The organism is Acrocarpospora sp. B8E8 (assembly GCF_039871605.1).
In the GTDB taxonomy this organism is placed as follows: Bacteria; Actinomycetota; Actinomycetes; order Streptosporangiales; family Streptosporangiaceae; genus Acrocarpospora; species Acrocarpospora macrocephala.
On sequence record NZ_JBDPLV010000045.1, the window covers coordinates 1 to 57,671 of the forward strand.

Annotated in this window: 48 protein-coding genes (1 of these 48 running past the window's edge); 33 read left to right on the forward strand and 15 right to left on the reverse strand. The window is 68.8% G+C overall.

The features are described 5' to 3' along the window. Nucleotides 1–197: FAD-binding protein (locus tag ABGB08_RS34520; RefSeq protein ID WP_347599168.1), on the forward strand; the 197-nt coding region annotated here is incomplete at its 5' end. A gap of 68 nt (nucleotides 198–265) precedes the next feature. Here ABGB08_RS34520 and ABGB08_RS34525 read toward each other — a convergent pair. Next, nucleotides 266–1,444, reverse strand: a complete 1,179-nt coding sequence (locus tag ABGB08_RS34525) for an MFS transporter (protein WP_347599171.1) — start codon at nucleotides 1,442–1,444, stop codon at nucleotides 266–268. 199 nt (nucleotides 1,445–1,643) lie between these two features. Here ABGB08_RS34525 and ABGB08_RS34530 point away from each other — a divergent pair, with 199 nt between their 5' ends. Further along, nucleotides 1,644–1,892 (forward strand): hypothetical protein, encoded by a 249-nt coding sequence (locus ABGB08_RS34530; RefSeq protein WP_347599174.1) that lies wholly within the window; start codon nucleotides 1,644–1,646, stop codon nucleotides 1,890–1,892. A gap of 137 nt (nucleotides 1,893–2,029) precedes the next feature. Here the strand turns inward: ABGB08_RS34530 and ABGB08_RS34535 are convergent, their stop codons facing one another. Beyond that, the gene (locus ABGB08_RS34535; protein ID WP_347599177.1) at nucleotides 2,030–2,548 is read right to left on the reverse strand and encodes a TetR/AcrR family transcriptional regulator; all 519 of its coding nucleotides are present in this window, start codon (nucleotides 2,546–2,548) and stop codon (nucleotides 2,030–2,032) included. Nucleotides 2,549–2,589: 41 nt separating this feature from the next. After that, a complete protein-coding gene (locus ABGB08_RS34540; protein ID WP_347599180.1) occupies nucleotides 2,590–3,744 on the reverse strand; it encodes a cysteine desulfurase family protein in 1,155 nt (384 codons plus the stop codon). Nucleotides 3,745–3,971: 227 nt separating this feature from the next. Here ABGB08_RS34540 and ABGB08_RS34545 point away from each other — a divergent pair, with 227 nt between their 5' ends. Beyond that, nucleotides 3,972–4,094, forward strand: a complete 123-nt coding sequence (locus tag ABGB08_RS34545; RefSeq protein WP_347599183.1) for a hypothetical protein — start codon at nucleotides 3,972–3,974, stop codon at nucleotides 4,092–4,094. Nucleotides 4,095–4,580: 486 nt separating this feature from the next. Here the strand turns inward: ABGB08_RS34545 and ABGB08_RS34550 are convergent, their stop codons facing one another. After that, nucleotides 4,581–5,609, reverse strand: coding sequence for a DUF695 domain-containing protein (locus tag ABGB08_RS34550; RefSeq protein WP_347599186.1), 1,029 nt, complete (start codon nucleotides 5,607–5,609; stop codon nucleotides 4,581–4,583). 153 nt (nucleotides 5,610–5,762) lie between these two features. Between ABGB08_RS34550 and mnmA the strand changes: the two genes are divergently transcribed. Continuing rightward, nucleotides 5,763–6,839, forward strand: a complete 1,077-nt coding sequence (gene mnmA, locus ABGB08_RS34555; RefSeq protein WP_347599189.1) for a tRNA 2-thiouridine(34) synthase MnmA — start codon at nucleotides 5,763–5,765, stop codon at nucleotides 6,837–6,839. Between the two features lie 52 nt (nucleotides 6,840–6,891). Here mnmA and ABGB08_RS34560 read toward each other — a convergent pair whose 3' ends face one another. After that, nucleotides 6,892–7,521: an MBL fold metallo-hydrolase gene (locus tag ABGB08_RS34560; protein ID WP_347599192.1), complete on the reverse strand. Its 630-nt coding sequence runs from the start codon at nucleotides 7,519–7,521 to the stop codon at nucleotides 6,892–6,894. Between the two features lie 19 nt (nucleotides 7,522–7,540). Here ABGB08_RS34560 and ABGB08_RS34565 point away from each other — a divergent pair, with 19 nt between their 5' ends. The 4 genes from ABGB08_RS34565 (at nucleotide 7,541) to ABGB08_RS34580 (ending at nucleotide 13,589) form a co-directional block, all read left to right on the forward strand. Beyond that, nucleotides 7,541–8,542, forward strand: a complete 1,002-nt coding sequence (locus ABGB08_RS34565; RefSeq protein ID WP_347599195.1) for a methionine synthase — start codon at nucleotides 7,541–7,543, stop codon at nucleotides 8,540–8,542. Between the two features lie 63 nt (nucleotides 8,543–8,605). Continuing rightward, nucleotides 8,606–9,013 (forward strand): hypothetical protein, encoded by a 408-nt coding sequence (locus ABGB08_RS34570; protein WP_347599198.1) that lies wholly within the window; start codon nucleotides 8,606–8,608, stop codon nucleotides 9,011–9,013. Nucleotides 9,014–9,139: 126 nt separating this feature from the next. Beyond that, complete coding sequence (gene ligA / locus ABGB08_RS34575; protein WP_347599201.1) at nucleotides 9,140–11,335, forward strand: NAD-dependent DNA ligase LigA; 2,196 nt, start codon at nucleotides 9,140–9,142, stop codon at nucleotides 11,333–11,335. Nucleotides 11,336–11,726: 391 nt separating this feature from the next. Then, nucleotides 11,727–13,589, forward strand: coding sequence for a fibronectin type III domain-containing protein (locus ABGB08_RS34580; protein ID WP_347599204.1), 1,863 nt, complete (start codon nucleotides 11,727–11,729; stop codon nucleotides 13,587–13,589). Nucleotides 13,590–13,682: 93 nt separating this feature from the next. On the opposite strand, the gene ABGB08_RS34585 is transcribed toward ABGB08_RS34580, so the two are convergent. Beyond that, on the reverse strand, nucleotides 13,683–15,068 hold the full coding sequence (locus ABGB08_RS34585) for a glycoside hydrolase family 6 protein (RefSeq protein WP_347599207.1): 1,386 nt from the start codon (nucleotides 15,066–15,068) through the stop codon (nucleotides 13,683–13,685). A 325-nt stretch (nucleotides 15,069–15,393) separates the two neighbouring features. Between ABGB08_RS34585 and ABGB08_RS34590 the strand changes: the two genes are divergently transcribed. The 9 genes from ABGB08_RS34590 (at nucleotide 15,394) to ABGB08_RS34630 (ending at nucleotide 26,054) form a co-directional block, all read left to right on the forward strand. Beyond that, nucleotides 15,394–17,457 (forward strand): EAL domain-containing protein, encoded by a 2,064-nt coding sequence (locus ABGB08_RS34590; protein WP_347599210.1) that lies wholly within the window; start codon nucleotides 15,394–15,396, stop codon nucleotides 17,455–17,457. 83 nt (nucleotides 17,458–17,540) lie between these two features. After that, nucleotides 17,541–17,840 carry an Asp-tRNA(Asn)/Glu-tRNA(Gln) amidotransferase subunit GatC gene (gene gatC / locus ABGB08_RS34595; RefSeq protein ID WP_155349692.1) on the forward strand — a complete coding sequence of 100 codons (300 nt, stop codon included), beginning with the start codon at nucleotides 17,541–17,543 and terminating at the stop codon, nucleotides 17,838–17,840. Beyond that, nucleotides 17,837–19,327, forward strand: coding sequence for an Asp-tRNA(Asn)/Glu-tRNA(Gln) amidotransferase subunit GatA (gene gatA, locus ABGB08_RS34600; RefSeq protein ID WP_347599214.1), 1,491 nt, complete (start codon nucleotides 17,837–17,839; stop codon nucleotides 19,325–19,327). Before gatC ends, gatA begins: the two co-directional genes overlap by 4 nt. An 11-nt stretch (nucleotides 19,328–19,338) precedes the next feature. Continuing rightward, nucleotides 19,339–20,826, forward strand: coding sequence for an Asp-tRNA(Asn)/Glu-tRNA(Gln) amidotransferase subunit GatB (gatB, locus tag ABGB08_RS34605; protein WP_347599380.1), 1,488 nt, complete (start codon nucleotides 19,339–19,341; stop codon nucleotides 20,824–20,826). A 107-nt stretch (nucleotides 20,827–20,933) separates the two neighbouring features. Further along, nucleotides 20,934–21,413, forward strand: a complete 480-nt coding sequence (locus tag ABGB08_RS34610) for an NUDIX hydrolase (RefSeq protein ID WP_347599216.1) — start codon at nucleotides 20,934–20,936, stop codon at nucleotides 21,411–21,413. Nucleotides 21,414–21,547: 134 nt separating this feature from the next. Next, nucleotides 21,548–21,955 (forward strand): YciI family protein, encoded by a 408-nt coding sequence (locus tag ABGB08_RS34615; RefSeq protein ID WP_347599383.1) that lies wholly within the window; start codon nucleotides 21,548–21,550, stop codon nucleotides 21,953–21,955. Further along, the gene (locus ABGB08_RS34620; protein ID WP_347599219.1) at nucleotides 21,952–23,097 is read left to right on the forward strand and encodes a DUF6596 domain-containing protein; all 1,146 of its coding nucleotides are present in this window, start codon (nucleotides 21,952–21,954) and stop codon (nucleotides 23,095–23,097) included. Before ABGB08_RS34615 ends, ABGB08_RS34620 begins: the two co-directional genes overlap by 4 nt. Nucleotides 23,098–23,297: 200 nt before the next feature. Further along, nucleotides 23,298–23,642: a hypothetical protein gene (locus ABGB08_RS34625; protein ID WP_347599222.1), complete on the forward strand. Its 345-nt coding sequence runs from the start codon at nucleotides 23,298–23,300 to the stop codon at nucleotides 23,640–23,642. A 468-nt stretch (nucleotides 23,643–24,110) separates the two neighbouring features. Beyond that, on the forward strand, nucleotides 24,111–26,054 hold the full coding sequence (locus tag ABGB08_RS34630; protein WP_347599225.1) for a VanW family protein: 1,944 nt from the start codon (nucleotides 24,111–24,113) through the stop codon (nucleotides 26,052–26,054). A 204-nt stretch (nucleotides 26,055–26,258) separates the two neighbouring features. Here the strand turns inward: ABGB08_RS34630 and ABGB08_RS34635 are convergent, their stop codons facing one another. Then, the gene (locus ABGB08_RS34635; RefSeq protein ID WP_347599229.1) at nucleotides 26,259–27,344 is read right to left on the reverse strand and encodes a PQQ-dependent sugar dehydrogenase; all 1,086 of its coding nucleotides are present in this window, start codon (nucleotides 27,342–27,344) and stop codon (nucleotides 26,259–26,261) included. 66 nt (nucleotides 27,345–27,410) lie between these two features. Here ABGB08_RS34635 and ABGB08_RS34640 point away from each other — a divergent pair, with 66 nt between their 5' ends. From ABGB08_RS34640 to ilvC, 5 genes are all read left to right on the forward strand, one after another. Then, complete coding sequence (locus ABGB08_RS34640) at nucleotides 27,411–28,316, forward strand: 2-hydroxyacid dehydrogenase (RefSeq protein WP_347599232.1); 906 nt, start codon at nucleotides 27,411–27,413, stop codon at nucleotides 28,314–28,316. 188 nt (nucleotides 28,317–28,504) lie between these two features. Next, on the forward strand, nucleotides 28,505–31,147 hold the full coding sequence (locus tag ABGB08_RS34645; RefSeq protein ID WP_347599235.1) for an EAL domain-containing protein: 2,643 nt from the start codon (nucleotides 28,505–28,507) through the stop codon (nucleotides 31,145–31,147). Nucleotides 31,148–31,476: 329 nt separating this feature from the next. Further along, the gene (locus ABGB08_RS34650; RefSeq protein WP_347599238.1) at nucleotides 31,477–33,228 is read left to right on the forward strand and encodes an acetolactate synthase large subunit; all 1,752 of its coding nucleotides are present in this window, start codon (nucleotides 31,477–31,479) and stop codon (nucleotides 33,226–33,228) included. Then, the gene (ilvN, locus tag ABGB08_RS34655; protein ID WP_155356344.1) at nucleotides 33,228–33,752 is read left to right on the forward strand and encodes an acetolactate synthase small subunit; all 525 of its coding nucleotides are present in this window, start codon (nucleotides 33,228–33,230) and stop codon (nucleotides 33,750–33,752) included. The genes ABGB08_RS34650 and ilvN overlap by 1 nt, the downstream gene beginning before the upstream one ends. 34 nt (nucleotides 33,753–33,786) lie before the next feature. Continuing rightward, nucleotides 33,787–34,776 (forward strand): ketol-acid reductoisomerase, encoded by a 990-nt coding sequence (ilvC, locus tag ABGB08_RS34660; RefSeq protein ID WP_155349711.1) that lies wholly within the window; start codon nucleotides 33,787–33,789, stop codon nucleotides 34,774–34,776. Nucleotides 34,777–34,836: 60 nt separating this feature from the next. On the opposite strand, the gene ABGB08_RS34665 is transcribed toward ilvC, so the two are convergent. Beyond that, on the reverse strand, nucleotides 34,837–35,373 hold the full coding sequence (locus ABGB08_RS34665) for a DUF1707 and FHA domain-containing protein (protein ID WP_155356343.1): 537 nt from the start codon (nucleotides 35,371–35,373) through the stop codon (nucleotides 34,837–34,839). 241 nt (nucleotides 35,374–35,614) lie between these two features. Beyond that, nucleotides 35,615–36,526, reverse strand: coding sequence for a CAP domain-containing protein (locus tag ABGB08_RS34670; RefSeq protein ID WP_347599242.1), 912 nt, complete (start codon nucleotides 36,524–36,526; stop codon nucleotides 35,615–35,617). Between the two features lie 213 nt (nucleotides 36,527–36,739). On the opposite strand from ABGB08_RS34670, the gene ABGB08_RS34675 reads away from it, so the two are divergent. Genes ABGB08_RS34675 through ABGB08_RS34685 form a run of 3 tightly spaced genes read left to right on the forward strand, consistent with a single transcriptional unit; the run spans nucleotide 36,740 to nucleotide 40,640 of the window. Then, nucleotides 36,740–37,255, forward strand: a complete 516-nt coding sequence (locus tag ABGB08_RS34675) for a PadR family transcriptional regulator (RefSeq protein WP_347599245.1) — start codon at nucleotides 36,740–36,742, stop codon at nucleotides 37,253–37,255. Then, nucleotides 37,252–37,956, forward strand: a complete 705-nt coding sequence (locus ABGB08_RS34680; RefSeq protein ID WP_347599248.1) for an ABC transporter ATP-binding protein — start codon at nucleotides 37,252–37,254, stop codon at nucleotides 37,954–37,956. Before ABGB08_RS34675 ends, ABGB08_RS34680 begins: the two co-directional genes overlap by 4 nt. Beyond that, on the forward strand, nucleotides 37,953–40,640 hold the full coding sequence (locus ABGB08_RS34685; protein ID WP_347599251.1) for an FtsX-like permease family protein: 2,688 nt from the start codon (nucleotides 37,953–37,955) through the stop codon (nucleotides 40,638–40,640). The genes ABGB08_RS34680 and ABGB08_RS34685 overlap by 4 nt, the downstream gene beginning before the upstream one ends. On the opposite strand, the gene ABGB08_RS34690 is transcribed toward ABGB08_RS34685, so the two are convergent. After that, nucleotides 40,633–41,964 (reverse strand): MFS transporter, encoded by a 1,332-nt coding sequence (locus tag ABGB08_RS34690; protein ID WP_347599254.1) that lies wholly within the window; start codon nucleotides 41,962–41,964, stop codon nucleotides 40,633–40,635. The genes ABGB08_RS34685 and ABGB08_RS34690 overlap by 8 nt on opposite strands. A 234-nt stretch (nucleotides 41,965–42,198) precedes the next feature. Then, nucleotides 42,199–43,053, reverse strand: coding sequence for a hypothetical protein (locus tag ABGB08_RS34695; protein WP_347599257.1), 855 nt, complete (start codon nucleotides 43,051–43,053; stop codon nucleotides 42,199–42,201). 397 nt (nucleotides 43,054–43,450) lie between these two features. On the opposite strand from ABGB08_RS34695, the gene serA reads away from it, so the two are divergent. From serA to ABGB08_RS34720, 5 genes are all read left to right on the forward strand, one after another. After that, entirely contained in the window at nucleotides 43,451–45,040 is a 1,590-nt protein-coding gene (gene serA / locus ABGB08_RS34700) for a phosphoglycerate dehydrogenase (RefSeq protein WP_155356336.1), read from the forward strand. Nucleotides 45,041–45,217: 177 nt separating this feature from the next. Next, nucleotides 45,218–45,349 (forward strand): hypothetical protein, encoded by a 132-nt coding sequence (locus tag ABGB08_RS34705; RefSeq protein WP_281361655.1) that lies wholly within the window; start codon nucleotides 45,218–45,220, stop codon nucleotides 45,347–45,349. Between the two features lie 83 nt (nucleotides 45,350–45,432). Further along, complete coding sequence (locus tag ABGB08_RS34710; RefSeq protein WP_347599261.1) at nucleotides 45,433–46,605, forward strand: ROK family protein; 1,173 nt, start codon at nucleotides 45,433–45,435, stop codon at nucleotides 46,603–46,605. 45 nt (nucleotides 46,606–46,650) lie between these two features. Beyond that, nucleotides 46,651–47,697, forward strand: a complete 1,047-nt coding sequence (locus ABGB08_RS34715) for a 3-isopropylmalate dehydrogenase (protein ID WP_347599264.1) — start codon at nucleotides 46,651–46,653, stop codon at nucleotides 47,695–47,697. A 116-nt stretch (nucleotides 47,698–47,813) separates the two neighbouring features. Then, nucleotides 47,814–48,905, forward strand: a complete 1,092-nt coding sequence (locus ABGB08_RS34720) for a branched-chain amino acid aminotransferase (protein ID WP_155356333.1) — start codon at nucleotides 47,814–47,816, stop codon at nucleotides 48,903–48,905. A gap of 18 nt (nucleotides 48,906–48,923) precedes the next feature. Here the strand turns inward: ABGB08_RS34720 and ABGB08_RS34725 are convergent, their stop codons facing one another. Then, entirely contained in the window at nucleotides 48,924–49,574 is a 651-nt protein-coding gene (locus ABGB08_RS34725) for an O-methyltransferase (RefSeq protein ID WP_347599268.1), read from the reverse strand. A gap of 223 nt (nucleotides 49,575–49,797) precedes the next feature. Between ABGB08_RS34725 and cimA the strand changes: the two genes are divergently transcribed. After that, complete coding sequence (gene cimA, locus ABGB08_RS34730; protein ID WP_347599271.1) at nucleotides 49,798–51,372, forward strand: citramalate synthase; 1,575 nt, start codon at nucleotides 49,798–49,800, stop codon at nucleotides 51,370–51,372. Nucleotides 51,373–51,403: 31 nt separating this feature from the next. On the opposite strand, the gene ABGB08_RS34735 is transcribed toward cimA, so the two are convergent. Continuing rightward, nucleotides 51,404–53,032 (reverse strand): heparinase II/III family protein, encoded by a 1,629-nt coding sequence (locus ABGB08_RS34735; RefSeq protein ID WP_347599274.1) that lies wholly within the window; start codon nucleotides 53,030–53,032, stop codon nucleotides 51,404–51,406. A gap of 148 nt (nucleotides 53,033–53,180) precedes the next feature. Here ABGB08_RS34735 and ABGB08_RS34740 point away from each other — a divergent pair, with 148 nt between their 5' ends. Both ABGB08_RS34740 and gltX read left to right on the forward strand, forming a co-directional pair. Then, nucleotides 53,181–53,951, forward strand: a complete 771-nt coding sequence (locus ABGB08_RS34740) for a fumarylacetoacetate hydrolase family protein (RefSeq protein WP_155356329.1) — start codon at nucleotides 53,181–53,183, stop codon at nucleotides 53,949–53,951. Further along, nucleotides 53,944–55,320 carry a glutamate--tRNA ligase gene (gene gltX / locus ABGB08_RS34745; RefSeq protein WP_347599278.1) on the forward strand — a complete coding sequence of 459 codons (1,377 nt, stop codon included), beginning with the start codon at nucleotides 53,944–53,946 and terminating at the stop codon, nucleotides 55,318–55,320. Before ABGB08_RS34740 ends, gltX begins: the two co-directional genes overlap by 8 nt. A gap of 10 nt (nucleotides 55,321–55,330) precedes the next feature. Here the strand turns inward: gltX and ABGB08_RS34750 are convergent, their stop codons facing one another. Then, a complete protein-coding gene (locus tag ABGB08_RS34750; protein ID WP_347599281.1) occupies nucleotides 55,331–55,564 on the reverse strand; it encodes a hypothetical protein in 234 nt (77 codons plus the stop codon). Between the two features lie 310 nt (nucleotides 55,565–55,874). Continuing rightward, nucleotides 55,875–57,671: the 3' portion of a M3 family metallopeptidase gene (locus ABGB08_RS34755; RefSeq protein ID WP_347599284.1), read on the reverse strand. The gene runs 183 nt beyond the window's last position; 1,797 of the gene's 1,980 nt are visible here — the last part of the coding sequence; its start codon lies beyond the right edge, outside the window — the gene reads right to left on this strand; its stop codon occupies nucleotides 55,875–55,877.

Genomic DNA, 57,671 nt, shown 5'->3' on the forward strand with positions numbered 1-57,671 from the left:
TGTCCCCGCAGTTGTACATCGCGGCGGGTATCTCCGGGGCGATTCAGCACCGGGCGGGCATGCAGACCTCGAAGACCATCGTGGTCATCAACAAGGATCCCGAGGCTCCCATCTTCGAAATCGCCGATTTCGGCATCGTCGGCGACCTCAACCAGGTGGTTCCCCAGCTCACCGAGGAAATCGCGAAGCGCAAATAGCCTGTTAACGGCGATGGCGCCGCTCCGGGTCGGAGCGGCGCCATTTCCTTTGTCCGGCGCTTGTTCGGTCATGCCGCGATCGGGACGCGTTCGTCGGCCGGTTCGATTCCGGCCGTACGGGATCGGGGGAGGAAGCGGGCGGCCACGGCGATGAGCACGCCGAGGACGACGGCGGTGACCATGGCCAGCCGGAGGGAGGTCGCGCCGGAGAGGAAGCCGACCAGGACCGGGCCCAGGAGGAGTCCGGCGTAGCCCATCGCGCCGGTCTGGGCGATGGCGGGGCCGGGGGTGGCGGATGCCGTACCGGCCAGGGACAGGGCCATGGGGGAGATCATCGCTACGGCGATGCCGACGAAGAGCATGCCGGCCACCGCCGCCACGGGGGAGGCGACCAGGATGACCGCGCCGTAGGTGGCCGCGGTGGCGAGGCCGGAGAAGGCGATCAGGCCGGGGGCACCGAACCGGAGGCGGAGCCGGTCGCCGGAGAGGCGGCCGAGGAGCATGCCGCCTTCGAAGATGGGATATCCGAGCGCGGCCAGGGCTTCCGGGGCGTTGAGCGCGTCCCGGAGGTAGAGGCCGTTCCAGTCGGCGACGACGCCTTCCACCATGAACGCGCCGAATGTGATGGCGCCCAGGAGGTAGACGACACCGGGCAGGCGCTGCCGGGTTCCGGCCTCCGCCGTGCGGATACGGTCGTTCAGGTAGAAACGGCTCAGCACCATCGAGGCCGGGAGCGAGATGAGGGCGATCAGCAGGATGTGCGCGGTGAGCGACAGTCCGGCGGCGATCGCGGCGGTGCCCAGCAAACCGGCGGAGATGGCGCCCACGCACCATCCGGCGTGCATTCCGCTCAACAGCGGCCGACCGGCACGGCGTTCGACCGCGGAGCCCTGGGCGCTCATGGCCACATCCACGGCCCCGAACGCCATCCCGAAGACGACGGAAGCCACCACGAGCACCGGAACCGACCAGGCGAACGCGACCAGAGCCAGCGTTCCCGCGCAAAGCGGCGCGGAGACGCCCAGAACACCCCGGCTGCCGACGCGGCCCATGATCCCGCGCATCGCCTGCATGGTCACCAGGGCACCAAGCCCCCAGGCAAGCAAGACGATCCCGACCTCCGCCTCGGACATGCCGAGTTTGTCGGTCAGCGCCGGAATCCGGACGGTGTACGTCCCACACATGACTCCAGCCAGGACAAAGGTGAGGATCGCCCCTAACCGAGCAGTCCTCAGGGCGCGCGTCATTACAAGCTCCTTTCATGATCGGCCGAGAGCTCGGCCGCGAAATTGTGGTAGGAATGCGGATATGCGCTGCCAGCGCGTGTTTAGGTCGACTAATTCATAAGAAATTCGTGAATTGGACTAGTGTGGCGGCATGGCGATTTCAAAGTTTCGCGCCTGAGTGGTTTGCCCGGATTCGCCATCGAGGTAGAAGGAGGGCTCAATGTCGGCGGATTCTGGTGACTCCCAGCAGGTGCCGCCGAGCGGGCCTTACTACGGCGAGCAAGCTCCCATGATCGGCCCCGACGGCGGTATCGTGCTCGACGAACACGGCAACCCTGTCATGCGGCCGGTCCATCCATCCTCAGCTGCGACATATCCCCCAGGGACCATCCGACAGATCCGCCACGACGACTACGGGAATATCGGCGAATATGTCCGGCTCCCGCCACAGCGACCAGGGCGCACCTGACCATCCGGCCCTCGAAATTTCGTGATATTGGTCGGGTCGTGTAGCGAGCCGACCAATATGCGTCGGGTGGAGGGTCATCGAGTCTGATGGTGAGCGGAGGACGACTGGTGGCTGCTTTCCCAGGGCTCTTTGGGGAGCTAATGCACGAGGGAGAGAAGGCGCTCGCGGAGGCCGGGGAAGTCGCCTTGGTGGGGGCGGCCAGGGTCGAAGATCGTGGGGCATTGGGTGGCGGCTTCCCAGACGCCTTCGCATGCCAGCCGGACGATCCGTGACAGGACCGGGTCCGGCTCGGTGGCCAGATCGTGGGTGTGCCAGCGGGCCATGGCCTCGCGGAGCGGCACCAGCAGGGCGGGGTCGCCCGCGGCTCCGGTGGCGACGGCCCAGCGCCTGAGCCGGCCGCTCTGGACGGCGACGAAGGTGGCTCGCACGTATGCCCGGGTGTAGCAGGTTTCGTCCTGGGCCGCGACGAGCGCGTCGAAGTCCGCGATGAGCCGGTCGATCATGCCCGCGACCAGGGCGTCCTTGGTCTTGAAGTGGTAGAGCAGCCCACCCTTGCTGACCCCGGCACGCTCGGCGACCGCGGCGAGGGTGAGCGCCTGAACGCCGTGGTCGGCCAGCAGGCCTTCCGCAGCGTCAAGTAGCTCGTCCCTTTTCATGCCCTTTACTGTACCGTCTGGACGGTTAAGTCACAAATTCATTAGGTGAGGCCTGCGCGGCGGGCGCGCTCCACCACCACGGCGATGACGTCGGCCACGCGGTCGACATCGGACTGGGTGGAGGTGTGGCCGAGGGAGAAACGCAGCGAGCCGCGTGCCCGGGTGGTGTCCTGGTCCATGGCGAGCAGGACATGGGACGGCTGGGCCACCCCCGCCGAGCAGGCCGAGCCGGTGGAGCATTCGATGCCCTTGGCGTCCAGGAGCATGAGCAGGGCGTCGCCTTCGCAGCCCGGGAAGGTGAAGTGAGCGTTGCCGGGGAGGCGGTCGATCGGGTCGCCGTTGAGGATGACGTCGGGGACCGCCTGCCGTACCCGACTGACCAGGTCGTCGCGGAGTGCGGCCAGGCGCGGGGCCTGCTCGGGGCGGCGGTCCACCGAGGCCTGTACGGCTGCCGCGAAACCGGCGATAGCGGGTGCGTCAAGGGTGCCAGAACGGACATCACGCTCCTGGCCGCCGCCATGGAGCACCGGCACCGGATCGACGCCACGCGCCAGCAACAGCGCGCCGACCCCCATCGGGCCGCCGACCTTGTGCCCGGAAATGGTCATCGCGTCCACCCCGGACTCGGCGAAGTTCACCGGCAGCTGAGCGATTGCCTGGACCGCGTCCGTATGGAGGGGAATGCCGTGCGCGTGCGCGATCGCCGCCAGCTCCGGCACCGCCTGAATCGTGCCCACCTCGTTGTTGGCCCACATCACGCTGACCAGGGCGACATCATCGGGATTGGCGTCAATTGCCGCCCGCAGCGTGTTCGGATGCACCCGCCCCTGCGCGTCCACAGGCAACAACTCGACAACCGCCCCCTGGTTGTCGGCCAGCCAGTGCGCCGGATCCAGCGCCGCATGATGCTCCACCGCACTGATCAGAATCCGAGGCCGCTTCCGCGCCCAGAACAACCCCTTAATCGCAAGATTGTCCGCCTCGGTCCCTCCCGAAGTGAAAACCACCTCACTGGGTCGGGCCCCCAACGCGCAAGCAATCGTCTCTCTTGACTCCTCCACCACCCGTCGAGTCCGCCGCCCCGCCGCATGCAACGACGAAGCATTCCCCACCTGGTTCAACTCGGCCACCATGGCGCCGATCGCCTCAGGCAGCATCGGCGTCGTCGCAGCATGATCCAGGTACGCGGTCCCCACGACCCCTCCGTCCAAAACGCACAACCAATCAAGCGTACTGTGACCCGGTCCCTACGTCCGAGCCGGGCAGAAGGCGCGGACCCGCACCGCCCTGGTCGATTGGACCACTGACCTGATGATTCAGGCTCGAACTGGCCCTGGTCACCCGGCCTCTTGCCGGGCTTTCATGGGCGTGGAAGCATCACGGGGCAGGCGAAGACGACTGCCTCGACTATCAGGGGAACTCCATGCCGAACCTCGGGCCAACTGAGTTACTGATCATCATCCTGGCCATCGCGTTCGTCGTCGCAGTCATCGCCGGTGTCGTGTTCGTACTAAGACTCGCGATGCGCGGCAAGAAGGGGCAGTAGTCGAACAGGACTAGGTTCGCCCGGCTGTTCACGGTCGTCATGGAGCATCGCGGTGATACCCGGCATCGCCACGATCCCGGCCCACGCAGCCACCGCGATCGCAAATGAACGTCTCGTTTACTGAGATGTCGGCGATTAACACCAGCCGCCTAGAAGGACGGGATGATCTACGACGGTCCGGATTTCAAGATCTGGGCGGTCGCCACTGATTCCGGTGGCACTGCAGTCACCACCCGCGCGTACAACGAATGGCCTGACGGCTCGTATGCCCACTTGCGAACTGTAATCGTTAACTAGCTGGTCAGACCCTGCCCTGGCTCATCCTTGCGGTCGCCGTCGGGGTGCCTATGGCATGCAACCGGCCCACCGCTCCGCACCAGCCCGTACCGCCAGGAAAGGGATACCCGGCGCCAGCCACGACGTCCTCGGTACGGCACTCCCTTGCCCGGCACTGACGAAGGGGAGAACCCCGTCAGGTCACGGGAATTAGGTCAAGAAGTGGGCTACGGCTGACCAGGATGGGTCGTCGTTGATCGTGATGCGGGGGCGGCCTTCGGGCCAGGTGAGGGTTTTGAAGGTGGGGGCGGTGTTGGCGGTGGGGTTGGCGTAGATGTGGTAGGTGCGGGTGTTTTCGGTGGTGAGGTGGGCGGCTAGGACGGCGTTCTTGGTGAGGGTGGTGGTGAGTTGGGCTTCGAAGGTGGTGAGGGTGGTGAGGGTTTCGGGGGTGGGGAGGCCGTCGGGGTCGCTGGCGCGGTAGGGGACGGTGATGGCGATGTGCTGGTCGAAGAGGGGGTAGTCGACAGGGCGGAGAGGGTAGCGGGCGGTGGCTTTGAGGGGTTTGCCGGTGCCGGTCTGGCCTTCCATGAGGATCCAGCGGTCGGCGGGGAAACTTTGGGCGACGTCCGCGACCACACCGGGGAGGTGGATGGCGGGGATGGCGTCGATGGGCTCGAATTCGGAGGCGACGATGTCGCCGATCCAGCGGGCTACCTCGTCTTCGCCAAGAAGCCAGTCGAGCGCGAGCAGCGTGGTCTCCATCCGCGTCTCATCATCGATGTCCTGAAATATCGGGTGGTATGCGGAAACGTTCACCCGGGGCGTACCAGGCGGAACCCGCACCCCCAGCACGAACCGATCCATGCCGAACTGATGTCCGCCCACATCGATGGTCAGACCGAGCGCCTGCGGATTGGCCTGCCGCGACGGATGGAACTCCCACCGCTCGTCGGCAGCGGGCCCCGCCAGCGCCCACCGATGCGCGAACGACCGCAACTCCGGATTACCCGCCGCGCTCACCACCAGCGCGTGCCGCGCCGCGAGCCCCGGCGCGACCTCCCAGATCAGCGACGCGTCCAGCGCGGTCACCGCGGGCCCGACCAGCTCGGCCAGTTCCCCCGCCTCACCCGCGTCCACCAGCACGTCCACCCGAGGCCGAGCCTCGTCCCACCAGGTCCAGAAGGCAGCGATCAACGCACCCGGATCCACCGGCTCGCTCTTGCGCCCGAACAGTCGCATGGGCAGCAATCATCCCAGCCAAACCATCCCCCTGCCAACGCACCCCCCGACCACCCGGATCCCCAACCCACGAGGCGTCGTGATCCGTGGGATTGCCGGCGGACGGAAAACCCCGGCGAGTGACTCCGGTGGGGGCGGTAACCTCGAATTGTTATGGGAACCTTGCGTGTGCTCGCTGCCATGTCGGGCGGCGTTGATTCAGCGGTCGCGGCGGCCAGGATCGCCGAGGCGGGTCACGATGTGACCGGCGTTCATCTCGCGCTGTCCGCCAACCCCCAGTCGTACCGGACCGGAGCCCGCGGCTGCTGCACGGTCGAGGACTCCCGCGACGCCCGCCGCGCCGCCGACGTGATCGGCATCCCGTTCTACATCTGGGACATGGCCGAGCGTTTCCATCGTGACGTCGTCGAGGACTTCGTCAGCGAGTACGCCGTCGGCCGTACCCCCAACCCGTGCCTGCGCTGCAACGAGAAGATCAAGTTCGAGGCCGTCCTGGACCGGGCGCTGGCCCTCGGGTTCGACGCCGTCGCCACTGGCCACCACGCCCGCCTGGCGGACGGTGTTCTGCACCGTTCCCCCGACCAGGGCAAGGACCAGTCGTATGTGCTGGGCGTGCTCACCCGCAAGCAGCTCAGCCACGCCATTTTCCCGCTCGGTGACTCCACCAAGGCCCAGGTCCGCGAGGAGGCCGCCCGCCGCGGCCTCACCGTCGCCGACAAGCCGGACAGCCACGACATCTGTTTCATCGCCGACGGCGACACCCGCGCCTTCCTCGCCGACCGCCTCGGCTCCGCCGAGGGCCCGATCGTCGACGCGCTGACCGGCGAGACCGTCGGCACCCACCCCGGTGCGTACGGCTACACGATCGGCCAGCGCAAGGGCCTGCACCTCAACCGCCCTGCCTCCGACGGCAAGCCCCGCTACGTCCTGTCCATCGAGCCCGTCTCGAACACGGTCACGGTCGGCCCCCGCACGTCCCTCCAGGTCACCTCCATCACGTGCGACAACCCCCTCTGGAACGGCCCGGCAGACCCGCCCGCCACGCCGTTCGCCTGCCACGTCCAGCTCCGCGCCCACGGCGAGGTCTACCCGTGCCAGGCCCAGCTCTCCGGCGACCAGCTCAACATCCACCTGACCACCCCCGCCACCGGCGTCGCGCCAGGCCAGGCCGCCGTCCTCTACACCGGCGACATGGTCATCGGCTCGGCCACCATCTCGTCCGCCTCCTGATACGCCCGGCTTCACCGCCTGCTCCACCCGGGACTCAGCGCGTCCTCGCAGGTCAGATCTCGACGGAGTCGCCGACCGGGATGCGGCGCATGTCGGCTTTTTGTTTCTCGGCTTCTTTGGTCAGCCAGGTGTCGATCAGGAGCTGGCCGTACTCGTTGACGAGGCCGTCGTGGGTGGAGTAGGCGCGGGCCGGCCGGATGGCGCGGAGATATTCGATCATTTCGTAGGCCTTGAGCCAGGGAGCGTTGGTGGGGACGAGGAGGGTGGGAACGTCCACGCCCGGGGGCGTCAGTGCGTCGCCGGGGTAGAAGACCTCCTCGTCGACGAAGAAGCCGACATTCTGGACGATCGGCAGGTCGGGGTGGTTGGGTGCGTGCCATTCGCCGATGGTTTTGACCGTGAAACCCGCCGTCTCGAAGCTGTCGCCGTCGCGGACGACGTGGATTTTGGCGGGGATGTCGGTGAGCTGGTCCGCCACCGCCTGGCAGGTCCAGATTTCCAGGTCGGGGGAGGCGCCGCGGAGCACGGTGACGTCCAGGTGGTCGAAGTGCTCGTGCGTGATCAGGACAGCCTTGGCGTTGTCGAGAAGGCCCGGCCCGCTGAAGGAGCCGGGGTCGATGACGAGGGTGGAGCCGTCCTTCTCCAGGTGCCAGCAGGCGTGACCGAACTTGGTGAGCTTCATAAGTCATAAGCTAGAACCTGTGAGTGACAATCCCTGGAACGAAGGCTCGGCGACGGGGGTCGGGTCGCATCCAGGCGAAGATGTCCTGGTTGCGCTGAAGACCGTGTTCGACGAGCTGCCAGTGCCGTACCTGCCGGAGCTGCCCGGCCGGGGAGTCGGCGCGGATGTGATCGGGCGGACGGCGTCGCTGCTGGTCGAGCTGCCCGTCGAGGTGCAGCCGTCGGGGTGGCGGTTCAGCGATCGGCCCGGCCGGGATTTCAAGCGCGCTCGCGATCACCTGCTGCGCGACCTGGACATGCTGGAAGAGGTGTCGCAGGGGTATTCGGGGCCGTTCAAGATCCAGGTGTGCGGGCCGTGGACGCTCGCGGGGAGCATCGAACTGCGGCATGGCGACAAGACCCTCGCCGACAAGGGGGCGGTGCGGGATCTCGTCGATTCGCTCGCGGACGGGCTCGCCGCCCACGTGGCGGACGTCCGGAAGCGGGTTCCGGGGGCCGAACTGATCGTCCAGGTGGACGAGCCGGGGCTGCCCGGGGTGCTGGCGGGAAACGTGCCGACCGCGTCCGGATTCGGGCGGGTGGCAGCCGTGGAGGCCTCCAATGCCGCGGACCGGCTCGGACGGGTGCTCTCGGTCGCCGACTTCCCGATCGTGCACTGTTGCGCGCCGCACGTGCCTTTCTCCGTTCTGCGTACGGCCGGCGCCCGCGGAATCTCGTTCGACACCGCCCTGATGAGACGCACGGACGAGGACGAGATCGGTGCCGCGATCGAAGCGGGAACCGCCTTATTACTTGGCGTGGTCCCGGGCGTGGACACCCGCCTGCCCGCGGTGGACGCGGTCGCGAAACCCGCGGTCGAGCTGTGGCGACGGCTCGGGTTCCGGCCGGAGACGCTGGCCCGGCAGGTCGTGCTCACGCCCAGCTGCGGGCTGGCCGGAGCGTCGCCGGCTTACGCGAAGGCCGCGTTGATCCGCTGCCGGGAAGCGGCGCGCGTGCTGCGTGAGGATCCAGAGGCCGAGTAGCCGGCCGCAAGCCGTCTGCAAGCGGGTGCCCGTATCTCTTGATTCGCAGCGAAGGAGAGATACATGCGCGCACTCGTCAGCGCCGGGGTCGCCGCCGCGACTCTGGTGGGAGTTCTGGCCTCCCCGGCGAACGCTTCCGATACGTGGCATTGGGGACCCACGTACTCCACGGACGGCAAGGCCAAGGTGACCAGCGGGAAGATCGTGACCAGGCCGGGGGGCCTCAGGGTCACCGGCAGGCTGTACGACGGGTCCGGTTCCGGGCCTTGTTCCTGGATTCGGTTCAGATACCTCACGGACAACGGCAAGAAGGTCTACAAGAGCTACAAGAACTGTTCGGCCGGTTATCGGAAGATCACGATGAACACCGGATTCGTCCTGTCCATCGAGGCCAAGGTGTGCCGGGGCACCGCAGTGAAGATCACCGGTAAGTGCTCCGCCTATGAGGGGGTCTGGGCACAGGGCGGGTGAGAGCGAGGGGCCGTGCCCGCCGTCCTCGGGGCACGGCCCCTTCGTCAAGGTCCGGTCTTGGGAGGGGCGAATGTCGGTGCCCGGCGATACCGTTCTCCTGGGATTGGATGAGGAGGGGAGACGCGCATGACGTCGCCTGAAGGTGTGTCCGGGGAGCTGTCCGAGCGCCGCGGGCGGCATGCGGAGTTGACCGAGCTGGTCGAGCAGGCCAACTGGCGTTACCACGTGCTCGACTCGCCCACCGTCAGCGACGCGCAATATGACGCGTGGATGCGGGAACTGCGGGCGATCGAGGAGGAGTTCCCCGAACTGCGCACGCCGGATTCGCCGACGCAGAAGATCGGCGCGCCGATCTCCACGGATTTCGCCGCGGTCACCCATCTGCAGCGGATGGAGAGCCTGGACAACGCGTTCAACGCGGCGGACCTGGCCGCGTGGCAGGCGCGGGCGGAGCGGCTGGCCGAAATCGATCCCGGGCCCTACCTGTGCGAGTTGAAGATCGACGGGCTGGCCATCGCGCTTGTCTACGAGAAGGGGCGGCTGGTGCGGGCCGCCACCCGGGGGGATGGGCGCACCGGGGAGGACGTGACGCCCAACGTGCGCACGGTCCGGGGCGTGCCCGATCGGCTCTCCGGGGATGATGTGCCCGACCTGGTCGAGGTCAGAGGCGAGGTGTTCCTGCCGGTCGCGGGCTTCGAGAAGCTCAACGAGCAGATCATGGACGCGGGGCGGCAGCCGTTCGCCAATCCCCGGAACGCGGCGGCGGGGTCGCTCCGGCAGAAGGATCCGCGGATCACCGCCCAGCGGCCGCTGCGGATGATCGTGCACGGGGTCGGGAAGTGGGAGGGCGCCGCGCCCCCCAAGACCCAGTCGGAGATGTATGACCGGTTGCGGTCGTTCGGGTTGCCGGTCAGCGATCTGTATCGGGTGGTTCCCGGGCTGACCGAGGTGCAGGAGTTCATCGATTACTACAACGAGCATCGGCATGACCCGGCGTATGAGATCGACGGCGTCGTGGTGAAGGTCGACCGCATCGACGTGCAGCGGCAGCTCGGGTCGACCAGCAAGGCGCCCCGGTGGGCGATCGCGTACAAGTATCCGCCGGAAGAGGTCACCACCAAGCTGCGCGACATCCAGGTCGGAATCGGCCGGACGGGGCGGGTCACGCCGTACGGGGTGATGGAACCTGTGGTCGTGGCGGGGTCCACGGTCGAGCGGGCGACGTTGCACAACGGTTCGGAAGTGGTCAGGAAGGGTGTGCTGATCGGGGACACGATCGTGCTCCGCAAGGCGGGCGACGTGATTCCGGAGATCGTCGGGCCGGTTTCCGATCTGCGGGACGGCACCGAGCGGGCGTTCGTGATGCCGACCCACTGTCCCGAGTGCGGCACCGAACTCGCGTACGAGCGGGAGGGCGACGCCGACCTGCGCTGCCCCAACACCCGCGCCTGCCCCGCCCAGCTGCGCGAACGTATCTTCTTCGCGGCCGGCCGCAACGCCTTCGACATCGAGGGCCTGGGTTACGTCGCGGCGACCGCGCTCACCCAGCCGCTGCCCCCGCAGGAGCCCCCCGTCCGCACCGAGGCAGACCTGTTCGATCTCACCATGGACCGGCTGCTCCCCATCAGGTCGATCGTCCGCGACCAGGACACCGGTCTGCCCAAAACCGATCCGGAAACCGGCGAGCAGAAGGTGGTCTCCTTCTTCGCGACCATCGCCGGGGCCCCCAGCAAGAACGCCGAGAAGATGCTGGAACAGCTGGAGCTGGCCAAGGCGCAGCCGATCTGGCGGGTCCTGGTGGCGCTGTCCATCCGCCACATCGGCCCACCCACCGCCCGCGCCCTGGCTGACGAATTCCGTTCTATCGACGCCATCGCCGCCGCCTCGGAAGAGGAACTCGCCGCCGTGGAAGGCATCGGCCCCCGGGTGGCCGCCGCCATCAAGGACTGGTTCGCCGTCGACTGGCACAGCGACATCATCAAGCGCTGGAAAGAGGCGGGCGTCCGCATGGAGGACGAACCCCCCACCGACCAGGGCCCCCAAACCCTGGAGGGCCTCACCTTCGTCGTCACCGGCACCCTCACCGCCTACACCCGAGACGAAGCCTCCGCCGCCATCACCACCCGAGGCGGCAAAGTAACCAACTCCGTCTCCAAAAAGACCTCCTTCTTGATCGCCGGCGAAAACGCAGGCTCCAAACACGACAAGGCCACCAAACTCAACGTCCCCATCCTCGACGAGGAGGGCTTCACCACCCTCCTGACCGAGGGCCCCGAGACGGTCTCACCCAAAGCAGCCTCGGCGGAAGACCAGCAGCAATGAACTGATCGCGGCGTGAAAAAACAGTCACGGCTGCCAGGTTCCTTCAATATTTTGGTCAGTGACTGCTGTAGTTGATGGTGAGGATTTGCCGCCAGCTGATGCTTGTCGCCGTCTGGCGACGTCTTGTATGTGTGGATCCCAAGAACAAGGCGACCGCGGCGAGCCTGGTAATGGACTGAGAGGCCAGGCGGGGCGACTTCTCCGTGAAGGTCGGTTAAGAGAGGGCATCCCCATCTCGATGTGATGTCGCCCCTACTTGGGAAGTCGGGCGATATAGAAATGTTGCTTGCCGGGATGTTCGTGGTACTCCAGACTGAATGCCTGCCGCGCCTTTGACCGTACCACAGCGGTTTCATTCGAATAAGCATTCCTCGATATCAGAGGGGCATTGATGGGGATCATGAAAAGGGCCTTACTCGGGGCGACCTTCGCCCTGCTCGTGCTTTTCGGCCAGACCGCAGCGCTCAGCACGAGTGCGGTCGCCGCGTCGGGTGAGATTACGGTGAAAGTGCTGGTTCTGGACTTCGATCCGGTCATCGAGGCCCAGGACTCTCGAACCATTCGAGAGATCTACGGCTGGAACGATCCAAGGACGCTGGCGGAGGGCTACGCGGCAGCGGTTGCCGCCAGCAGTCACGGGCGCGTGCGCTACGAGATCGTGAGCTGGAGCACACTGGACACTTTCCCCAAGAAGGTAGACGGGTTCCAGTACACCGACAGCACCTATCTGGACGCCTGGGACAATCACACTCCACACCAGCCGGACGAGACCGATTACCCGGCCATGCTGCAGGACTATGGCGCGGTAGCGGCGATCAACTCGGGGCTCGTCGACGAGATCTGGATCTTCGGCGGACCCTACTTCGGCGGGACCTGGGAGTCCGCCATGGCCGGGCCTGGCGCTTTCTTCATCAACGGCGGTGTTTATCCGCAGGTGCCGACCGATCACGCGTTCGCCATAATGGGATTCAACTACGAGCGGCAGGTGGCCGAGATGCTGCACGATCTCTGCCACCGCACTGAGAACAGTGTCAAACATTTCTACGGCGGCTGGAACCAAACGAACCCGGTCACGAACTGGGACCGGTTCGCGGCGGTCGCGTACAAGACCGGCGGCCAGGCGGGGGTCGGTGACTGCCATTTCCCGCCGAACGGTCGGCAGGATTACGACTACGGCAACACGACCCGGGTGAAGAGCACCGCGGAAGACTGGCTCGACTACCCGTCGCTCACCGGGAAGCAGCGGAACGTCTCCGCGGCGAGTTGGCGGTCCTCCGGGGATGACCAGCTCGATTACATGAGGTGGTGGTTCCGGCATTTGCCGTACCAGTCGGGTGTCAACCCGGATGGGCGTCTGAACAACTGGTGGCTTTACGCATTCGCTTTCGTGGATCCCACGGGGAGCAGCTCCGACGCGCCCTCCGCCCCCGAGGACGCCGTCGCGACCGCCACCAGCAGCACCCGTATCAAGCTAACCTGGACCGACACGTCCAACAACGAGACCGGATTCCGCGTCAGTGACGGCGACAACACCTGGACCACGCCCGCCAACAAGGAGACTTTCACTTATAGCGGCCTCGCTCCGGGCACGTACAAATGTTTCTCCGTGCAGGCGTACAACGCGGCCGGCGAATCTGCCTGGGCGCCCGCCGCCCCGCCGTACTGGACCTGCACCACGACACCTGGGACGGCTCCAGGAAGCCCGAGCGCGCCTACGAACGCCGTCGCCACCGCTACCAGCAGCTCACGTATCGAGCTGACCTGGACCGACACGTCCGATAACGAGACCGGATTCCGCGTCAGTGACGGCGACAACACCTGGACCACGCCCGCCAACATGGAGATCTTCTCCTACAGCGGCCTCGCTCCGGGCACCTACAAATGCTTCTCCGTGCAGTCCTACAATGCCGCTGGCAGTTCGGCTTGGGCGCCTCCCGCTCCCGTCTACTGGACCTGTACCACGACGCCCGAGACGACGCCCGGGCACCCGAATGCCCCGGAGAACGTGGTCGCCACCGCCACCAGCAGCACCCGTATCAAGGTGACCTGGACCGACACGTCCGACAACGAGACCGGATTCCGCGTGACTGACGGCGACAACACCTGGATCACCCCCGCCAATACGAAATCCTTTGTTCAATACGGCCTCAATCCAGACACCTACAAGTGCTACAGGGTCCAGTCCTACAGCGCCGAGGGCACTTCGGCTTGGGCACCCCCCGACTGGACCTGCACGACAACCCCTGGGGTGTAATGCGGCCAAAGGCCACCCGGCGCCGAGTTGGTGGCGGGGCCGGGTGGCCTCTGGGGGCGGTCGCGCTCAGGCGTACCAGCCGCGGGAGGGACGTCAGGTGGAGGTGCAGGTGAGGGTGGGAACGGAGTTGGTGCCGTTATGGGTGCCGTTGAAGCCGAATGAGGTGCTGGCGTTGACGGCCAGGTTGCCGTTGTAGTTGAGGTTGTTGACGGTGACGTTGCCACCGCTGATGGTGTGCTGCCCCTGCCAGAGCTGGCTGATGCCCTGACCATTGGTGAAGGTCCAGCGGACGGTCCAGGCGGTGGTGGCGACGGAGCCGCTGTTGCGGACGGTCACGGTCGCGCCGAAGCCGTTGTTCCACTGGTTGGTGATGGCGTAGGTCGCGGTGCAGGCCTTACCGCCGGTCGGTGAAGGCGACGGAGACGGGGACGGCGAGGGAGAACGCGACGGGGAGGGCGACGGGGACGGAGAAGGTGAGGGGGAGCGGGACGGTGAGGGCGAGGGGGTGTTGGTGGGCGGCGGGGCGGCGATGGCCAGGTCGTAGGCGCGCTGCGGGACGAACTGCCCGGCGCCCGCGATGCAGCCGTCGGCCTCACCGGGCAGCTTGATCCAGAGGAAGGCGTCGATCGCCGAGTCCCCCGTCATGTTGGTGCTCCACGTGCCGGTCGCGCGGCCCGCGGGGTCGCACCACTCGCTGCCGAGCGGCCCGTTGCCGTTGCGGCTGGTGTCGATGACGGCCTTGAGGCGGCTGATGCCGGTGGCCTGGATGATCGCCTTGGCGTACGCGATCTCGGTGCTGCTGGAGCGGTAGTTGGAGACGTTGACCGAGATGCCGTCGGCGCTGTTGGCGATGTCGGCGGCGACGAGCCGGTTGGCGGCCTCGCCCGCGCCGAGCCAGGCCGAGTGGCCGATGTCGAAGTAGACCTTGGCGGCGGCGGAACCGGCCTTGAGCTTCTTGCCGGCGTAGGCCATGGAGGCCCGGGTCTCGGCCTGCTGGGCGCTGCTCTGGCAGTTGGTCATGATCGGCAGCACGTCGGGTTCGAGGATGATCGACGCGGGCCGTCCGGCCAGGCCCGCCGCGATCTCGTCGATCCAGGCGCGGTAGGCGGTGTGGTTGGGCGCGCCGCCGGTGGAGGCGCCGCTGCAGTCCCGGTTCGGGATGTTGTAGACCACCATGATGGGGATCTTGCCGGCCGACGCGGCCGCGCCGACGTAGGTGCTGACCTCGTTCCGTACCGTGGAGGTGTTGGTGGTGGTGAACCAGCGCCCCTGCGGGACCGCGGCGATCCGGTCGCGGATCACGGCGGTCTTGCTGTCGTTCGGGTTGGCGGCCACCCAGCGCGCCGCGTTCGTCTGGGGGTCGACGTAGAACACCGAGTCCGCGGCATTCGCCGCGGAGCCGGTGAGCACGGCGGCACCCATCCCGAGTGCGGTGGCCGCGGCGATTGCGGCCACCGTCAGGGGCCCTTTACGAAACATGAGGTCTCCGTCCCTGCGGAGTGGGAGCGCTCCCACTAATCTGCAGAGATCTAATCACCAGATCGTAGGGACTAGAAGCCCCAGAGCAATATGGCTGGAGGTCCAACTTGAAACCCCCTGGCAACGCGCTCGAAACAGGTATCCGGCCATCTGAAACTTTCACCCCCAAGTGCCCAGATGCCGAGAAGCCACGAAATATCCAGTAACGGAACGTGCCCAACCGGTTTCGCGAAGTGGCCCAGAGGCCGTACCCTCCCATAGTGACCTCTTGGGGGGTTTCTTGCCGATGACAGCAATTGCGCGCCATCTCTCGCCATGCCATGAGATGACGGATCCGGCCGACACGCGGGACACCGGACCGCGCCTCGGCTCACCCCTGTGGATGTACTTCACCGCGGTGATCACGATCGGTCTCACGGCGCTGGTCGTCGCGCAGATCCGGCTGGGCTTGGGCGAGCTCACCCAGCTCGCGGGGACCGCGCTGTTCTGGATCCTGGTCGTGCTGGTGGTCCTGGGCGAGCTGCGCCCGGTCATGGTCAGCTCGTCCGCGATCGTCGGCGGCACGCCCACCTCGACGCTGTTCACCTTCGCCGTCCTCATGCACCACGGCCTGTCCGCGGCCGTGCTGGTGCAGGCGGTCGCGGTGGTCGTCAGCGGCCTGGTCCATCGCCGCTCCTGGCATCGCATCGCCTTCAACATCGCCCAGATAACCCTGGCCTGTACGGCTTCCGCCGTCGTCTTCGGCGCGTTCGGCATCCATCCGCGCCCCCTCGACACCTGGACCCCCGAGGGCGCCGACATGCCGTCCATCGCGCTGGCGGGGCTCGCGTACTTCACGGTGCGGGGGCTGCTCGTCTGCAGCGCGGTCGCCCTGCACGAACGCAAATCGCTTATCCGGGTGATCAAGGCCTCAATCGGCCCGCAAGCCCTCGTCTACGGCGCGCTGCTCGGCCTGGCTCCACTCGTGGTGGTCGTGATGGAACACTCCACCGGCCTGGTGCCCCTGTTCGTGGCCCCGCTGGCGGCCGTCTACTTCACCGCCACGCTCTCCATGCGCCGTGACCACCAGGCCATGCACGACAGCCTGACCGGCCTGCCCAACCGCAAGATGCTGATCCTGCGCACCGAGGAAGCCCTGGTCGAGGCCAGGGAGCACGAGCGGGTCGGCCTCTTCCTGCTCGACCTCGACCGGTTCAAGGAGGTCAACGACACCCTCGGCCACCCGGTCGGCGACCTGCTGCTCCAGATCGTCGCGCATCGCCTCACCCACAGCGTGCGCCCCGGCGACGTGGTCGCCCGCCTCGGCGGCGACGAGTTCGCGGTGCTGCTGCCCTCCATCCGCGACGGCCACGCCGCCAAAGAGGTCGCCTCCCGCCTGCGGGTCGCGCTCACCGAGCCGGTACGCCTGGAGGGCATGACCTTCGACCTGGACGCGTCCATCGGCATCGCGCTCTACCCCGATCACGCGCCCGACTTCGAACTGCTGCTCCAGCGTTCGGACGTGGCGATGTACATGGCCAAGGAAGGCCGTACCGGGGTGGAGTTCTACGTGGCCGAGCGGGACCGGAACTCGCCGGAGCGCCTGAGCCTGCTCGGCGATCTGCGCCGGGCGATCGACCGGGACGAGCTGGACCTGCACTACCAGCCGAAGGTCTCGCTGGAGGACGGCCAGGTCGAGGGCGTCGAGGCGCTGCTGCGCTGGTGGCACCCGGTGCGCGGCCCGATCTCGCCGGTGGAGTTCATCCCGCTGGCCGAGCAGTCCTACCTGATGCGCGAGCTCACCCAGCACGTCATCGACAAGGCCCTCGACCAGGCGGCCCGCTGGTGGCACGACGGCCTGCCGGTGCCCGTCTCGGTCAACGTCTCCGCCCGCGACCTGCTCGACTCCGGGCTTCCCGACCAGCTCTCGGCCGGTCTGGCCCGGCTGGCGCTCCCGCCGAACGCCATCCACCTGGAGGTCACCGAACGCATCCTGATGACCGACCAGGCCTACTCCGCCGACACCATCCGCACCCTGGCCGCCCTCGGCGTCCCGCTGGCCCTGGACGATTTCGGCACGGGCTACTCCACGCTGGTACGGCTCCAGCGCCTCCAGGTCGACGAAGTCAAGATAGACGCCTCTTTTGTGCGAAAAATCGGTGAATCGCCGGATGACGAGAGGATCGTGCGGTCGATCATCGACCTGGTGCGCTCGCTCGGCCTGCGCGCGGTCGCCGAAGGGGTCGAATCCGCGGAGATCGCCGCCCAGCTTCGGGCCATGGGCTGTGACGCGGGCCAAGGCTGGTGGCTCGCCGAACCGATGCCCGCCACCGAAGCGGGCGTCTGGCTCCGCGCCCGGCTGCGGCTGCCCCTTCACAACTCCGAACTGGCAATGGACAGCTCAGCCTGAGCGAAAGCGAGAAGCGAGTGCCTGAGCCGCGCCCCTAGGATGGCTGTTGTCCACACGTCCATTCAGAAACGGGTTCGAGACTCATGTCCGCCATAACCCGCGATGAGGTCGCTCACCTCGCCCGGCTGTCCCGGCTGGCGCTGGCCGACGAGGAACTCGACCACTTCGCCGCCCAGCTCGACCAGATCGTCGGCGCGGTCGCCCGCGTCGCCGAGGTCGCCGCCGACGACATCCCGCCGTCCTCGCACGCGCTCCCGCTCACCAACGTGTTCCGTCCCGACGAGGTGCGGCCCAGCCTGACGCCGCAGCAGGCGCTGTCCGGCGCGCCGGCCGTCGAGGACGATCGTTTCCGGGTGCCCAGGATCCTCGGGGAGGAAGCGTGAGCCTCATCCACCGCACGGCGGCGGAGCTCGGCCGGTTGATCGCCACCGGGGAGGCCTCGGCCGTCGAGGTCGCCCAGGCCCACCTGGACCGGATCGCCGAGGTCGAGCCCAAGGTCCACGCGTTCCTGCACGTCGACCCCAACGCGGTGCTCGCCCAGGCGCGCGCGGTGGACGGGCGGCGGGCGGCCGGGGAGCCCCTCGGGCCGCTGGCCGGGGTGCCGATCGCGCACAAGGACGTGTTCACCACCGCCGACATGCCGACCACGGCGGGATCCAAGATCCTCGAAGGCTGGCGCCCGCCGTATGACGCGACGGTGACCCGGCGGCTGCGCGAAGCCGGTCTGGTCATTCTCGGGAAGACCAACCTGGACGAGTTCGCGATGGGCTCCTCCACCGAGAACTCCGCTTACGGGCCGACCCATAACCCGTGGGATCTGACCAGGATTCCCGGAGGATCGTCCGGCGGCGCGTCCGCGTCGGTGGCGGCCTACGAGGCGCCGCTGAGCACCGGGACCGACACGGGCGGGTCGATCCGGCAGCCCGCCGCCGTGACCGGCATCGTGGGCATGAAGCCGACATATGGTGGCTCGTCCAGGTATGGGCTGATCGCGTTCGCGTCCTCGCTGGACACGCCCGGGCCGTTCGCCCGTAATGTCCTGGACGCGGCTCTGCTGCACGAGGTCTTCTCCGGACATGATCCGATGGACTCCACCTCGATCGCCCAGCCCGTGCCTCCCGTGGTCGAGGCGGCCCGGCAGGCGTCGGTGGAAGGGCTGCGCGTCGGCGTGGTCAAGGAGTTCGGCGGCGACGGCTACCAGCCCGGCGTGCTGGCCCGCTTCCAGGAGGCCGTCGACCTGCTGGAATCGCTCGGCGCCAAGGTCGTCGAGGTGTCCTGCCCGTCGTTCGCGTACGCGCTGCCGGCGTACTACCTGATCGCGCCTTCCGAGTGCTCCTCCAACCTGGCCCGCTTCGACGCCATGCGTTACGGGCTCCGGGTGGGCGACGACGGCACGCGCAGCGCCGAGGAGGTCATGGCGCTGACCCGGGCCGCCGGATTCGGCCCCGAGGTCAAGCGGCGGATCATGCTGGGGACGTACGCGCTGTCCAGCGGCTACTACGACGCCTACTACGGCTCGGCCCAGAAGGTGCGCACGCTCATCTCGCGCGACTTCGACGCCGCGTTCCACCAGGTGGACGTGCTCGTCTCGCCGACCACCCCGACCACGGCGTTCCCGATCGGCGAGCGCGCCGACGACCCGATGGCCATGTACCTCGCCGACCTGTGCACGATCCCGTCCAACCTGGCGGGCAACGCGGCCATCTCCGTGCCCTGCGGCCTCGCCGACGAGGACGGCCTGCCGGTGGGCCTGCAGATCATGGCCCCGGTCCTGGGCGACGACCGCTGCTACCGCGTCGGCGCCGCTGTCGAGAAGGCGTTCGAGGACCGCTGGGGCGGTCCGCTGCTGAAGGAGGCTCCGGCACTGTGACCGAGACGCTGATGCCGTACGACGAGGCGCTGGCGCAGTTCGAGCCGGTGCTCGGTCTGGAGACGCACGTGGAGCTGGGCACCGCGTCGAAGATGTTCTGCGGGTGCCCGACCACCTTCGGCGCGCCGCCGAACACGCACGTCTGCCCGGTCTGCCTGGCGCTGCCCGGCTCGCTGCCGACGGCCAACGAGGCCGCGATCGAGTCCACGATCCGGATCGGGCTGGCGCTGAACTGCTCGATCGCCGGCTGGTGCAGGTTCGCGCGGAAGAACTACTTCTACCCGGACATGCCGAAGAACTACCAGATCAGTCAGTATGACGAGCCGTTGTGCTTTGACGGGTATCTGGATGTCGAGGTGGACGGGAAGACGGTCCGGATCGAGATCGAGCGGGTGCACCTGGAGGAGGACACCGGCAAGTCCACCCATGTGGGGGGCGCGACCGGGCGGATCCAGGGCGCGGACTACTCGATCGTCGACTACAACCGGGCCGGGATTCCGCTGGTCGAGATCGTGACCAAGCCCATTCCGGGGACGGACCGGCTCGCGCCGGAGGTCGCGCGGGCGTACGCGACCGAGTTGCGTGAGGTCATGCGGTCGCTGGGCGTGTCCGACGTGCGGATGGAGGAAGGGTCGATGCGGTGCGACGTCAACGTCTCGCTGATGCCGCGCGGCTCTTCCGAGTGGGGGACCAGGACCGAGACCAAGAACGTCAACTCGCTGCGCAGCGTCGAGCGGTCGGTTCGCAGCGAGATCGAGCGGCAGGCCGCGATCCTCGCGGACGGCGGGCGGATCGTTCAGGAGACGCGGCACTTCCACGAGGACACCGGCCTGACCACCTCCGGACGCTCCAAGGAGGAGGCACAGGACTACCGCTACTTCCCCGAGCCCGACCTGGTGCCGATCGAGCCCGACCCCGCGTGGGTGGCCCGCCTCAAGGCCGAACTGCCCGAACTTCCGTCGGTACGGCGTCGCCGGCTGCAGGCCGAATGGGGGGTGTCCGACCTGGACATGGCCGCCATGCACAACGCCGACGCGTTCGGCCTGGTCGAGGCGACGGTGGCGGCCGGGGCTCCGGCGGCGGACGCCCGCAAGTGGTGGATGGGCGAGCTGGCCCGCCGCGCCAACGAGGCAGGCACGTCACTGGCCGAACTGCCGATCACGCCCGCCCAGATCGCCCGGGTGACCGAACTGGTCGCCTCGGGCACGCTCAACGACAAGCTCGCCCGGCAGGTGCTGGAGGGTGTGCTGGCCGGAGAGGGCTCCCCTGACGACGTGGTCGCGGCCCGCGGCCTGCAGATCGTCAACGACGACGGCGAACTCTCCACGATCATCGACCAGGTCATCGCCGCCAACGCCGACGCGGCCGACAAAATCCGCGGTGGCAAGATCGCAGCCGTAGGCGCCCTGGTCGGCGGCGTCATGAAGGCCAGCCGCGGCAAAGCCGACGCCAGCCGAGCCCGCCAACTCATCCTCGACAAACTCGGCGTAACGGAGTAACCCAACCTGCTCGCCCCCACGCCGGGGGCGAGCACTGATTTCCCTCGGGCTCGGCCCGCCCCCGTCATCCCCGTGGTCGCCCACTGTGCTGGAGTACCGTCAATGGGGTGGCAGCGCCGTATCTGGAACCCAAAGACTGGTATCCCACCCTTCCGACCGCCTACGTGTCGGCGATTGTCCTGCTCACCGACGACCGCGACCGAGTCCTGCTGGTCAAGCCCAACTACCGGGACTATTGGGCGCTGCCAGGCGGCATCCTCGACCCTGACGAGCAGCCCCATGGGTGCGCCGAGCGCGAGGTCGTCGAGGAGACCGGCCTGAAGATCGAGGCCCGGGCCCTGCTGGTCGTGGACTTCGTGCCGCCGCTGGGTGACCGCCCCAAACCAATGATCAACTTTCTGTTCGATGGCGGCCTTGTCGCTGACCCCGGCCTGATCCGGTTGCAGACCGACGAACTCGACGAATTCGATTTCTTCAGCTGGAAGGAAGCCTCCGCCCGACTGTCCGACCTCACCGCCCCCCGCATGCCCGCCGCCCGCGAAGCTCGCCAGACCGGTCGCACCATCTACCTGCCCGCCACTCGCTAAACGGCCCGTCGCGGTAGGCGGAGTCTGAGAAGTCGCCAGGAAATGTCGCGGTGGCATGTCGAGAACCCGCGCGCGGCTCCGTCCCCGGCAGTGAACACGGCCACAATGGGCCGTACCGCACTAAGGGGAACATGATGGCCAAGTATCTGCTGCTCAAGCACTACCGGGGCGCGCCGGCGGCGGTCAACGACGTACCGATGGACCAGTGGACGCCGGAGGAGCTTTCGGCCCACGTGCAGTACATGCGGGACTTCGCCGCCCGGCTGGAGGGTACGGGCGAGTTCGTCGACGGTCAGGCGCTCCTGCCGGAGGGGACGTTCGTCCGCTACGACGGCGAGGGGCGGCCGCCGGTCACCGACGGCCCGTTCGCGGAGACCAAGGACCTGATCGCCGGCTGGATGGTGATCGACGTCGAGACCTACGAGCGGGCGCTCGAGCTGGCAGGCGAGTTGTCCGCGGCTCCGGGTGCGGGGGGCAAGCCGATCCACGAGTGGCTCGAGGTGCGCCCGTTCATGGCCGAGCACCCCCCGGTGATCGAGTGAACGAGTCGCTGCTGCGGGAGCTGGTGCCCGTGGTGATCGGTGTTCTCGTCCGTCGCGGAGCCGACTTCGCGGCGGCCGAGGATGCCGTGCAGGACGCCCTGGTCGAGGCCGTACGCGGGTGGCCGGACGACCCGCTGCGGGATCCCAAGGGCTGGCTGATCACCGTGGCCTGGCGGAAGTTCCTCGACGCCGCCCGCGCGGAAACCTCGCGACGGCACCGCGAGCTACGCGTCGAGAGCGAGCCCGCGCCGGGTCCGGGCGAGTCGGCCGACGACACGCTCCGGCTGTACTTCCTGTGCGCGCACCCGTCCCTGACGCCGGCTTCGGCCGTCGCGCTCACGCTGCGGGCGGTCGGCGGTCTGACTTCGCGTCAGATCGCGCAGGCCTACCTGGTGCCGGAGGCGACCATGGCCCAGCGGATCAGCAGGGCCAAGCGCACCGTCTCGGGCGTACGGTTCGACCGGCCAGGTGACGTCGCCACGGTGCTGCGCGTGCTCTATCTGGTCTTCAACGAGGGCTACTCCGGCGACCTCGACCTTGCCGCCGAGGCGATCCGGCTCACTCGCCAGCTGGCCGTCATGACCAAGCATGAGGAGGTCGCGGGCCTGCTCGCGCTCATGCTGCTGCACCACGCCCGGCGTACGGCACGGACCGCTCCCGACGGCAGGCTCGTGCCGCTGGCCGAGCAGGACCGCGGCCTGTGGAACACCCGCCTGATCGCCGAGGGGGTCGACGTGCTCCAGGCTGCCCTCGCCCGCGACCGGCTGGGCGAGTTCCAGGCCCAGGCCGCCATCGCCGCGCTCCACGCCGACGCCAGGACGGCCGAGGAGACCGACTGGGTGCAGATCGTCGAGTGGTACGACGAGCTGGTGCGCCTCACCGGCAACCCGGTGGCCCGCCTCAACCGGGCCGTCGCGGTCGGTGCGGCCGACGGCGCGCGGGCCGGTCTGGCCGCGCTGGCTGAGCTCGATCCCGCCCTGCCCCGCTATACCGCCGTCGCGGCGTACCTGCACGAGCGTGACGGCGACCCGGTGACCGCGGCACGCCTCTACGCCGAAGCCGCCCGACAGGCGCCCAGCCTCCCCGAACGCGACCACCTCACGCGACAGGCCGCACGGCTCAACGCGCAACTGCGCAGGTGAGCGGCGGGTGCCAGGCATTCACCGCCCCGATAGCGACGGTCTGCTGTCGGCTGGCCGGACCGCGTCACTTGCCATTCAAGAGGCCGATATCCCGTGCACCTCGCTCCTGACCAGCGATCACCGCAAGCGGAAGACCAGCTGCAAAGCTGGTACCAGAACACGCCGAACTGCGGCGACAGTACTGGTGGTCGGTGTGCAACATGCAGGTCGAGTTGCGCCGCAAGTTCGGTCTCGGCGCACCGGACAGCCGTTGGATCAACGTCGGCGAGATCAGCGCCGAAGGTGACGGCGCCGGTGGTGGCGGCAACGGGTGGGTGATCCTCAGCGGCCACGACGCCGACGGCGCCGCGGGTATCAACGGCCCGATGAATCGGTGGTACGGCGGCATGGTGCACGAGCTGGGGCACGCGTTCGGCTTGCCCGACGCCACCTCCACCGACGGAACGTGCATGTCGGCAACCTTCTACAGCTACCCGAACTGCACCTTCAGCCAGGCACAGAAGAACAGCATCCTCAACGGCCGCTACGGCAGCTTCCGCTCCTGATCGGCGACGGGCGGCGTGACCGGTCGTCACGCCGCCCGGGCACAGGAACCAAGGGAGAATCCGAGCGAACCGCCTATCGCCTGAACATCCCGACGAACGCTTCGGTGCCTTCCCGCAGCGCGTCGTCGATGGTCTGGCCCTTGCCGCGGTAGAAACAATGGCCGGCCCGCCAGGGCAACCGCTCCACCGGCCATCGACAGCTGGGCGTAGTGCGTGACGCGTTCGTGTAACCGGTCGGCGGGGACGACTTCGTCGACGATGCCGAGTTCGAGCGCCCGCGCCGCCGTGAAGGGCTGTTCCGTGAGCGATGTTGGCCGGGGCAGATGCGTTGCAGGTGGGATGCTGGTCGTTTGGGGGACTTGACGGGGTTGATGACAAGTAGAAGGACTTGATTTTGTGACATATCCAGAAGAGGGTGCTTTAGGGTTAACTGAAGGGTGATTCCCCTGAGCCGGAGGAGAGCGAGGCGTGCGGAACGCCGGAGCGTCCATCGATCCGCCGACGGACCCGGTCGCGGCGGCGGCTCCGCCCGTTCCGCGGCGGCGGCACCCGGTGCGCCCGGCTACGAGCTCCCTTCCGCCCGGTGTTTCCTCCGATATTTTCGGTAGCCGCCCGCTCACGACGCCGACCACTCAGGAGAGCCAACTTCCCCCACCCGCGACGGTCGAGCCGTGGCCGATGGCGGGAGCCAAATCGGCCCTGGCCGTCCCCCCGGATCTCGCGCCGGAACCAGAGGAACCAGGCCTACGCTGGGGCCGCCTGCTGGCGATCATCCTGCTCATCATGGTGCTGCTGGTCTACCTGGTCCCGGCGGGCGTCATGATGGGGCGGGTCCTGCCGGGCACCACGATCCTCGGCGTGGACATCGGCGGTCTCACTCCGGTCGAGGCCGAAGACCGATTAAAGGCGAGGATGGCCAGCCACATCGCCACCGCCATCGTGATCAAACAAGGCCAGCAGCGAGTCAGCCTGAACCCGGAAGACAGCGGCCTTTCCCTTGATATACCCGCGACGATCAGGTCGGCTCCCGTGGGTTTCCCCAGCCCGTTCGAGGTATGGCAAGGCATCACCGGCCTGCGCGAGATCGAACCGGTGATCGCGGTCGACCGCGCCAAACTGCTGAATGTGATCTCTACCAGTGTGGCCTCGGAACTCGAGAAGAAGATGGTCGAAGGCGGGGTTCACTTCGACGGCATCCGCCCGATCGCGATAGAACCCCAGGCCGGGGTCGCCATCGACATGGAGGATATCGCCGCCGACGTACAGAAGGCGTACCTGAGCCCGGATCTCATGGTCGAGGTGGAACCCAAGCCGGTCCGGCCGACGGTCACCAGGTCGGGGGTCGCCGAGGCGGTCTCGTGGGCCCGGCGGGCGGTCTCCGAGCCGCTGACGCTGGTGACGAAGGACGCGGAGATCGAGCTCTCGCCGGAGGACGTCGCCGCTCATCTGGTCTTCTACGCAGACGGATCCGGTGGCCTGGACGCGCGTTTCGACGCCGCCGCGGCCGTGCGGGGGATCCCGCTGGTCCCGCCGGAACTGGCTCCCAGGGACGCCACGTTCAGCACGTCAGGCGATCGTCCCGTCCTGGTGAAGGCCAAGGCGGGCCGGGCTGTGGACACCGACGATCTGAGCACCGCCGTGCTCAAGGAGATCGGCGTCGGCGGCAGCCACCGGGTGACGGTCCCGCTGACGGTGGCGCAACCCGCGCTCGGCGACGACGAGGCGGTCAAACTCGGCATCAAAGAGCAGATCAGCACGCGCACGTCGGAGTTCCCCTGCTGCCAGCCCCGGGTCAGCAACATCCAGACCGTCGCCCGCCTGCTCGACGGCCGCGTCGTCAAACCGGGCGAGACGTTCTCGCTGAACGCGGCGACCGGCCGCCGCGAGGGCGTACTCGGCTATAGCGGCTCGGTCGAGGCGGTCGAGGTGCGCGGCAAGCGCGGCCAGGACGTGGCCGGAATCTCCCAGTTCGCCACCGCCATGTACCAGGCGGTCCTCTACGGTGGCCTGGAAACAGTCGAGGCCACCCCGCATGAGAACTTCGTCCCCCAGTACCCACCCGGCCTCGAAGTCGCCATCTCCTACCCCGGCCCCGACCTACGCTGGCGCAACGACTCCCCGCACGGCGTCCTGATCCGCGCGACCGCCACCGACACCTCGGTCACGGTCGCCCTCTGGAGCACCGCCCGCGACACCGTCGAAATCAAACAATCCACCCGAACCAAGATCATCCCCCGCCCCACAACTCAGGGCCCCACCCAAAACTGCGTCCCCATCGCAGGCGCGGACGGCTTCACCATCAAAACCACCCGCACCAGTACGCCCCTGACCGGCGGCGACCCCAAAATCGAAAGCATCACCACCACCTACCACCCCCAAACAGCGGTGGTCTGCCCACCAGCGAACGACTAGACGCCCAGTCGTCACGTGTACGACATCCGCAGAAGCTTGCCGGATTTCTCCCCACCCGCCCAGCCCTTTTGATTCCCCTCGGGCTCCGCCCGCCCCCGCCGTTGCCGCCCGGCACCGCCGGAAAGGGACAGGGATTGCGGATATCCAAAGCGCGCCCAGGCGATGGCGGGTGACGGCCGAGGCCACCCGCCATCGCCCGCGTTCTCAGTCGGTGGGGATGATCAGAATGCGGTCGTCGCCTTCACGTGGTGAGCCTCGCCCGTCCAAGTTGCTGGTCGACGCCCAGAGCAAACCGTTCGGTGCGGTGGCCGCGGCGCGCATGCGGCCGAACTCGCCCTCGTAACGCGCCACCGGTTTCCCCGCCGTGCCCGCGTCGGTGACCGGCACCTGCCAGAGGCGTTCACCACGCAGCGCCGCCGCCCAGAGCGACCCATCCGCGTACGCCAGACCCGACGGCGACGCCTCATCGGTGGACCACGTCACGATCGGATTGATGTACCGATCGTCATCGGAGACACCTTCGACCTCCGGCCACCCGTAGTTCCCGCCCGCCTTGATGAGGTTGATCTCGTCATAGGTGTTCTGCCCGAACTCCGTCGCGTACATATTGCGCGCATCATCCCAGGCAATCCCCTGCACGTTCCGATGCCCCAAACTCCAGACAAGCGTCCCGAACGGGTTCCCCGGCGCGGTCGTCCCGTCCATGGTCATACGCAGGATCTTGCCCCCAAGAGACCCCTTGTCCTGAGAGAGCCCACGTTCGCCCACCTCCCCGGTGGAGGCATAGAGAAAGCCGTCAGGCCCGAACGCCAGCCGCCCCCCGTTGTGGATGCCCCCCTTGGGAATGCCCGTCACGATCGCGACAGGATCCCTGAGCCCCTGGTCATACGAATACCGCACGATCCGGTTATCGGCATCCGCAGTGAAATAAACGAAAATATTGTGATCTTCCCCGAACGTCGGAGACACCGCGACGCCAAGCAGCCCGCCCTCCCCAGCGGCGGAAACCCCCTCGATCACGCCGACCTCGCTGGACCCGCCCTGCGGAGTAACCCGCAACAACCGCCCCGTATCCCGCTCGGTCACCAGCGCGTCCCCACCCGGCAGGAACGCGATGGCCCACGGCACCTCAAGCCCCTGCACCAGCGTCTGCGGCGCCCCCTTCGGCGCCACCGGAGTCACGCTCGCCAACGTCGGCGTCGGAGCGTCCGCACCTCCCGCGCTGTCCACCGCAGGCGCGGCCGAACACCCCGCGACCAGCACCGCCGCGCCGATCCAGCCCAGCTTCATGATTCCCTCCTCCTGTCCCTCCCCATACTGGCTCTTCCGGCGAAAGGTTCCCTAAGGTTGTCAGCTGTGAAGATCTGGATCGCCCCCCAAGCGGTCGCGGCAATACCGTCCGACCTCCCCGACATTGAATTCTCCGTCTACGACGGCACCGCAGAACCGCCGGGCGTTGAGGACGTCGAGGTCTGGGTGCCCACCCTCATACCCGTGCCCGACATCCCCGAACTCCTGTCCCGGATGAAGCGATTGCGGCTGATCCAGACGGTGACGGCGGGCGTCGAGCCGTACCGGCCGTATGTTCCGGACGGCGCGGTGCTGTGCAACGCGCGCGGCGCGCACGACGCGGGCACGGCCGAATGGGCGGTCGGCGCGATGATCGCGGTGCTCCGCGACTTCCCCGGCTTCACCGCCGACCAGCAGCAGGGCCGCTGGCGTTACCGCCACACCGGCGTGCTCGCCGACTCCACCGTCCTGATCGTCGGGTACGGCTCGATCGGCGAGGCCCTCGAACGACGCCTGGCCGGCTTCGAGGTGAACGTGATCCGGGTGGCCAGATCGGCCAGGGACGGCGTGCACCCCGAGTCCGACCTGCCGGAACTGCTGCCGCACGCGGACGTGGTGGTGCTGCTGGTGCCCGCCACCCAGGCCACCACCGGGTTCGTGGACGCCGCGTTCCTGGCCAGGATGAAGGACGGCGCGCTGCTGGTGAACGCCGCGCGCGGCGCGGTGGTCGACACGATGGCGCTGGTCGCCGAGCTGAACTCGGGCCGCCTGCGGGCCGCGGTGGACGTCACCGACCCGGAGCCGCTGCCCCAGGGGCACCCGCTCTGGACCGCCCCCGGGCTGTTCCTCACCCCGCACGTGGCCGGGAGCACCCCGGCCTCCACCCGCAGGGCGATCGACCTGGTCCGCGCCCAGCTGCTGCGTTTTCGCGCGGGGGAGCCGCTGCTGAACGTCATCACCGGGGTCTACTGACTTCGTCTATTGAACTCAACGTCAGTGAGATGGTTCCGGAACGTGCCTGCCCCGTGACCTCGGGTCCGTAGCGTTGTTGCTCGCGCGGATCGCTGTTATCAGATCGGTGACGACTGGGCCGTTGGCACCATGTCAAGCTTCGCCGCCGCGCAAACTGACGATGTGACCGGATGTAAAGGGCGACGAGCGTGAACGGCAGGAGGGACCCGAGGGTCTCGCTGATCGCCGCGGCCGGGCTCGGCGCGGCGGTGATCGCCGCTGCCCTCATCGCGGGTGGCTCCGACACCGCGGTGACCGCGGTGGCGGGCCTGGTGAGCGGCCTGCTCGCCGCCGTCTCGCTGCTGGTGGCCTCGACCAGGAACGCCAGCGCGCACCGGCGCGAGGCGGTCGCCTGGCGCTGGCTCGCCGGGGGCGCGCTGACCTGGCTGTTCGGCATCGGGGTGCGCCCGGTGGCGGCCGGGACGGCGTTCGTGCTCACCTTCGCCGACCTGCTGCTCCTGGTCGGCTCGCTGCTGCTGATGATCGGCTGCTGGCTCACCGCGGTGCCGCCGCCGCAGCGCCGGGGCGTGTTCCGGCAGGCCACCGAGGCCTACCTGGGCGCGGCCTCGATCTTCGCGATCACCTGGGCGGTGCTGCTCGGGCCGATGGCCGAGCGGGCCGAGGACGCGGGCGCCTTCTACTTCACCCTCGCCCTGCCGGTGCTCTGCCTGCTCGCCGCCTGCGCGGTCGCCCCCAAGGTGGCGGTGTCCCGGGCGGCCAACCGGGCGGTCGGCCTGGCCGGGCTGCTGGTGCTGGCCGCGATCACGATGGCCGAGCTGGCCACCGCCGTCACCCGGCTGAACGGCGAGCAGTCGCCGACCCTGGTGGCCGGTCTGGTGGCGCCGGCCGCGTTCCTGCTGCTGGCGGTCGCGCCGTGGATCGTGGAGGGTTCCCGGGGCCGGGTCCCGGCCCGGTTGCGCGCGGCGGCGACGCCGATGCCGGTGGTGGCGGCCACGCCGTACGCGCTGGTGGCCGCCGCGACCGTGGTGGTCGGGGCCGACGTGTTCGCCCGCGGGCCCGCGCTGACCATCGTGGTGGCCTCCGTGCTGGCCGTGCTGCTGGTCCGGCTGATGGTGCTGATGTTGTCGGCGGACGGGCTGCGCAACCAGCTGGCCATCAGCGAGCGCCAGCTGAACCAGCTGGCCGCCGACACCGGCGACGTGGTGCTGATGTGCGACAACGAGGGCACGGTCCAGGAGATCAGCGCGGGCGTCGAGGAGACCTACGGCTACGACCCGGTCGAGCTGACCGGCAAGTCGATCTTCGACTACCTGCACCCGGAGGACGTGCCCGGCATCCAGGCCCAGCTCCGCCGCATGATCGAGGACGAGAGCCCGCAGCGGTACGGCACCTGCCGGATCGAATGCCGCGTCCGCGCCGCCGACGGCACCTGGCGGCCCACCGAGTCGGTGGCCACCCGGCACGTCCGCCACGAGGACCTGGTCCTGGTCACCACCAGAGACGTCAGCGACCAGGTGGCGCTGCGCAACCAGGTCACCCACCTGACCTTCCACGACGGCGTGACCGGCCTGCCGAACAGGGCCTACTTCGAGGAGCGGACCCGCGAGGTGCTGCCCCGGGCCAGCCGCCCCGCCGTGATATTTCTGGACCTGGATGGGTTCACCGGGGTGAACGACTCGGTGGGTCATGCCAGCGGCGACTACCTGCTCGGGCAGGCCGCCCGGCGGTTGCGAGCCGCGGTGCGGGCCGATGACACGCTCGCCAGGTGGGGCGGCGACGAGTTCGCGGTGCTGCTGGAGTCCGGCGGCGACGCGCAGCTCGCGGTGGACCTGGCCGAGCGGCTGGTCCGCGCGGTCTCCGCCGAGCCGTTCCGGGTGGCCGACCGGGACATCGCGCTGACCGCCAGCGTGGGCGTGGCGTTCGCCGAGGACGAGACCTCGCCGGGCGATCTGCTGCGCAACGCCGACGTGGCGATGGCGCGGGCCAAGGGGCTCGGCGGGCGGCGGGTGGAGGTGTTCGCGGCGCACATGCACGCGGATGCCGTACGGCGCCTGGAGATCGCCGCCGACCTGCAGCGGGCCCTGCTGGAGAAGCAGTTCGTCATCGAGTACCAGCCGATCGTGGACCTGGCCACCAACCGGGTGACGGCGGTGGAGGCGCTGGTGCGCTGGTGCCGTGGCGGCACGTTCGTCCCGCCGGAGCAGTTCCTGGACGCGGCCGAGGAGACCGGCCTGATCGTGCCGCTGAGCGAGTGGATCCTGACCGAGGCATGCGGCGAGGTGGCCACCTGGCGGGCCTCCTCGTGGGACATCGGGCTGGCGCTCAACCTGTCCAAGCGGCAGATCACCGCGCCCGGCTTCGTGGAGACCATCTCGGCGGCGCTGGCCGACAGCGGCCTGCCGCCGAGCGCGCTCACCCTCGAGGTGATCGAGGAGATGCTGGTCGAGGACGCCGGCGACACCGTCGAGAAGCTGTCGGAGCTGCGCGAGCTCGGGGTGCGGCTGGCCATCGACGACTTCGGCACCGGCTACGCCTCGCTGGCGTTCCTCCGGCAGCTCCCGGTCGACATGATCAAGATCGATCCCTCGTTCGTGTCCGGTCTTGGCCTGGACGAGACGCTCACCCTGCTCACCCGGACCATCGTGCGGCTCGGCCACGACCTCGGCCTGACCGTGGTCGCCGAGGGCATCGAGCGCCCCGAGCAGCTGGAACTCCTGCGCGAGATGGGCTGCAGCAGAGGCCAGGGCTACCTGGTCGCACGCCCGATGGGCGCCCAGGGCGTGGACTCGCTCATGCGTACCAACCTCACCAGCCTCCAGAACACCGCGTGACATTGGCCGCGCCTCCGGCACGGTGGGCTCGACCGCCTTCAGCCTGTGCCTTCCCTCGTCACTCCGGCCGCTTCGCGACCTGCGTTCCTCAGTCCAGACACAGGCGCGGCCGAGCACAGTTTGTCCGTATGATGAGATCGCCGTCCCAGATGATTTGACGTGGCGGCGGTCTTTCGGACAAGGTGGAGCCATGCATCGCAGTGGGATTCTCGTAGTACTTCGCAGGCGCGCAGCCTGACGAGGTCCTGAGTCCTGCGCGCCGCCCCAGCTCCGCCCAGCGGACGGGGCATTTTTTATGCCCAGCCATCACACCAGACCTGCTCAGCCACATGAGGAACGAGCCGATGACCGAACAGATGACAGGTGCCCAGGCCCTAGTGCGGGCGCTGGAGCACGTCGGGGTCGACACGGTGTTCGGGATCCCGGGCGGCGCCATCCTGCCCGCCTACGATCCCCTCTACGACTCGACCAAGGTCCGGCACGTGCTCGTACGGCACGAGCAAGGAGCCGGCCACGCCGCCGAGGGGTATGCCCAGGCGACCGGCAAGGTCGGCGTCTGCATGGCCACCAGCGGCCCGGGCGCCACCAACCTGGTCACCCCGATCGCCGACGCGTACATGGACTCGGTGCCGATCGTCGCCATCACCGGCCAGGTGGCGTCGGCGGCGATCGGGACGGACGCCTTCCAGGAGGCGGACATCTCCGGCATCACCATGCCGATCACCAAGCACAACTTCCTGGTGACCAGCGCGGCCGACATCCCCAGGACGATCGTGGAGGCCTTCCACATCGCCTCGACCGGACGTCCAGGACCGGTGCTGGTGGACATCTCCAAGGACGCCCTCCAGGCCACGACCACCTTCACCTGGCCGGTCACCATGCAGCTGCCGGGCTACCGCCCGGTCACCCGCCCGCACTCCAAGCAGATCCGCGAGGCGGCCCGGCTGATCGCCGAGTCCCGCCGCCCGGTGCTGTACGCCGGCGGCGGCGTGCACAAGGCCCGCGCCTCCGCCCAGCTGCTGGAACTGGCCGAGCTGACCGGCATCCCGGTCATCACCACCCTGATGGCCCGGGGCAGCTTCCCCGACAGCCACCCGCAGCACCTGGGCATGCCCGGCATGCACGGCACGGTCGCCGCGGTCGGCTCGCTCCAGCGCAGCGACCTGATCATCGCGCTGGGCGCCCGCTTCGACGACCGGGTCACCGGCCGCCTGGACACGTTCGCGCCGAACGCGAAGATCGTGCACGCGGACATCGACCCAGCCGAGATCTCCAAGAACCGGCACGCGGACGTGCCCATCGTGGGCGACTGCCGCGAGGTCCTCACCGACCTGATCGCGGCGGTCAAGGCCGACGGGCGCAAGGGCGACTACGCCGACTGGTGGCAGGCGCTCAACGCGCTCAAGGGGACCTACGCGCTCGGCTACGAGGAGTTCGAGGACGGCACGCTGGCCCCGCAGTACGTGATGGAGCGGCTCAGCGCCATCGTGGGTCCTGACGCGTTCTACGTGGCCGGGGTCGGCCAGCACCAGATGTGGGCCGCCCAGTTCATCGGCTACGAGCGGCCGGGCACCTTCATCAACTCCGGCGGCCTGGGCACGATGGGCTTCGCCGTGCCGGCCGCGATGGGCGTCAAGATGGGCAGCCCGGAGACCACGGTCTGGGCTATCGACGGCGACGGCTGCTTCCAGATGACCAACCAGGAGCTCGCCACCTGCGCCCTGGAGGGCGTGCCGATCAAGGTCGCGGTCATCAACAACGGCAACCTCGGCATGGTCCGCCAGTGGCAGACGCTCTTCTACGAGGAGCGTTACTCCAACACCAACCTGCAGTCGACACGCCGGATTCCGGACTTCGTGAAGCTCGCCGAGGCGTATGGTTGCGTCGGTCTGCGCTGCGAGCGGCCCGAGGACGTGGACGCCGTCATCCGCAAGGCGATGGAGATCAACGACGCGCCGGTGGTGGTCGACTTCGTCGTCCACGAGGACGCGATGGTGTGGCCGATGGTCGCGGCCGGAACCAGCAACGACGAGATCAAGTATGCCCGTGACATGGCGCCGAAATGGGAGCACGAGGACTGATGAGCCGCCACACCCTCTCCGTTCTGGTGGAGAACAAGCCCGGCGTGCTGGCCCGGGTGTCCGCGCTGTTCAGCCGCCGCGGCTTCAACATCGACTCGCTGGCCGTCGGGCCCACCGAGCACGACGACATCTCCCGGATGACCATCGTGGTCAACGTGGAGGAACTGCCGCTTGAGCAGGTCACCAAACAGCTCAACAAGCTGGTGAACGTGCTCAAGATCGTTGAACTGGACACCACCCAGTCCGTGCAGCGCGAGCTCATGCTGATCAAGGTCAGGGCGGACGCGGACTCCCGCAGCCACGTCCTGGAACTGGTCAACCTGTTCCGCGCGCGCTGCGTCGACGTCGCGCCCGACGCGGTCACCATCGAGGTCACCGGCACGGCGGACAAGCTGGAGGCGTTCGTGCGCGTGCTGGAGCCGTTCGGCATCAAGGAACTCGTGCAGTCGGGCATGGTGGCCATCGGCCGCGGCGCCCGCTCCATCACCGACCGCTCGCTCCGGGCGCTCGACCGGACCGCCTAAGAGAACCCTGAAAGGTTTACCCACAGTGACTGAGATCTTCTACGACAACGACGCGGACCTGTCGATCATCCAGGGGCGCCACGTCGCCATCCTCGGGTACGGCAGCCAGGGCCACGCCCACGCGCTCAGCCTGCGCGACTCCGGCGTGGACGTCCGCGTCGGCCTGCCCGAGGGCTCCAAGAGCCGGGAGAAGGCCGAGAACGACGGCCTCCGCGTGCTCACCCCCGGCGAGGCCGTCGAAGAGGCCGACCTCACGATGATCCTCGCGCCGGACCACATCCAGCGCCACCTCTACGCCGAGCACGTCGCCCCCAACCTGGTCCAGGGCGACGCCCTGTTCTTCGGCCACGGCCTCAACATCAGGTACGGCCTGATCGAGGCCCCCGAAGGCGTCGACGTCGGCATGGTCGCCCCCAAGGGCCCCGGCCACCTGGTCCGCCGGCAGTACTCGGCCGGCCGCGGCGTGCCCTGCCTGGTCGCCGTCGAGAAGGACGCCAGCGGCAGCGCCTGGGCGCTCGCGCTGTCGTACGCCAAGGGAATCGGCGGCACCCGCGCCGGCGCCCTCAAGACCACCTTCACCGAGGAGACCGAGACCGACCTGTTCGGCGAGCAGGCCGTGCTCTGCGGCGGCGTCTCCGAGCTGATCAAGGCGGGCTTCGAGACCCTGATCGAGGCGGGCTACCAGCCCGAGGTCGCCTACTTCGAGTGCCTGCACGAAATGAAGCTGATCGTCGACCTGATGTACGAAGGCGGCATCCACAAGATGTACTGGTCGGTCTCCGACACCGCCGAGTACGGCGGCTACAGCCGCGGCAGCCGCCTGATCAACGCGGACACCAAGAAGGAAATGCGCAAGATCCTCGACGAGATCCAGTCCGGCGACTTCGCCCGGGAACTGGTGGCCGAGTTCGACGGCGGCCAGGTCCAGTTCAACAAGTACCGCGAGGAGCTGGCCGAGCACCCGATCGAGAAGACCGGTGCCAAGCTTCGTCCGATGATGAGCTGGCTGCAGAACGAGCAGTAGCGCGGAAACGGCGGCGCTACCCCACGCGGGTGGCGCCGCTTTTCTTTTGGCGGGCGTTTTCTACGCGGGAGCGGACACCAGGAAAGCGCAGTCCCCAAAGGAGATCTCGTCCCCGGTGCGAACCCGTGCCGGACCAACGAGCCGCCAGCCGTTCAGGCGGGTTCCGTTGAGCGAGCCCAGATCCACGAGAAGCCAGTAGTCCTCTTCGCGCCGGAGTTCCGCATGGACGCGAGAAACCGTCAAATCCGAAAGGACGAGGTCGCACGAGGATCCCCGGCCGACCACATAACGGATGCGGCTGTCCGGCGGAAGCGCCAGCCGGGGGAGCCGCGGCCGGCGCCAGGCGTGCTGCAGCCGTGACGTGAAGTCCGACGCGGAGGACACGACTTCGGTGATACGACGACGCCAGCGGCCCCGATGCGGCAAATCCGCGATGAGTTCGTCCAGCTCGTCGCGGCTGCGGGCGCGCAGTGCCTGATCCACCCGCCCTACGAACGTCTCCATCGACAGGCGCCCTTCGGCCGCCCTGTCGCGAAGCTCGTTGAGCGCACGATCGCGATCTCCGTCGGAGGCGCGTACGGGTTGCTGCGAGCTCATGCCTGGAGTATCCGCTTTCCAGAACTCTGGTGTCCAGATTGTTGTGACATTGCCGCGCCCCGGCACGGCGGACCTGCTTATGGCCGATCCTCCGGATCGGCGGGCTCGGCCGCTCTCAGCCTGTGTCTTCCCTCGTCACTCCGGCCGCTTCGCGACCTGCGTTCCTCAGTCCAGACACAGGCGCGACCGAACCGAACATGACTCTACCGGCCCGCGCTGCCACGCGGGCCGGTAGAAGCAATTACGGCCTACCGAAGTCCTGAGTCCAGTAGGGACCGCCGGCGGCGACATATCCGACGCCGATCTGGGTGTAGGAGCAGTTAAGGATGTTTTCGCGGTGCCCCTGGCTGCCCATCCAGTCCTTGATAACGGACGCGGCCGTCTGCTGGCCCTGGGCGATGTTCTCCCCGATGGAGGAGAAGGAGTAGCCGGTGGCCTTGATCCGGTCCACGAAGGAGCGACCGTCCTTGGAGTCGTGGGAGAAGTAGTTCTTCGCGGACATGTCGGCGGAGTGGCCGCGGGCGGCGGTGTGCAGGCGTGCCTCGTGGGTGAGCGGCCGGCAGCCGGCCTTGGCGCGTTCGACGTTGGTCAGCCGCACGACCTCGTTCTCGATCGCGGTGCCGACACCGGAGCCGGTCCCGCCGCTCGGGTCCTCCGTCGGGGTGGGGGTGGGGGTCGGCTTGGGCACGGCGGGGCACTTCACCCGGACCTTCCTGGAGGTCGCGACGTGCCCGGCGGAGTCGGTGGCGGTGGTGTAGAAGACACCGGAGGCGCACTTCACCGTGGCGGTGAGGCGCGCGTTGCGGACGATCCGCGAGCCGCTCTTGACGACGCGGTCCGGACCGGCGACGGACTTCTTGATCCGGATGCGCAGGCGGGCCTCCCGCGTGCATCCGGCTCGGGACACGCTCGCGCGCAGGCGTCCGGCGGTCAGGGACGGCTTCCCCGCGGCCACGCGACACCGCGCCGCGGCTGACGACTCAGCTACGGACGCGGCGGATGCCCCCGAGGAGGAGCCGCCCGAGGATCCGGTCGACTTGGCCGCGAGTCCGGCCGAAGCGGCGACGGGGGAGGCGGCCGGGAGGGGGGTCGTGCCGCAGCCGACGGCGAAGATCGCTGTCGCGCAGAGGAGCGCTCGCAGAGGTTTGTTCATGAATCCTTCCAGGTGAAGGGGGTTAGACGCTGGATGGAAATCAGCATTATGGTCCTCCTTCGGCCGGGAAGTCCGACAAATCGACCGTTTTGTCGTTTGATCGGAAGATCGGCAGGGCCGTCAGCCCTGATGGATTCGTTCCATTCGCGCAAGTGTGATCCTCGTCACACCCCCCGATTTGCCGACTGCATACCGCGTATGCATACTGCGTATATGTCGATCCGCCACGGCCTGCTCGCCCTGCTCAGCCAGGGGGCGCGCTACGGCTATCAGCTCCGCGCCGAGTTCGAGGCGTCCACGGGGGCGACCTGGCCGCTCAACATCGGCCAGGTCTACACGACGCTGTCCCGGATGGAGCGCGACGGCCTGGTGGCCCCCGGCGAGCAGGACGAGCAGGGCCGGGTGGTCTACGCGATCACCGAGAGCGGCCGGTCGGAGCTGGAGCGCTGGTTCAGCACCCCCATCGTCCAGTCCGACCGGCCCAGGGACGAACTGGTGATCAAACTCGCGATGGCCGTGACCGCCCCCGGCGTGGACGTGCGCGGCGTCGTGCAGGCCCAGCGTTCGGCCACCATGCGCGCCCTGCAGACCCTGACCAGGGCCAAACGCGGCGCCGACCTGCCGCAACGCCTGGTCTACGACTCGATGATCTTTCAGGCCGAGGCCGAGCAGCGCTGGCTCGACCACTGCGAAGCCGTTCTCGGCGCGTCCCCCCAGGAGTCTCAATGAGCACAGATCCGGTGTCCCGCCTGACCGAGGTCACCAAGGTTTACGGGTCGGGCGAGCAGGCCGTGCCCGCCCTGCGAGGGGTGAGCCTGCGGGTCGCGGCCGGCGAGCTGGTCGCGGTCATGGGCCCGTCCGGCTCCGGCAAGTCCACCCTGCTGAACCTGGCGGGCGGCCTCGAGCGGGCCACGTCCGGCACGGTCGAGCTCGCGGGCGTCCCGCTGGCCGCGCTGTCCCCGCGCGCGCTCGCCTCCCTGCGCCGCAAACACGCGGGATACGTGTTCCAGGACCTCAACCTGATTCCCTCGCTGACCGCGATCGAGAACGTGATGCTGCCCCGGGAGCTGGACGGAGTCCGTACCAGGCAGGCGCGGGCCGAAGCCGGGACGGTGCTCGGCGAGGTCGGCCTGGTGGACGCCGGGGATCGTTTCCCCGAGGAGCTGTCCGGCGGCCAGCGGCAGCGGGTGGCCGTCGCCCGTGCCCTGGTCGGCGGCCGCTCGCTGCTGCTGGCCGACGAGCCCACCGGCGCGCTCGACACCCCGACCGGCGACGCGGTCCTCCAGCTGCTGCGCGAGCGCTGCGAGGCCGGCGCGGCCGTGCTGCTGGTCACCCACGAGTCCCGGTATGCGGCCTGGGCCGACCGGGTCGTCTACCTGCGTGACGGCCAGGTCACCGACACCGCCGAGCCGCTGGTGAGCAGCCGATGAGCGCCTTGCGCACGATCCTGCGCCTGTCCCGGCACGACCTGCGGCGGGCCAAGGGGCGCAGCCTGCTGATCTTCCTGATGATCGCGGTGCCGGTCGCCCTGGTGAGCCACCTGCTCGTGCTCTTCACGACGGCCGCCGTCAACGCGGAGGAGGCGATCCCGGCCGAACTCGGCTCGCGCGCCGACGCCCAGGTGCGGTCCATCGGCTACGGCCTGCCCGTCGAGCAGGACGCCTTCGGTGAGCTGTGGAACATGGTCGGGGAAACCGCCCCGGATTCGGCGAAGCGGTCCTGGACCACCGCCCAGATCGCGGCGGCGACCGGCGGCCGGGTCAGCCGGATCACCGAGGGCGAGCAGGTCGTGGAGATCGCCGGAGACAGGAAGTGGATCTACGCGTACGAGATCGACTCCCGCGACCCGCTCACCCAGGGCACCTACGTCCAGGTGTCCGGGCGCATGCCCGCCAACGCGGGAGAGGCGGCCGTCTCCCGCGCGCTGGCCGAGCTCGCGCCGATCGGCTCGACCCTCCGGCTGCCCCGGACGGACGCGCGGGTCCGGGTGGTCGGCGTGGCCGAGTCGGCCGGGAACATGTCCCCCTCGGACGCGGTGATCATGCTTCCCGGCGTCGCCGACCCGGCCCCGGAGTCCACGCTGGTGCCGCAACCCGCGGCGGGGGCCGTGCCGGACACCACGATCGTGCGGCCGGTCCGGGAGGTGCACTGGCTCGTCGACACGCCCGCTCCGGTCGGCTGGACCGAGGTCCGGCGGCTGAACCAGGAAGGGCTGGTGGTGCGGTCCCGCTCCGTCGCCGCCGACCCACCGGAGCTGCCCACGCTGTTCCCCCGGGACGAGACGTCCGGCACCGAGGCGACGGGCGTGCTGCTCGGCATCCTCCTGATCGTTCTGGAGGTGGTGCTGCTGGCCGGGCCCGCGTTCGCGGTGGGCCTGCGCCGCCGCAGGCGCGAACTCGGCCTGCTGGCGGCACAGGGCGCGGAGCCGGGGCACCTGCGCCGCCTCCTGCTGGCCGACGGGCTGGTGCTCGGCGGCCTGGCCGGGCTGGCCGGGGTGCCGCTCGGCATCGGGATCGCCGCGCTGACCGTGTGGCGCGCCAACCTGCCGGTCCCGGTCTACGGGCCGTTCGAGGTGCCCGGCTGGCCGCTGGCCGGGGTGGCGGCACTGGCCCTGGCCAGCGGGCTGCTGGCCGCGCTGACGCCGGCGATCCAGGCCGGTCGCGCCGACGTGGCCGGCGTGCTGGCCGGGCGCCGGGACCGGGTGCGCGACCGTGCGGGCCTGCCCGTGCTCGGCGTGGTCCTGGTGGTGGCGGGAACCGCCTGCTGCGCGCTGGGAGCCCGGCTGAGGGGAACTCCGTCGCTCTGGTTGCTGGCGATCGTCTTCGGGGTGCTGGTGCTGCTGCTCGGGCTGGTCGCGCTGACCCCGCTCCTGGTCCGCGTGGCCGGGCGGACCCGCGCCCGGCTGCCGCTGCCGCTCCGGCTCGCGGCCAGGGACGCCGCGCGCAACCGGGGCCGCACCGCACCCGCGGTGGCCGCCGTGATGGCCGCGATGGCCGGGCTGACCACCATCGCGGTGCTGCTGTCCAGCCAGGACGCCGACCGGCGCGCGACCTACGTCTCCGCCCAGGCGCCGGGCACGGCCACGGTCTTCGCCGAGGACCTCGCCGCTGGCCGGTGGGCGGGCGTGCGCTCGGCGGTGGAGGCCGAGCTGCCCGGCGTCCCGCTCATCGAGGTCAAGACCGTGGGATCCGCCGGGGACGACCTGCCCCCGCTGGAGAGCCGGGCCCAGCTGGTTCGATCCTGCCAGGGGTGCGGCTACGCGATCAGCCTGCTGGGCGACGTGGTCGTGGGCGGTCGTGACCTGCTTCGTTATGTGCTCGGGAAGGACGATCCGGTCGCGGCCGCCGCGCTGGCGGCGGGAAAGGCCGTGGTCTTCGACGCCAACGGCGTGCGCGACGGGAAGGCCCGGATCTCCGTGCCGGGGACGGCGGACAAGCCCACGCGGGTCACCGTGCCCGCGGTCGCGGTGCGCGCCGACCGCCCGCCGCCGGTCGGCGCGATCCTCCCGGACGGGCTGGCGAGCGACTCCCGGCTGACCGCGCGGACCACCGCGCTGCTGATCGATCCGGCCGACCTGAGGCTGACCGCCGAGCAGGAGCGGCGGGTCGGCACCCGCGTGTCCGAATTGAGCGGTCAGGTGAGCCTGGAGATGAATCGCGGCCCGCAAGCGCGGGAGGGGGATCTGACGCTCGCCGTGATCACCCTGGTGGCCGGGCTGCTGGTGCTGGTCGCGGCCGTGGTCGCGACCGCGCTGGCCGCCGCCGACGCCCGGCCGGACCTGGACACGATGGCCGCCATCGGGGCCTCGCCGTGGACCCGCCGCCTCACCGTCGCCGGTCAGGGCGCGTTCATCGCCGGGCTCGGCACGCTGGTCGGCCTGGCCGCCGGCCTGGTGCCGGGCAGCCTGGCCGCCTGGGCCGTCACCGGCGCTCCCGACGGCGGCATCCGCTATGGCGCGGACACCGCCACCATCCCCGAGTTCGCGTCCACACCGATCGTGGACGTCCCCTGGATGTTGCTGGCGGGCACGGCGCTCGTGCTGCCGTTGCTGGCGGCTTTGATCACCGGGGTGTTCACGCGGGCCGGAGTCCGGCCGCTGCGGCGGCTCACGTGACCGCTGGGGCCAGCTTGTCGGCGCTGAGGTCGTACTTGAGGGTCATCAGGACGCCGGAGAGGATGATCAGGGCGGGGATGACGGTCAGGCCGATCAGGACCGCGGTCACCGCGCTGTCCGGTTGCACCACCGGGTTGGCCGGGTCGGACTCCAGGAAGCCGCCGATGGACAGGACGGCGCCGTAGATGGTGGCGCCGAAGGCGGCGACCGCGCTCTCCACCGCCGTCCACAGGCCGGTGAGGACGCCGCCCCTGCGCTTGCCGCTGACCTGGCCGTCGTAGGCGATGACGTCGGCCAGCATGGAGAACTGCAGGAGTTGCAGCCCGGCGTACCCGACGCCGACCACCACGATGCACAGGTGCGCGTAGATCGGGCCGAGCAGCGGGCTGGCGATGGCCAGGATCGCGCCGGACATGAACAGCAGGCCGGACAGGATCATCGCGCCGCGCTTGTCGAGCACCCGGGCCAGCCACACCCACAGCGGCATGGTGATCAGCATCGGGCCGACGAGCGCGGCGAAGAGCGTGGTCGTCGCCTTCGGGTCGCCCACCGTGTAGGCCGCGAAGTAGGGCGCGCCCGCCAGCATCACCCCCGCCGCCAGCGTCTGGGCGCTGCACAGCCCGAGCAGCCAGAGGAACGGCTTGGACTCCCGGGCCGCCGCCAGCTGCGCCCGCAGCGATCCCTCCGAGTCCTGCTGCCCGGTGTACGGCGCGTTCGCGGTCCCGAAGAACGAGCCGATCATGGCGACCAGCAGGATCACCGCGAACACGATGCCCATCAGCCGGTAGCCCTCGATGGTGTCCCCGGCCAGCATCGGCGCCAGCACCCCGCTCATCGCGATGGCGATCGCGATGAACACCATCCGCCACTGCAGCAGCGCGGTGCGCTCGTGGTAGTCGTGCGTCATCTCGGCCGGCATCGCCTTGTACGGCACCTCGTACAGCGCGTACCCGGTGGCGGCGACCAGGAAGACCAGGCCCACGAAGATGGCCGCGGGCACGCCCTTCAGCGGCGGCCCGATGAACATGATCGCGAACGAGATGGGCAGCACGGCGGTCCCGGCCAGCATCCACGGCCGGCGCGGGCCCCAGCGGGAGACCGTGCGGTCCGACCACTGGCCGATCAGCGTGTTCGCGATCAGGTCCCAGGCCTTGGGCAGGAACACCACGACCCCGGCCAGCAGCGGATCCACCGCCAGCACGTTGGTCATGTAGATCAGCAGGAGCAGCCCGGGGATGGCCGAGAAGTTGGCCGTGCAGAACGAGCCGACGGCATAGCCGATGCGCACACCGGTGGGGACCCGCCCGGGGGTCGCGGGAATCATGGCGTCATTGAAGCCCACCAAGCGCCCGACCGCCTAGGCCGAGGTCCCGATTGCCCGGCAAGGTGTTATAGACACCCGCAGATCCCGATTTTTCGGCCCTAAAGCCGCTTAATCGAGATTTGGTCCCGCGTCCGCGCGTAGCACATGGCCCTGGCCGGGCCGCGCGTGCTGATCCTGTTATTTCCCGCGCGTCCGCGTCCACCAGATGCTGTGGCCGAGCTTGAGTTCGCTGAATTACTCCCGCACGTCGGCGCACACCACGTGCGCGCCTAATTCGATCATCCGGCGTTCGGTGTGCGCGTCCGCCACCCGGGCCATCAGCACCGGCGCCTCGCTCGCCGCCAGCTGCGGCAGCCGGGCCCGCACCCCGCGATGCAGATCGCGGACGATCTCCTCGGCGGCCGGGGTGTGCACCTTGACGTGCAGCATGATCCCCGACGACCCGGACACGGTCCTGGCCTCGGAGATCCACACATGGTGGATGACCGCGAAGTCGCGGAGCAACTCGGCGATGGCCACCCGCAGCGCGGGCAGGATCGGATGGTTGGTGCGCTGGTACCCGGGATCGACGACGGTCATCGCCCCCGACAGGTGCTGGCGCGGCTGCGGAACCCAGGACGACGAGGAGACCGGCGTCGGGGCGGGCGCGGGCATGGTCCTGACCGGCGGCTTGGTGATCATCGCCATGCTTCCGGTGGCGTACGCGTTGGGCGCGGACGCCGCCAGCACCGGGGCCGGACCGCTCCGGTTGGCCTGGAGATACCGCTGGAGATCCTCGATGGGGACGGCAGCGGCAGCCGGCCCCGCCGCGTCGATGACGATCTCCCGGACCCCGGTCACCCGCTGGATGTCCAGGATCGTGTCCGCGTCACACGCCGACAGCGCGTGGCTGCCGCGATGGCGCGCGTACGTCGCCGGGCCGGTGTAGCCGAGCAGGACACGTTCCCCGCCCTGCGTCGTACCGAGCACGACCGAACGATCGGGTCTGACCGCCACCAGGATTCCCCATTCGGCCAGCGCCGCCAGTAGACGGTGCGGGCTGCCGTGCTGGGCGAGCACTTCGCCGAGAGCGGGGTTCCCGATGCTCATATACGAAACCATAGGTACCGAACCACGGTTTAGCAGGCTAATCGCCAAGAAAGGGTGCGATCAATACCAAGCTGGAGGCTGTGTGGATGGGCACGGTCCAATCTGGGTATGCCGGTCGTTTCGGCTTGGCCGCGCCTGTGTCTGGACTGAGGAACGCAGGTCGCGGAGCGGCCGGAGTGACGAGGGAAGACGCAGGCTGAAGGCGGCCAAGCCCGCCGTGCCGGAGGCGCGGCCATAAACACAGCACGCGAGGGAGTCTCACGATTCCCCTGCGTAACAGTTGTCTCGTATGGCGGATCCTCCACAGGGCCTTTCACCCGCGCGGATAGACTCGGGGCCGTCCGAGATCCGGCAAGCTCGCGCTGATCGCGCCCGTAAATTCCCGAAGGACAAATCAGTGAACAAGCCAGTCGTCCTGGTCGCAGAGGAGCTGTCCGACGCCGGTCTGGCCGTGCTCGGCGCGGACTTCGAGGTCCGCCACACCGACGGAGCCGACCGGTCCCAGTTCCTCCCCGCGCTCGCCGACGTGGACGCTCTGATCGTCCGCAGCGCCACCCAGGTGGACGCCGAGGCCATCGCGAACGCGCCCAAGCTGCGCGTGGTCGCGCGGGCCGGCGTCGGTCTCGACAACGTGGACGTCGAGGCCGCCACCAAGGCCGGCGTCATGGTCGTGAACGCGCCGACCTCCAACATCACCAGCGCCGCCGAGCACACGATCGCGCTGATCCTGGCCTCGGCGCGGAACGTCGCCCAGGCGCACGGCGCGCTCAAGAACGGCGAATGGAAACGTTCCAAGTACACCGGCGTGGAGCTGGACGAGAAAGTGGTCGGCATCCTCGGCCTCGGCAAGATCGGCCAGCTGGTCGCGCAGCGCCTGCAGCCGTTCGGGGTGGAGATCATCGCGTACGACCCTTATCTGCAGCCCGCCAGGGCGGCGGCGATGGGGGTGCGCCTGGTCTCGCTGGAGGAGGTGCTGCAGCAGGCCGACTTCATCACCGTGCACCTGCCCAAGTCCAAGGAGACCATCGGTCTCATCGGCGACCGCGAGATGCACCAGGTCAAGCCGAACGTGCGGCTGATCAACGTGGCCCGCGGCGGCATCATCGACGAGAACGCGCTCTACTCCGCGATCAAGGAGGGCCGGGTCGCCGGGGCCGGCATCGACGTGTTCCCGAAGGAGCCGGTCACCGACAGCCCGCTGTTCGAGCTGGACCAGGTCGTCGTCACCCCGCACCTGGGCGCCTCCACCCACGAGGCCCAGGAGAAGGCGGGCACCCAGGTGGCCCGCAGCGTCAAGCTGGCGCTGGCCGGGGAGTTCGTGCCGGACGCGGTGAACGTGCAGGGCGGCGCGGTGGCCGAGGACGTCAAGCCGGGCCTGCCGCTGACCGAGCGGCTCGGCCGGATCTTCACGGCGCTGGCCGGGGAGGTCGCCACCCGCCTGGACGTCGAGGTACGCGGCGAGATCGCCTCCCAGGACGTGCGGGTGCTGGAGCTGGCCGCGCTCAAGGGCGTCTTCACCGACGTGGTCACCGACGCGGTGACCTACGTGAACGCGCCGCTGCTGGCCAAGGACCGGGGCGTCGTGGTCGAGCTGGTGACCAGCGCGGACAGCCCCGACTGGCGGAACCTGATCACCGTGCGCGGCGTGCTGGCCGACGGGCGGACCGTCTCGGTCTCCGGCACGCTGTCCGGCCCCCGGCAGATCATGAAGCTGGTCGAGGTCAACGGCTTCACCATGGAGATCGAGCCCACCGACCACCTGGCCTTCTTCACCTACACCGACCGGCCGGGGATCGTCGGGATCGTCGGGCGGCTGCTCGGCGAGCACCGGGTCAATATCGCCTCCATGCAGGTGGCCCGGGGCGAGAAGGGCGGCAAGGCGCTGATCGCGCTGACCGTGGACTCGGCCATCCCGGCCGACGTGGTGGACCAGATCGGCGCCGAGATCGGCGCCGACAGCGGGCGCACGGTGGATCTGGAGGACTGACCTGCATCTCATATGGTGAGATGCACGGTCGTCCACTGAGATGGCTGCGGTATTCTGGCAGACCTCCGCAAGACTTAATTAGAAAGTTGTGATCTGGACAGCCGCTGCGGTGAGTCGTCTGGTCGGCGGCTATGCGGCTGGCTATGGGACGGGTTTCTGATTAACTGGAGGTCTGCCATGTATGACATGTATCCCTGGAACAACCGTCCAGGGCACAGCCACCCGATCGACGAGCGCCAGGACGAAGCCGCGGACGCGCTCCAGACGGCTCTCGACCGCCGCGACAACGGCGGCTCCCCGCAGCGCTAGAACCGCTGCCCCGCCGTGATCAACTGCACCCTCGCGTTGTTGGGGGAATATGCCAACCTTGGGATGTGGTGAGCATCGGCGGCGTGACCGCGAACACGACGAGCCTGCTCCGGGTGATGAACGAGCGGGCGGTCTTCGGCGAGATCTTCCGGATGGGGCGGGTCTCCCGGCCTGAGCTCGCCCAGGCCACCGGCCTGTCCAAACCGACGATCTCGGTGGCTCTCGCGGATTTGGAGCGCGCCAAACTGGTCCGCGCGGTGGGTTTGCGCACCGGCAACGCGGGCCGCGCCGCTTTGCTGTACGAGATCCGCCCGCAGGCCGGCTGGGTGCTCGCGATCGACGTCGGGCGCAACTACGTCCGGCTGGCCCTGGCTGACCTGATCGGCGACATCGTGGCCCGGCGGGACGAACAGTCCAGGGCCGAGACCCCGCACGCGCTGCTCGAGCAGCTCACCGAGATCGCGGCCGCGCTGCTGGCCGACGCGGGGCTGGCCGCCGAGGACATCACGTTGTCGGTGTTCGGCACGCCCGGCATCCACGACAAGGAGACCGGCGCGCTGCTGCTGGCCCCCAACCTGCCCGGCTGGGAGCTGCCCGGCGTGGTAGACCGGCTCGCCGAGGTGGTCGCCGCGCCGTACGTGCTGGAGAACGACGTGGACCTGGCCGCCGTCGGCGAGGGGGCGTACGGCCTGGGGCAGGGTGTCTCGCATTTCGTCTTCGTCTCCATCGGCACCGGGATCGGCATGGGCGTCGTCATCGACGGCAAGCTCTATCGCGGCTCCCGGGGCGCGGCGGGGGAGATCTCGTACCTGCCGGTGGGGGAGGGCGACCCGCGCGTCAACCCGGGGCGCGGCATGTTCGAGTCGGTGGCCTCCGCCGACGGCGTGGTGGCGCTGGCCCGGCGGCTCGGCCTGGACAGCGCCACCGCCAAGGACGTGTTCGACGCGGCCAGAGCCGGGGATCCGCTGGCGGCCCGGGTGCTGGACGCCGAGATCGACCACATCGCGCACGCGCTGGCCGGGGTGACCGCCGTGCTCGACCCTGAACTGGTCGTGCTCGGCGGTGGCATCGGCGCCCAGGCGGGCGACCTGCTGGCCGGTCGGGTGGCCGAACGCCTGGAGGCGCTGGTGGCCTTACGGCCACCGCGGATCGAGGTCTCCTCGATCGGCCAGGACGCCGTGCTGCTCGGCGCGCTCGCCGTCGGCCTGGCCGCGGCCAGGGACTATGTGTTCGAGAGCACGGTCACGCCCGGATGATGAGATAGGTTCTCGATCTACGAGATGGGCTAGTAGGGTACGCGCATGGATTCGAGCAACATCCAGCTGGCGGTGATCCCCGGCGACGGGATCGGCATCGAGGTCGTGACCGAGGGACTGAAGGTCCTGGACGCGGCCGGGGTGAAGGTCGAGACGACGCAGTATGACCTCGGCGCCAAGCGTTACCACGCGACCGGCGAGACGCTGCCCGACCCGGTCCTCGACGAGCTGCGCGGCTTCGACGCGATCCTGCTCGGCGCGGTCGGCGATCCGAGCGTGCCGCCCGGCGTGCTGGAGCGCGACCTGCTGCTGAAGCTGCGGTTCCAGCTCGACCACTACGTCAACCTGCGCCCGGTCAAGCTGTTCCCCGGCGTGGAGACCCCGCTCGGCAAGGTGCTGCCCGGCGACATCGACATGATCGTCGTCCGCGAGGGCACCGAGGGCCCCTACGCGGGCGCGGGCGGCGTGCTCCGCAAGGGCACCCCGCAGGAGATCGCCACCCAGGACTCGGTGAACACCGCGTACGGCGTCGAGCGCGTCGTGCGGTATGCCTTCGCCAAGGCCGCGAGCCGGGAGCGGCGCAAGCTCACCCTGGTCCACAAGACCAACGTGCTCACCTTCGCCGGTGATCTCTGGCAGCGCACGGTCAACCGGGTCGCGGAAGAGTTCCCCCAGGTCGCCACCGACTACTGCCACGTCGACGCGGCCTCGATGTTCTTCGTCTCGCAGCCGCAGCGGTTCGACGTGATCGTCACCGACAACCTGTTCGGCGACATCCTCACCGACATCGGCGCCGCCATCGCGGGCGGCATCGGCCTGGCCGCGAGCGGCAACGTCAACCCGGACCGGACCTCGCCCAGCATGTTCGAGCCGGTGCACGGCTCCGCCCCCGACATCGCGGGCCAGCACAAGGCCGACCCGACGGCCACGATCCTGTCCGTCGCGATGCTGCTGGATCACCTGGGCTTCGCCGAGGCTTCGGCCCGGGTCGAGCAGGCCGTCGCCGACGACCTGGTCGAACGGCAGGGCGCGTGGGTGGCCCGCCGGACCCGCGAGATCGGCGACGACATCGCCGCCCGAGTAGCCGGCTGACGCCGGCCACACACACCTGAGCGCATGGTGGCCCGCAAAGGGCCGCCGTGCGCTTTTTTGTTCCCCGCGAAATGCCCTAAGTTTCCATTAGCAGAGTAGAGAGAAGGAACCTCGCCATGATCACCCAGCTCAGCTTCGACCTGCAGCGCAATCCGAACGCCCGTGGGCGGGACGAGCGCGAGCGGATTCTGGCGAACCCGGGCTTCGGGCAGATCTTCACCGACCACATGGTGTCGATCGACTTCACCGAAGGCCAGGGCTGGCACGACGCCCGCGTCGAGCCGTACGGGCCGCTGGTGCTCGACCCGGCGACCTCGGTGTTCCACTATGCCCAGGAGCTGTTCGAGGGGCTCAAGGCGTACCGGCAGGCGAACGGGGCGATCGTCGCGTTCCGGCCGTTCGCCAACGCGGCCCGGTTCAACCGGTCGGCCGCGCGCATGGCCATGCCGGAGCTGCCCGAGGACACGTTCGTGGAGTCGCTCGAGCTGCTCGTGCAGACCGACCGGGACTGGGTGCCGACCACCGAGGGGCACAGCCTCTACCTGCGTCCGTTCATGGTCGCCACGCAGGTCGGGCTTGGCGTGAACTACCCGTCCAAGACCTACCGGTATATGGCGATCGCCTCGCCGGCGGCGTCGTACTTCGCGGGTGGGGTCAAGCCGGTCAAGGTGTGGCTGTCCACCGAATACACCCGGGCCGCGCCCGGCGGGACCGGGTTCGCCAAGTGCGGCGGCAACTACGCGGCGGCGTTCGTGGCGCAGCGGCAGGCCGTCGAGCAGGGCTGTGACCAGGTGGTCTGGCTGGACGCGTACGAGCACAGGTTCGTGGAGGAGATGGGCGGGATGAACCTGTTCTTCGTCTACGGCGACCGCCTGCTCACCCCCGAGCTGACCGGCACCCTGCTGCCGGGCATCACCCGCGACTCGATCCTCACCTTCGCCGCCGAGCTCGGGCTCACCGTGGCGGAGGGCAAGATCTCGATCGAGGAGTGGCAGCAGGGCTGCGCTTCCGGCGAGCTCACCGAGGTCTTCGCCTGCGGCACCGCCGCCGTGGTCACCCCGGTCGGCTCGGTGAAGGGCGCCGACCGCGAGTGGACGGTCGGCGACGGCAATCCCGGCCCGGTCACGCTGAAGATCCGCGAGGAACTGATGGGCATCCAGTACGGCACCCGCCCCGACAACCACGGCTGGGTCCACAAGATCTGCTGATATTTCAGTAAATAGCCCTCAATGTTTGCGGATCAGCGTGAGCCCGTCCGCGATCGGGAGCAGCACGGAGTCGACCTGCGGGTCGGCGGTGACCAGGTCGTTGAAGGCGCGCATGGCGGGCACGTTCCCGCCCGCCCGCGCGTCGGCGATCCGCCCGCCCTGCAGGGTGTTGTCCGCGCAGATCAGCCCACCGGGCGCGAGCCGGTCCACCAGCTCGTGGTAATACCCGGCATATCCGGGTTTGTCGGCATCGATAAAGGCGAAGTCGATCGGCTCGTCCTCCGGCATCGCCTCCAGCGTCTGCTGCGCCGGGCCGAGCCGCAGCTCGATGCGATCGGTGAGCCCGGCCTTCTCCCAGTAGCGCCGGGCCACCGCCGTCCACTCCTCGCTCACGTCACAGGCGATCAGCTTGCCGCCCGGCACCAGACCCCGCGCGATGCAGATCGACGAGTACCCGGTGAACGTCCCCACCTCGACCGCCAGCTTCGCCCCGGTCAGCTGCACCAGCATGGTCAGCAGCGTGCCCTGCTCGGGGGCGATCTGCATCCCCGCGTTCCCGCCGGTCAGCGCGGCCGTCTCCACGGCCAGCTCGCGCAGCGTCTGATCGGGCTGGGTGGCGTGCGCGGCCACGTAGGCGGGCACCGACGGATCCTGGTAAGACGCCTTCATACGCCCACCCTAGATCATGTGCGCGTCTCGAATTCTGAGATCAATGTGTCGAATCACGAGTCGTATGGCAGACTCTGGGGCACCATGACTTACCGTCTGCTCATTATCGGCAGGCGCGCTGGCTGACTAGGACACCGCCAGCGCGCAGACCTCTCACGCCCGTGAGGGGTCTTTTTGTTTGACGGGGCATGCTGGCAGGACCTCCTAAAGGAGACGAAACCCAATGGCTGACGACGCTTTCCACGTGTACGACACGACCCTGCGCGACGGCGCGCAGCAGGAAGGCCTGAACCTCTCGGTCGCCGACAAGCTGGTCATCGCGCGGCACCTGGACGGCCTCGGCGTCGGTTTCATCGAGGGCGGCTGGCCGGGCGCCAACCCCAAGGACACCGAATTCTTCCGGCGGGCTCAGACCGAGCTCGACCTGAAGCACGCGCAGCTCACCGCGTTCGGCGCGACCCGCCGGGCCGGGGTGAAGGCGGCCGACGACCCCTTGGTCGCCGCTCTGCGCGAATCCGGCGCGCCGATCGTGACCCTTGTCGCCAAGAGTCACGACCGGCACGTGGAACTGGCCCTCCGCACGACCCTGGAGGAGAACCTCGCGATGATCCGCGACACGGTCTCCCACCTGTATGCGGAGGGCCAGCGGGTTTTCCTGGACGCCGAGCACTTCTTCGACGGCTACAAGTCCAACCCGGCGTACGCGCTGGAGGTCATCCGGGTCGCCGCCGAGGCGGGCGCCTCGGTGATCGCGCTGTGCGACACCAACGGCGGCATGCTCCCCGACGAGCTCGCCGACGTGGTGCACCAGGCGAGCCAGACCTCGGCCAGGATCGGCATCCACTGCCACGACGACACCGGCTGCGCGGTCGCCAACACCCTCGCCGCCGTCCGCGCCGGCGCCACTCACGTGCAGGGCTGCGCCAACGGCTACGGCGAGCGCTCCGGCAACGCCAACCTGTTCACCGTGGTCGCCAACCTCCAGCTCAAGCGCGGCTACGACCTGGTGCCGCCGCAGTCGCTGCGGGACATGACCAGGATCGCGCACGCCATCACCGAGGTGACCAATGTCACCCCCAACTCCCACCAGCCGTATGTCGGCGTGTCGGCGTTCGCCCACAAGGCCGGGCTGCACGCCTCCGCCATCAAGGTGGACCCCAACCTCTACCAGCACATCGACCCCGCCGAGGTCGGCAACGACATGCGCATGCTCGTCTCCGACATGGCCGGCCGCGCCTCGGTCGAGCTCAAGGGCCGCGAGCTGGGCTACCAGCTGACCGGCGACCAGTCGCGCGAGCTGGTCGACCGGGTCAAGGAGATGGAGTCCCGGGGCTACACCTTCGAGGCCGCCGACGCCTCCTTCGAGCTGCTGCTGCGCGACAGCGTGCACGGCGAGCGCCGCCGCCACTTCGCGGTCGAGTCGTGGCGGGTCATCGTGGAACGCCGCCCGTCCGGTGAGGTCGCCTCCGAGGCCACCGTCAAGCTGCACGCCAAGGGCGAGCGGATCGTCGCCACCGGCGAGGGCAACGGCCCGGTCAACGCCCTGGACCGGGCGGTCAGGACGGCGCTCGAGGGCATCTATCCCGAGCTGACCGCGGTCGAGCTGATCGACTTCAAGGTCCGCATCCTGGAGGGCACCCACGGCAGCGACGCGATCACCCGGGTGCTGATCACCTCCAGCGACGAGACCGCCGAGTGGGCCACCGTGGGCGTGGACGAGAACATCATCGAGGCCTCCTGGCAGGCCCTGGAACAGGCCGTCACCTTCGGCCTACTCCGCGCGGGCTACACGCCGTAACATGGCCGATCCTCCGGATCGGCGGCCGAGCCTAAACGAGGTCCTTACCGGACATCTTGAACGTGGCCGGGCCGTTGGAAGTGCGCACGATGACGGTCCGGCCGGAACACGACACGTCCGGCTGGTCGGTGCCCGGCACCACCAGCGTGAGCAGCGCCTTCGCCGACGGCGACTGGATCACCGCCGCCGCCTCCTTCTTCATGTACGACCCGGAGATCCAGCCCTGGTAGGGCGAAGTCTGGCCACGCACGATCTTCTGCCCGCCGACCGGCTTGCACCCCGGCAGCGCCAGCTGCACGATCGACGCGCGCCAGGCGCCGTCGCTCACCACGACCTTGCCGCCCGCGTTGGAGGCCACCTTCAGCGCCGGCGACAGGTGCCACAGGTTGCGTACCTTGCCCGAGCTGACCGTGTCGTACACGGCCATGACGTCCTCGTCGTGGTTGACCAGCACCGCCCGGGTCCGGCGGGTGCCGTACGCGGTGTCGGTGACCGTGAACGACTGGCGGTCCTTGCCGATCGACTTCTTCGTCAGCGTGGACGCGACGCCGCCGCGGAACCGTTTCCCGGACACGATCGGCACGTTGTGCGCCTCCGGGGTGATCGTCCAGCGGCGGTAGGGCGTGTTCTCGTAGGAGTGGAAGCCCGCCTCGGTGAGCAGGTTGCGGCCCTGCGCGTAGTACGTGACGCCGAGGTGGTCCTCGTGGCCGTGGAACTTGAGGCCGGGGCCGTACCGGATCGAGTAGTAGGCCGACTCCTTGGAGTCCCACTTCGTCCGGCCGAAGACGTAGCCGGCGCGGTAGACCTGCACCAGCGAGTCGGGGCGGTCGAACGCGGCCGGTTGCACGTCGGCGGGGCCGTCGCCGATCGGGACCAGGTAGCCGTCCGGCTGGGTGGCCGCGCTGATGTGCTCGGGCAGCAGATCCCAGCGTTTGGCCAGGTCGGCGGGGACCTTCAGGCCACAGTCCTTGATCTTGTCCATGGCCACGCGGAGCCGGTCGTGGAAGTAGACCGCGTAACGGGGAGCCTGCTCGCGCAGCGCGCCCTGCGAGTCCACGTCCAGCGTGGTGGTCTTCACCATCCGGCGGATGGCCTGCGACCGCCAGGCCTTGTTGTCGTAGCGGCAGGCGATGCCGAGCAGGCCGATGTCCTGGTCGAGCCCGTGGTTGTGACCCCACTCATAGTGCTTGTCGTTGGCCAGGATCCGGGCATGCTGCGACAGACTGTCCCGCAGCCACTTGTCCGGAACATGCCTGCTCAGGCACACCAGCGCGGGCGCCCGCAACGCCACCGGATGCTCCGCCCACGCGTAGCCCGCGCCGCCCCCGGGCGGGTTCTTGGCCACCCAGTCCTTCGCCACCTCGGTCGCCCTGGCCAGGTACGCGGCCTTGCCGGTGGTCTCGAAGTCGGCGACCAGCCGCCCCATCCAGCGCAGCGAATGGAACACCATCTGCCAGGACCGGTTCTTGTACGGATTGAGCTTCCAGTTCACCTTCTCGCCCACCTGAACCGCGGGCAGATCGAGGAACGACAGCTTGCCCGCCATCACGTCCTCGGAGGTGGGCGTCGCGGGCAGCCAGTCCCCCTGGCATTCCGGTGTTCTGGCCGCGTACGCGGGCCGCGCGGTCAGCAGGCTCCCCGCCAGGAACAGGATGAACACGCCAACAACTCTGGTACGGCCGGGCACACCTGTTCCTTCCATAACGCTGGGGGGCGCGGATCATGCTGGCCGAACCCGGCGATCCGGTCAAGTAACCACACAAATTTCTCAGGCATCACCCGGTGAGCGGGACCACTAGCCTGGTGAGGTGCGTATCGCAAGGTTCTCCACGGGCGGCGGCGTCGCGTTCGGAGTGGTGGAAGAGGGCGGGCAGATGCTCGCCAAGATCGACGGTCACCCGTTCGGCGGGATCCAGCTGACCGGCGAGCGGTTCCCGCTGGCCGAGGTCAGAATGGTGGCGCCGATGTTGCCCAGCAAGGTGGTCGCGATCGGGCGCAACTACGCCGATCACGCCGCCGAGATGGGCAACGACGTCCCGACTGAGCCGATCATGTTCATCAAGCCGTCCACCTCGGTGATCGGGCACGGCGAGGCCATCATGTATCCGCAGGGTCTCTCCGAGCGCGTCGACTACGAGGGCGAGCTGGCCGTCGTCATCGGGCGGCTGTGCCGGGAGGTGCCGGTCGAGCGGGCCAAGGACGTCATCTTCGGCTACACCTGCGCCAACGACGTCACCGCGCGCGACCTGCAGAAACGGGACGTGCAGTTCACCCGCGCCAAGGGCTTCGACACCTTCTGCCCGCTCGGGCCGTGGATCGAGACCGACCTGGACGCGACCGACCTGGCGCTGACCACCTCGGTCAACGGGGAACTGCGGCAGAGCGGGCGAACCTCGCAGCTGGTGTTCGACATCCCCGCGCTCATCGCCCACGTGACCGCCGTGATGACCCTGCTCCCTGGCGACATCCTGCTCACCGGCACGCCCGCCGGTGTCGGGCCGGTGTTCCCGGGGGACGAGGTCAGCGTGGGCATCGAAGGCATCGGAACTCTCACCAACAGGGTGATCACACGTGACTGACGTACGGGTCCGCTTCGCGCCGTCGCCGACCGGCATGTTCCATGTCGGCGGCGCCCGCTCCGCGCTGTTCAACTGGGCGCTGGCCGAGCAGTCCGGCGGCCGGTTCGTCCTGCGCATCGAGGACACCGACGCCGCGCGCAACCGTCCGGAGTGGACGGCGGGCATCATCTCGGCGCTGGCGTGGATCGGGATCAGCGGCGATTCGCCGTACTTCGAGGGGCCTTACTTCCAGTCGGCGTACGAGGCGCAGCACCGGGAGGCCGCCGCGCTGCTGCGCAAGGACGGCCGGGCCTACCACTGCACCTGCACCCGCGAGGACGTGAAGGCGCGCACCGGATCCGAGCACCAGGGTTACGACGGGCACTGCCGCGACCTCGGCCTGACCGAGGGCGCGCTGCGCTTCCGCACCCCCGACGAGGGCGTCACCGTGGTCGAGGACGCGCTCCGTGGCACCGTCGAGTTCCCCAACGACGCGATGGAGGACTTCGTCATCGCCCGCGGCGACGGTTCCCCGCTGTTCGTGCTGGCCAACGTGGTGGACGACGTGGAGATGCGGATCACCCACGTGGTCCGCGGCGAGGAGCACTTCTCCAACACCCCCAAGCAGCAGCTGCTCTGGCGCGCCCTCGGCCACACCCCGCCCATCTGGGCGCACCTGCCCGTCATCGTCAACGAGAAGCGGCAGAAGCTCTCCAAGCGCCGTGACAAGGTCGCCCTGGAGTCCTACCGCGACGAGGGCTACCTCGCCGAGGCGATGGTCAACTACCTGATGTTGCTCGGCTGGGGCCCCGGCGACGACCGCGAGATCATGCCGTGGTCCGACATGGTCCCGCTGTTCTCGCTCAAGAACGTCAACCTCTCGCCCGCGTTCTTCGACGAGAAAAAACTCCGCGCCTTCAACGGTGAATACATCCGCGCCCTCCCGCTGGACGTCTTCATCGACCGCTGCGCCCCCTGGCTCGACCCCGCCTGGGACCGCGAAACGTTCACCCGAGTCGCCGGACTAGCCCAAACCCGCGTGGCCGTCCTCTCCGAAATCACGGCCAACGTCGACTTCCTCTTCCTCTCCGAGCCCATCCACGACCAGCCCTCCTGGGACAAGGCGATGAAACCGGGCGCCGCCGAAATCCTCTCGGGGTACGCCTCCCGCCTGGAAACCATCAACTGGGACCCCGACTCCCTGAAGACGGCCCTGGAAGAGGTAGGCGCCCACCACGGCCTCAAACTCGGCAAGGCCCAGGCCCCCATCCGTGTCGCCATCACCGGCCGCACAGTCGGCCTCCCCTTGTTCGAGTCCATCGAGGTCCTCGGCCGCGAACGCACCCTCGACCGTCTCCACACCGCCTTGGCCAAGCTGTCGCAGGAATAGCCGTGGGCCACTAGCAATAGGGCCGATAGACGCGCTCCTCGCCGATCGCGGGTACGACGCCGGCTTTCGAGTCCACCCATTCGGGGGGCACGTGCGTTGAGTATTGCGGTGGTGGGTCGTCATAGACCACGACGTCGGAGAACGACAGGGGAATGAGCTCAGGGTGGCCCGGTATCCAGCCACAGCCGTTGTCGCCCGCCGAGGCGTGAAGCACGGGAACCACGACCAAGGCCATGATCAGCAAGAGAGCAGGAGACCGTCGACCGTTCACTGATCTATTCTCCCGGTCCATCGCAGTGACATTGATCACTCGGTTCGCCTCACAGAACGGCCGCCGCCGCGACCGCACGGACACCGTCGTGACCTGGCAGACACCGTCGTGATCGGGTAGACACCGTCGTGACCGGGCAGATGCGCCGACAACTCCGACTGCGCCTTCCCTGCCGAGAGGCGAGACCTGTACTTGGCGCCGATGCGGTGAGAACCATAACCAGCGTGAACGGCGCCGGATGACGGCGAGCAACCTGGCACCCCGTTCACGCTGGTAGGCACCCTCAGAGGAGGCCGCGGCGTTCCAGTAGGGGCTCGATTCGGGGGTCGCGGCCGCGGAAGGTGCGGAAGGCGGTCATGGGGTCGACGCTGCCGCCCTTGGAGAGGAGGTGGGTGCGGAAGCGGTCGCCGTTCTCGCGGAGCAGGCCGCCGTTCTCGGTGAACCATTCGACGGTGTCGGCGTCGAGGACCTCGCTCCAGATGTAGGAGTAGTAGCCGGCGCTGTAGCCGCTCGCCCAGATGTGGGCGAAATAGGTGCTGCGGTAACGCGGCGGGACGGCGGCGAGGTCGACGCCCGCGCGCTGCAGGGCCTCGGTTTCGAAGGTTTCGGCGTCGCCGGACTCGTAGTCGGTGTGCCAGGCCCAGTCCAGCAGGGTGGCGGCCAGGTATTCGACCGTGGCGAAGCCCTGGTTGAACTTCTGGGCTTCGAGCATGCGGTCGACCAGGTCGCGGGGCATCGGCTCGCCGGTCTCGTGGTGTTTGGCGTAGTTGGCCAGGATCTCTGGGTGGGTGGCCCACATCTCGTTGACCTGGGACGGATACTCGACGAAGTCGCGGGGCACCGACGTGCCGGAGAAGCGAGGGTGGCGGACGTCGGAGAACAGGCCGTGCAGGGCGTGGCCGAACTCGTGGAACATCGTGTTGACCTCGTCGAAGGTCATCAGGGTGGGTTCGCCCTTGACGATGTTGAGGTTGTTCACCACGACCGGGCGCGAGCCTTCCAGACCGGACTGCTGGACCAGGCTGTTCATCCAGGCGCCGCCCCGCTTGGAGGCGCGGGCGTGGTAGTCGCCCAGGAACAGGCCCAGCGGGGAGCCGTCCTCGTTGAAGACCTCCCAGACGCGTACGTCGGGGTGATAGCCATGGAGGTCGGGGCGGGCTTCGAAACGCAGGCCGTACAGGCGGGAGGCGGCGTAGAAGACGCCGTCGTGCAGGACGCGGTCGAGTTCGAAGTACGGGCGCATCTGGGCGCTGTCGATGGAGTAGCGCGCCTTGCGCACCCGTTCGGCGTAGAAGGACCAGTCCCAGGCCTCGATCGGGAATCCGGCTTCCGCCTCCAGGGCCTCCTGCTCGCGGCGGGCGTTGGCGACGGCGGGCGTGACGAGTTTGTCCAGCATCTCGGTGACCGCGCCGGTCGTTCCTGCGGTCTGGTCGGCCAGGACGTACTCGGCGTGATTGCGGTACCCGAGCAGGCCCGCGCGTTCGCGCCGGAGCGTGGCGATCCGGGTGATCAGCTCGGCGTTGGCCGCGCCGCGGCCGACGGAGGCCAGGTGCACCCGCTCGCGCAGCGCCCGGTCGGTGAGCGAGCTGAGGGCGGGCTGTCCGGTGGGGAGCACGAGAGTGATCAGGTACTTGCCGTCCAGGCCGCGCGCCGTGGCCGTCTCGCGGAGGCCCTCGATCGCGTCCAGGGTGAGCCCGTCCAGCTCGGCCGCGTCCTCGACCACGACGGCCCGCTCGTTGGTGTCGTTGAGCAGGGTCTGCTGGAAGGTGGTCGCCAGCGAGGAGAGTTCCTCGTTGATCGTCCGCAACCGCGCCTGCTGGGTCTCGTCCAGCTCGGCTCCGGCCCGGATGAAGTCGGTCAGGTAACGATCCAGCAGCCACTGCTGGGTGGGATCGTCGGTGGAGATGGCCTTCAGCCGGGCGTACAGGCGGGGGTTGAGGTTGATGGAGTCGCTGTGCTTGGCCAGTTTGGGGGTGATCTCCTGCTGGATGGCCTGGATGCCCGGGGTGGTGTCCGAGGAGGCCTGGTTGAAGAACACGGTCGCCACCCGTTCGAGCAGCCGCCCTGACAGTTCGAGCGC

Bases quoted from the DNA above. Each gene is read 5' to 3' on its own strand.
- ABGB08_RS34525 (WP_347599171.1), bottom strand. From the start codon at position 1,444: ATGACGCGCGCCCTGAGGACTGCTCGGTTAGGGGCGATCCTCACCTTT.
- ABGB08_RS34530 (WP_347599174.1), top strand. From the start codon at position 1,644: ATGTCGGCGGATTCTGGTGACTCCCAGCAGGTGCCGCCGAGCGGGCCT.
- ABGB08_RS34535 (WP_347599177.1), bottom strand. From the start codon at position 2,548: ATGAAAAGGGACGAGCTACTTGACGCTGCGGAAGGCCTGCTGGCCGAC.
- ABGB08_RS34545 (WP_347599183.1), top strand. From the start codon at position 3,972: ATGCCGAACCTCGGGCCAACTGAGTTACTGATCATCATCCTGGCCATC.
- ABGB08_RS34550 (WP_347599186.1), bottom strand. From the start codon at position 5,609: ATGCGACTGTTCGGGCGCAAGAGCGAGCCGGTGGATCCGGGTGCGTTG.
- mnmA (WP_347599189.1), top strand. From the start codon at position 5,763: ATGGGAACCTTGCGTGTGCTCGCTGCCATGTCGGGCGGCGTTGATTCA.
- ABGB08_RS34560 (WP_347599192.1), bottom strand. From the start codon at position 7,521: ATGAAGCTCACCAAGTTCGGTCACGCCTGCTGGCACCTGGAGAAGGAC.
- ABGB08_RS34570 (WP_347599198.1), top strand. From the start codon at position 8,606: ATGCGCGCACTCGTCAGCGCCGGGGTCGCCGCCGCGACTCTGGTGGGA.
- ligA (WP_347599201.1), top strand. From the start codon at position 9,140: ATGACGTCGCCTGAAGGTGTGTCCGGGGAGCTGTCCGAGCGCCGCGGG.
- ABGB08_RS34580 (WP_347599204.1), top strand. From the start codon at position 11,727: ATGGGGATCATGAAAAGGGCCTTACTCGGGGCGACCTTCGCCCTGCTC.
- ABGB08_RS34585 (WP_347599207.1), bottom strand. From the start codon at position 15,068: ATGTTTCGTAAAGGGCCCCTGACGGTGGCCGCAATCGCCGCGGCCACC.
- ABGB08_RS34590 (WP_347599210.1), top strand. From the start codon at position 15,394: ATGACGGATCCGGCCGACACGCGGGACACCGGACCGCGCCTCGGCTCA.
- gatC (WP_155349692.1), top strand. From the start codon at position 17,541: ATGTCCGCCATAACCCGCGATGAGGTCGCTCACCTCGCCCGGCTGTCC.
- gatB (WP_347599380.1), top strand. From the start codon at position 19,339: ATGCCGTACGACGAGGCGCTGGCGCAGTTCGAGCCGGTGCTCGGTCTG.
- ABGB08_RS34615 (WP_347599383.1), top strand. From the start codon at position 21,548: ATGGCCAAGTATCTGCTGCTCAAGCACTACCGGGGCGCGCCGGCGGCG.
- ABGB08_RS34625 (WP_347599222.1), top strand. From the start codon at position 23,298: ATGCAGGTCGAGTTGCGCCGCAAGTTCGGTCTCGGCGCACCGGACAGC.
- ABGB08_RS34635 (WP_347599229.1), bottom strand. From the start codon at position 27,344: ATGAAGCTGGGCTGGATCGGCGCGGCGGTGCTGGTCGCGGGGTGTTCG.
- ABGB08_RS34650 (WP_347599238.1), top strand. From the start codon at position 31,477: ATGAGGAACGAGCCGATGACCGAACAGATGACAGGTGCCCAGGCCCTA.
- ilvN (WP_155356344.1), top strand. From the start codon at position 33,228: ATGAGCCGCCACACCCTCTCCGTTCTGGTGGAGAACAAGCCCGGCGTG.
- ABGB08_RS34665 (WP_155356343.1), bottom strand. From the start codon at position 35,373: ATGAGCTCGCAGCAACCCGTACGCGCCTCCGACGGAGATCGCGATCGT.
- ABGB08_RS34670 (WP_347599242.1), bottom strand. From the start codon at position 36,526: ATGAACAAACCTCTGCGAGCGCTCCTCTGCGCGACAGCGATCTTCGCC.
- ABGB08_RS34675 (WP_347599245.1), top strand. From the start codon at position 36,740: ATGTCGATCCGCCACGGCCTGCTCGCCCTGCTCAGCCAGGGGGCGCGC.
- ABGB08_RS34680 (WP_347599248.1), top strand. From the start codon at position 37,252: ATGAGCACAGATCCGGTGTCCCGCCTGACCGAGGTCACCAAGGTTTAC.
- ABGB08_RS34685 (WP_347599251.1), top strand. From the start codon at position 37,953: ATGAGCGCCTTGCGCACGATCCTGCGCCTGTCCCGGCACGACCTGCGG.
- ABGB08_RS34690 (WP_347599254.1), bottom strand. From the start codon at position 41,964: ATGATTCCCGCGACCCCCGGGCGGGTCCCCACCGGTGTGCGCATCGGC.
- ABGB08_RS34695 (WP_347599257.1), bottom strand. From the start codon at position 43,053: ATGAGCATCGGGAACCCCGCTCTCGGCGAAGTGCTCGCCCAGCACGGC.
- ABGB08_RS34705 (WP_281361655.1), top strand. From the start codon at position 45,218: ATGTATGACATGTATCCCTGGAACAACCGTCCAGGGCACAGCCACCCG.
- ABGB08_RS34715 (WP_347599264.1), top strand. From the start codon at position 46,651: ATGGATTCGAGCAACATCCAGCTGGCGGTGATCCCCGGCGACGGGATC.
- ABGB08_RS34720 (WP_155356333.1), top strand. From the start codon at position 47,814: ATGATCACCCAGCTCAGCTTCGACCTGCAGCGCAATCCGAACGCCCGT.
- ABGB08_RS34725 (WP_347599268.1), bottom strand. From the start codon at position 49,574: ATGAAGGCGTCTTACCAGGATCCGTCGGTGCCCGCCTACGTGGCCGCG.
- cimA (WP_347599271.1), top strand. From the start codon at position 49,798: ATGGCTGACGACGCTTTCCACGTGTACGACACGACCCTGCGCGACGGC.